Raw genomic sequence first — 57,671 nt, forward strand, 5'->3', positions numbered from 1 at the left:
GTAAGACCCCTTGTAGACGACGAGGTTGATAGGTTCGAGGTGGAAGTGCAGCAATGCATGCAGCTGACGAATACTAATCGGTCGAGGGCTTAACCTATTCCCAACCAAGTGAAGATCAGCTTTGTAGCGAATTCCGAATACTTGATTGGGGCCCAGAAATCCTAAGCAAATCCTACCTTTACGCAAGTTTCGTATCTAGTTTTCAAGGCGCAAACCACGCTTTGACTGTTTGGTGATGATGGCGGAGGGGACCCACGCGTTCCCATCTCGAACACGACCGTTAAGCCCTCCAGCGTCGATGGTACTTGAACCGCAGGGTTCTGGGAGAGTAGAACGTTGCCAAGCAGTATGACCTCACTATAAAAAGTGGGGTCTTTTTTATGAAAGCTTTCGAATATGCTAGCGGTGAACTTAGTTTAGCGATCGGGGAGCAGTTTGCCATCGCGGCAGCTACTCCTTCTGTCGTTGCGCTAACAGGAGGATAATTCGACTGATTTAGAGAATTACCCAATATGTCCTCATGAGGCAGAAGAAGGCTGTGAGTGTCATAAACCTCTTGTCGAGACAGGCTGGGGTAAATAGTCTTTGGAAAAATACCGTCACAATTGGTACGAGCAAGCATCACCTGATTTTATTGCGAAGGACCTATTAGATGCAGTGAACTGGTTAGTTAGTAACCCCTAAACAAGAGCCGGTATGACGAGCTAAGCTAACGGATAACGATAGTTGAATATAACGCAACAGGCAGCCGACTAAATGTTGGCTGCCTGTTTTACTAAAGAATCCTTGATTTAACGATCGTATCTTCAACAAAGATAAAAAAGTACAACGACATGAAAATCCCATTATTAAGTACGAGCGAGAGGCAGCCGTTGATTTCGATCATTGGGCTATTTATCTTCCGAATTCCCCTTATTTTTTAACCACAGGCACCCAAAATTCGCCGTAAAAAGTGCCGTCGCCGTTATCTTTGCGATAAGTCGCATTTGGACCACCGATATAAGCATAATCAGTGATTCGGGCCAAGACTTCGCCAAAAGCACGGTAAGTCAGCTGATCAAACAAAGTTTCCTTGTCGCCATTTCCTGCGACCACGATGTACTCACTCTCTGGAAACTCGATGATGCGCGTTGCGTCAGCCACTGATTTGCCAGCTTCTACCGCGAAATAATTCCACGGCTTTCCTTGATAAACCTCATTGACTGACCATTCGCGATCATCTTTTGCGGCATCTTTGAGCTTATTAAAACGCCCGTCTGCCTTGAGTCTATCCCAAAATTCGGTTTTTTCTTTTTGCAAAGCGGGCATGTCTTGAAAATTCGACTGGATTGAAAAACCATAGGCGGTCAATGTAAATGATTTTTTGTGTTCGAGTGTGTATTCTGCCATGTGAGTGCTCCTTTTATCCGGTATAATTTTTGGGAGGTAAGGCTCCATTGTATTGATTTTGAAAGATTTGACAAGGATTAGTTTTCAACTTTAATTACACGGAGCCACATTTCGCCGTAGAATTCACCTGTATCATTTGCTTTTACGAACGTTGAGTTACCAGGACCAACGTATTTGTATTCTGTGATTTCTTGGATCAGGCCGCCGAAAACTTTGCCTGTGATTTCGTCAGCAAGGCGGTCTTTGTCAGCACCTGTCCCAGGCACGACAAGGTAATCTCCAGCGAGGAACTCGAGGACGACCGCGCCTTCCACGTTGAACTCACCCATTACGCCGAAGCCGCGCCAAGGCTTGCGGTCGAGGTTGTAGTTGATTTGATATTCTTGCCCGTCAGCGAGTGCGAGAAGTTCAGCAAGCTTGCCGTTTTCAGTGATTTCAGCTTTTTTCGCCGCAGTTTTTGCTGCATTTCCTGCCCAGTCGTTGTAGTCATCAAATGAAACACCGAAAGCAGTCATTTTGTAGTTTTCTGAGATTGTTTTAATGGAGTAGTTAGACATTTTGTTCTCTCCTTTGTGGGGTTTATTCTTTACAAGACTGATTCTATTAGCCAAATGTATCAAAAAATGATACTTTTTATAAAAACTGAAAATGTAAATCCGTCAGTGCTGACATTTTATGCTACATTTTTGATATAATAAAATCATGAAGAAAACAGAACGAGTGAACCTGATCATGCGTTACATCAATAACCGTGCGCATTTTACGATTGCCGAGATTCAGCGAGAGTTCAAGATTTCCCGCGCGACGGCGATCCGCGACATAAACGAGATTCAGGAGATGGGTTTCCCACTGACGTCCGAGCTTGGGCGCGGTGGCGGATACTATGTCCTGCAAAATCAATATCTGCCAGCCGCCCGCTTTACGCCGGAAGAGCTGAAGGCGATTTTTATCAGCTTTATCGCCTCAAAAAATTCGCAGCTGCCTTATCTGCAAAATCGCCGCTCAATCACTGAAAAACTTATTGGCATCGCGTCGCAAACACAGCAAGATGAGCTGATCGAGCTGAATAATATCTTGCTTTTCGAAAATACAAATCCCGCCAATCCGAATCTTTTGGAGCTCGATGATGCGGCGCCTGCGGAGCTAAACCAGTTGATTTCTCTTGCTGTGCGGGATAAACATTTACGCGTGACTTATGAGCTGAGTCTTGGCTGGCCGCAGTTGTTGGACGTTTTTTTGCTGCACATATTTAACTCGAACGCTCAGTGGCTGGTCGAGGTTTATGATTTTGATTCGGATGAGTTTCGTTATTTGCCTGTTGAGATGCTGCGGGATTCGGCAATTTCTGAGCAGGAGATGAAGTGGTCTGAACAAGAGATTTTAAACAAGAAATTGCTTCGTGCACGTGAATCCAATCTTGTTGTGAAACTTGATTCGATTGGGATTCAGCGCTTTAAGCGTATGCACCCGCCTGGGATAATTTTGTCCTTAACTGGGATGTTTCAATCGAGCGGGATTTTTAATGTTCAGTTGGATGTGACCGATGTTGAGGCGCTGGCGTATTATGCGGATTGGCTTTTGTTTTTGGGGAAAGGGGTCGAGTTTGAGCGGATTCCTGATGAACTGCGTGCGGTTTTTGAAGAGCGTTTAGCCACTTTAAGATTTATCTGAAATTTTTCTATTTGCGATAAACTAGCAGAGGATTGATTTAACGATGAATTACCGGCCTGCTGTCGGGTGACAAGAACTTTATCCCATTCCCGACGGAAGGCAGGGAGGAGTATTTTCAACTGATTAACGGGAGAGATAGTTGAATACCACAGGGGCTGCTAAGAAGCAGCTTCTTTGTTTTTTATAATTAAAGTGTGAGAGAATTACGTTGCTTCGTGTCCATCCGCATTCACGGTTTGACGGGGGGCCGGGGAAGTAATTCCCCGTCTTACCCTACTTAAGACCTAGACAGCGACATTTAAACTAAGGCAGTAGAGTTGAATATAAACAATGAAAATTTCGTTGGAAGATTGGTATCTATCACAGTATGATGGGGATTGGGAACAAAGGGATCCTGTGGCGTCCAATTTCATCAGCTCATTAACTTTCTAGATTCTAAATAAAGGACCTGAATAAACTTTTTTGTGTTTTGCCGGATTAAGCTGAGAGCAGAAGATTCATCATTTTCCAGTGCTTTCATTTTTTTGCGAATATCACTCAGGTCAAAAAACTTTGTAGAGTACTGCTCGAACTTCGGATTCGAATAATCGATCAATCCAAGGGATGCTAAATGGGTTAGCGCTTGATTCACTGCTCGTCGCACCCGTTGTTCGGCCGCTTTGATCTCCTTTTTCAGGTCGATAGTTGAAGCGGAGGGGCCTAATTTTTTCAAGGCAATTTGATGGTATATTTCATGAAGCTGCGGAAAGCCCTGTTCCTGTGAGTGATCGGCCTCATAACGGTATAAATAATCGAGCATCTCCAGTAAGTCTTTGCTGCCGGCTTCCCCAATCAGTCCGAGATCTGATAACATATAGTTTCCGCATGTAATGATATTTTTTTCAATGGAAGAAGGCTGCTTCTCCGTTAATGCGTCGCTGAAGCCGACAGCTCGGAGAGATTTTTGAATATTTCGAAAGGATTGGTGGATGAGCAGCAATTCAGAAACCTTTCTAATAACGGCAATTACTTCCAAACGGTTTATGGGTTTGGTGATATAATATTCAATTCCGCTGGCATACGCTTTGACTATCATTTCCTTCGACTCCACTTGAGAAATCATAATGATTTTCCCTTCAAAGCTCCCGGATAGTTTGCGAACGGTCTCTATGCCGTCACGAACAGGCATTAGTAAATCGATAAGCATGATGTCTACTTGCTTGAGTTCGAGCAAAGGGATATCAACATGCGCCCCATCAGAAGCTTCGCCTACCACACTTCCTAAATCCTCATCCTCGATAATTTGTTCCAGCATGGAACGGATAGCTGGATCGTCATCGATTATAAAAAAACGCATTGCGCTATTCTTCCTTTCCTATTTGGTCAATCGGCAATGTGATCGTGAAAATAATACCTGCACCTTCGGTGTTGTCTTGAACTTGGACGTTTCCAAGCAAACGCTCTGTTTCCTGATTCACATAAACCAAACCGATTCCCGTTGATGGATTGCCAGCTTTATCGAATTTGGTCGTATAGCCGGGCATGAAGATTTTCTTTCGATACTTCGGCGCAATACCTGGGCCATTATCGGCGACACGGAATATAATAACATCTTTTTCCCGTTTAACCCATATTCGGATAATGCCCTGTTCCTCAAACGCTTCTACAGCATTGGCAACTAAGTTATTGAACAAAGACAAAACAGTGTACACATGACATAAAGGAAAGATCCCTTCGGTTTGCAACGTGAATTCGATCTTCTTACCAAGTGACTGGGCATATTTCTGATTGGAACGCAGAACGATATCGACCAATTCTTCCACCGGCATATAGTCGCTTTCGTGCGAAATCAGGCTGGATAGACCCGCATATATTCGTTGATTGTCCTTTTTGATCTCATGAACCTCACCGGCGATCCGGAGAGCTTTTTGTGCTAGATCTTCATGAAAAACATGCTGTGCATCATTTAACGATTGATACAGCTCGTAGCTGTCACGGGCGATATTTTCTGCGTTGTGCAGCGTTTTTTTCAATTGAATGGTTTCCTCGTAAAGCTCAGAAATAAGCATGAGCATCTTCTCGTTTTCTTTGCGCTTCTGCTCTTCGGCTGCTTTCGACTGCCTCAATTTGATCAAATTGAAAAAACCAAGAACGAAGAAACTCCGGAAAAATGCAATGAGAACAATCTGATTCCAGGTTGCGAAAGTGGTCGTTTGTTCTGTTGCCGAATAACGCAGCAAAAGCTCTACCAACGTCGCGGCGATTTCACACGCCACACCAAGTGCTCCGACCAGAACTGGCCGGTTATGACGACGATTTATTCGAACTGCTGCGAAGGCAATGGCATAGGTCAAATAGTAAAAGAATACCGGATAATGATGCTGAAAGGCAGCTCCCAAGCTCCAATGCGGTTCGAGTATCGACTCAAGTCCCATGCGAAAGATCGTAACCGAGCTGCCGACAAGTAATCCGGATATTAACGGTGAGGGAGAACGGAGCCAGAGTAGGAATAGAAAAAAGGCAGGGGTACCCAAACTTACCCGAAAATCAGTTTGAAACGGGTAAAAATTTAATTCGCCCGCGATCGGAACCGAAATGACCATCAGTATTAAAAGGAGCCATTTTTCTTTCAATGCGGTTTCCAGCCTCCCTTCTTAACAACTACAGTCATTCGGCATCTTTTGAATTATTCCTCCATGGTCATAGATACTCCTTCTTCTTCAGTATTCCAAAAAACGAGATGAGTAATTCGACGCAGGAGGGGACAAAATTTTTATTCAACATGTAGATTCATATAGATTGCTGTAGATTCCCCGTACAATAAATTTCATTCAAGACATTTTAAATTATTGTGAAAAAAAGAAAGCGCTTAACATTTTTGTGAAAAGGGGAATTATGATGAAAAAATTTGGTTTGGCTTTTCAAATCTTGTTTGGACTATTATTAGGGATTATTGTCGGGGCCATTTTTTATGGTAACCCAACGATCGAAAGTTACTTGAAACCGGCGGGAGACATTTTCATTCGTTTAATTAAAATGATCGTCGTTCCCATTGTTGTTTCCTCTCTCATTGTCGGAGTAGCAGGAGTAGGAGATATTAAAAAGCTTGGAAGACTTGGTGGGAAAACGCTTCTTTATTTTGAAATCGTGACGACGATTGCTATTATTTTCGGCTTGGTCATAGCGAATATCTTTCAGCCTGGAGCTGGAATCAATATGGCTGGACTAGCTAAGACAGATATTTCGAAATATGTCGAAGCGACAAAGAGTGTGACCAGTCACAGTTTCGCCGACACATTTGTTAATATCGTTCCGAAAAACATTTTTGAATCATTAGTAGCCGGTGACATGCTAGCCATCATTTTCTTCTCTGTATTGTTTGGTTTGGGCGTTGCCGCGATTGGCGATAAAGGAAAGCCGGTTTTATCATTTTTCCAGGGCGTTGCAGAATCGATGTTCTGGGTGACGAACCAAATTATGAAATTTGCGCCGATCGGTGTATTCGGATTGATTGGCGTAACCGTATCCAAATTCGGTGTCGGCTCTTTGATTCCTTTGGGGAAATTGGTGCTTGCTGTGTATATCGGCATGTTCCTGTTTGTAGTGATCGTGCTTGGTTTAATTGCTAAGCTTTGCGGTACCAGCCTTATGGCAATTGTTCGCATATTAAAAGATGAACTCATTCTGGCTTACTCTACAGCAAGTTCCGAAACGGCACTTCCTAAGATGATGGAAAAAATGGAGAAGTTCGGCGTACCGAAGGCAATCACGTCATTTGTCGTCCCTACGGGATATTCGTTTAATTTGGACGGGTCCACGTTATATCAAGCGATAGCCGCATTATTCATTGCACAAATGTATGGGATCCATATGTCGATTGGCTCTCAAATCATGTTGATGCTTGTCTTGATGCTCACATCAAAGGGAATTGCTGGTGTGCCAGGCGCTTCGTTTGTCGTCCTGCTTGCCACACTTGGATCTGTCGGGATTCCGCTCGAAGGTCTAGCTTTTATCGCAGGTATTGATCGTATTCTGGATATGGCCCGGACAGTAGTCAATGTCATCGGCAATTCTATGGCCGCGGTGGTTATGGCGAAATGGGAAGGTCAGTACGATCAGAACAAAGGAAAGAAATATTTAGAGTCCGTCAAGCAGGCTGCGTAAGAGAATAACAAGGAGGAAACAACCATGACAACAGCTCAGCAAAGGATAGAAAAAGATTTTCTTGGTTCAAAGGAAGTGCCGGCAGACGCCTATTACGGCATTCAAACACTGCGCGCAGTAGAAAATTTCCCAATTACCGGCTACCGTATTCACGAAGAGTTGATACGTGCGATGGCAACCGTTAAATATGCGGCGGCTGCAGCGAACATGGAGATCAGGCAGTTGAATCCGCAGATTGGACATGCTGTCGTGCAAGCGGCACAAGAAATTATGGACGGCAAATGGCATGATCAATTTATCGTCGATCCGATACAAGGCGGAGCAGGTACATCCATCAATATGAATACCAACGAGGTCATCGCCAACCGGGCTATCGAGATTCTCGGGGGAATCAAAGGCGATTATTTTAAAGTAAGTCCCAACTCGCATGTGAATATGGCCCAATCAACGAACGATGCTTTCCCGACAGCGATTCATATTGCAACACTCGCTTTAATTGAGAAGCTGCTCGTGACGATGGAGGAGATGCTCACAGCATTTCGTAAAAAAGCCGTCCAATTCGACGGGGTAATCAAAATGGGGCGGACGCATCTTCAGGATGGCGTGCCGATCCGACTGGGGCAGGAGTTTGAGGCTTACAGCCGGGTGCTGGAACGCGATATCAAGAGGATCAAGCAAACCCGCGGCCATTTGTTCGAAGTCAACATGGGTGCAACCGCTGTCGGAACCGGCTTGAATGCCGATCCACGCTATATTAAGCGAGTCGTGGAATTGCTAGCTGAGCTCAGCGGGCTGCCGCTGACCAATGCTGATCACCTGGTGGACGCAACTCAAAATACAGATGCTTATACCGAAGTGTCAGCCGCATTGAAAGTTTGCATGATCAATATGTCTAAGATTGCCAACGACTTACGATTGCTCGCTTCCGGACCGCGTGCTGGGTTAGGGGAGCTGAATCTCCCTGCACGGCAACCCGGTTCGTCCATCATGCCAGGCAAAGTCAATCCGGTCATGGCTGAGGTCGTCAATCAGGTAGCGTTCCAGGTCATCGGGAATGACCATACGATTTGTCTTGCCTCTGAAGCAGGGCAGCTCGAGCTTAATGTGATGGAGCCTGTGCTCGTGTTCAATTTGCTCCAATCGCTCAGTATCATGAATCAAGCCTTCAAAGTTTTCCGTGTACATTGTTTGGAAGAAATCGAAGCGAACGTAGAGCGCTGCAAAGAGTATGTGGAGAAAAGTGTCGGGGTCATTACCGCGCTCAACCCGCATCTGGGCTATGAAGTCGTAGCGAGGATCGCGCGTGAAGCGATTCTGACGGGTCGTCCTGTTCGGGAACTGTGCCTTTTATATAATGTTTTAACGGAAGAGGAGCTCCAGATTATTCTCGATCCTTATGAAATGACGAACCCGGGAATCGCAGGAGCGGAATTATTGAATAAGAACTAAAGAGGAACATGCAGCATCCGAGAGGGAAGTTTATCGCCAATTGTTCGGATAACATAACGAAGGGAATTGATGAGGATGGAAGCCAAGTTGCAGCAGTTGAAAATAGGTGTGATATCGAATAATTTGCCCGTATCCCAGCTGGTCGAAACAGCATTGGAACGGAAGGAAGGGGTCCTTTCTTCCTCAGGGGCCTTACAAGTATACACAGGGAAATATACTGGACGTTCTCCTAAAGACAAGTTCATAGTCCAAGAACCTTCCGTCATGGACCACATAGATTGGGGGGCAGTGAATCAACCCATCTCACAGCTTCAGTTCGAGCGGCTCTACCAAAAAGCGCAAGATTATATGTCGGATAAGGATTTGTTCGTATTCGACGGCTATGCCGGGGCAGATTCGGAGTATCGGTTACCCATTCGCATCGTGAATGAATATGCATGGCATAATTTATTTGTCCGGCAGCTTTTTGTTCGTCCGACAGAGGAAGAATTGCAAACCCACAGTGCGGAGTTTACTGTGATCGCACTGCCGGGCTTAAAAGCTGATCCGGAAATGGACGGTACGCGCTCTGAAACGTTTATCTGCCTTTCCTTTGAAAGGAAATTGGTTCTCATCGGCGGGACCGAGTATGCAGGAGAGATGAAAAAATCGATATTTAGCGTTCTGAATTATTTACTCCCTTTCCGTGACATTTTTCCGATGCATTGCTCAGCAAATGTTGGAGAGAAAGACGATGTGGCCTTATTCTTTGGGTTATCCGGAACGGGGAAAACGACACTTTCCGCTGATCCAAACCGCCGGTTGATTGGTGACGATGAGCATGGCTGGACCGATCAAGGGGTCTATAACTTTGAAGGCGGATGTTATGCCAAGTGCGCTAATCTATCCGAAGAAAAGGAACCGCAAATATGGCAGGCCATTCGTTATGGTTCAGTTTTAGAAAATGTCGTTCTGGATCCAGAGACAGGCAGAGCGGATTATAACGATACTCGGACGACAGAAAATACGCGAGCCGCTTATCCGATCGATGTAATTCCTGGTGCTGTTATCCCAGGGAAGGCGGGTCATCCGAAAGTTATCGTTTTCTTAACAGCTGATGCTTTCGGCGTGCTGCCTCCTATTTCGAAGCTGACGAAGGAACAGGCGGTGTATCACTTTTTGTCAGGATATACTTCAAAGCTGGCAGGTACCGAGAGAGGAGTAACGGAACCGGAGGCGACATTTTCCACTTGCTTTGGAGCGCCTTTCCTTCCGCTCCATCCAACTGTGTATGCAAAGCAATTAGGAGATAAAATTGAGGAGCACCAAGTTAAAGTTTATTTGGTGAATACTGGGTGGTCCGGAGGTCCCTACGGTGTAGGAAAGAGGATGAACTTAACTTTCACCCGTGCGATGGTAACCGCTGCTTTGAATGGAAGTATCGAGCAAGCGACGTTTGCGGCCGATCCGATCTTTGGTGTGCTCTGTCCCGATTTCGTAGAGGGTGTTCCAAGCAATGTTCTTGTTCCCCGTCATACTTGGCAGGATCAAAAGGCGTATGAGAAGGCTGCTTGGGAGTTGGCTGAACAGTTTACTCGCAATTTTGAGAAATTTTCCAATATGGAAAAAGAAATTATTACTGCTGGTCCATGTAAAAGGGATTAAACATCAATACTTTAAAAATTAAAATTAATCCTTTGAATTTATCTATTGAAGCAACGGGCAGAACGCATCAAGAAGGAATGATTAAATAAAGAGAACGAATAAGAACCGACGGATGAAGAATTGCTTGAATACGGAAAAGGAGCTGCCACAGCAGCTCCTTTTTCTCTTTTATGGACCTCTTCATTAGCTTTCAGGACAGTGTGTAGTTATTTATTTTCAGAGCAATCACATGAATTTGCTTATGCACAGCATCCTGCAATATCTGACTATCTTTAAACCTCCTGCGACGGTTCTGACTTAACGTAGAACTTGTATATTGCATAAAAACAAATGAAATTATGAACCCTAGAGGGTAGACAGCTATTGGGGGAGATTTCCTCGGAAGGAAATTAGTCAATGATCAGAAATTTCAAGAGACTCATGAAGAAAAGAAATGAAAAAGAATATCAGAGACCATCTCTCCCTTCCCAGCAGCACCCGTTGTTCCAAGATCTGAACGACAACATTCAAGTATTTCAGTCGATATATTCGAAATGTGCCGACGTTGTATTCCGAACTTTTGTCATTAGCGAAGATTCGAAGATGGCATTGATTTACATCGACGGATTGACGAATACAAGCGGTATCGAAGAAATGGTGATAGCCCCTCTTATGCGGCTTGGCGAATCTGAAACAGTTACTGTAAAGCAAATAGAGGAGAGGAAAATTTTTGTAGCGCAGACTAGGTCTGTCGAAACGTTCGAGCAATGCATGGATGCTATATCGACCGGGTTTCCGATTTTGCTTTGCCATAACGAATCAGCCGGACTTTCGCTAGGTTTAAATAAATGGGAGCATCGTGGTATCGAGGATCCTACATCTGAGGTTATGATCCGTGGCTCACGGGAGGGCTTTACAGAAACAATGATAACGAATTTGTCACAAATCCGGCGTATCATTAAAAGTCCGCAGCTCAAAATTGAAATGCTAAAAATCGGAGAATACACCAATACAAAGGTGGCAATCGCCTATATTGAAAACCTTACTGACGAGACGCTGATTCAGGAGGTCACAAATCGGCTATCACGCATTCAGATCGACGGGATCTTGGAGAGCGGCTATATCGAGGAATTGATCGAAGATAATCCGTATTCTCCTTTTCCGCAGTTGCTTTCTACGGAACGCCCGGACGTTACCTGCGCAGGCTTGCTCGAAGGGCGTGTTGCCATTTTAACGGAGGGAACTCCATTTGTGTTGATTGCGCCTACGACGTTACCATCCTTGCTGCAATCGGCGGAGGACTACTATCAACGGTTTTGGAGCGGGACGGTTATTCGCTGGCTGCGTTATACATTTTTTTTGGTTTCTCTATTTTTGCCATCCTTGTATGTGGCCGTACTTACTTATCATCAAGAGATGATACCCGGCAACTTGATCTACAGCATGGCTAGCTCCCGGGAGTCGGTTCCTTTCCCTGCATTCGTTGAGGCACTGCTCATGGAGGTCACGTTCGAAGCGCTGCGTGAGGCTGGAATCCGGCTTCCCAAACAAGTGGGCGCTGCTGTCAGCATTGTCGGAGCTCTCGTCATCGGTCAGGGTGCGGTACAGGCAGGGCTTGTCTCAGCGCCCATGGTCATCGTCGTAGCGATAACAGGTATTGCATCTTTTATTATTCCGCGGTACGTCTTGGGCATTGCCATTCGGTTGATGCGATTTCCAATGATATTGCTTGGAGGGACTTTAGGCTTGCTTGGCGTCATGCTCGGTTTTCTTGCCATTCTGATTCATTTGAGCAGCCTTCGTTCCTTCGGAGCTCCGTATTTATCCGCCATTTCGGCGACCAATGCTAATGAGCTTAAAGATGTTTTTATTCGCGCGCCGTGGTGGAAAATGGATATTCGTCCTCACTTTACAGGTGAGTATAATAAGTTTCGCAGTGCAAGTGATCAAAAGCCGGGTCCCGAGCATGATGACAGTCGCAATCCATAAATGAGGAGGCAGTTCATGCTAAAGACTGAAAAAATTTCCCCTTTCCAAATAGCACTCATCATGCACCCGGTTATTTTGGCTACAGGCTTCCTTGCCTTACCGACGATAACGGCACAGTATGCCAAGAATGATTTGTGGATTACAGGTATAATCGCTTTTTTCCCTGGAATGGTTTCGATCTATCTGGCAATAGGGCTTCATAAGCTTTATCCGAAGATGACCATATCGCAATATAGCGAACAAATTGTCGGTAAATGGCTGGGCAAATTGATCGGCTTCGGTTATTTTATTTATTTCATGTCTTCTACAGGTATGATCTTGCGGCAATATGCGGAATTTGTATCCGGCAACTTCCTGTTTAGCACTCCTTTAGCCGTCATCATAGGTTCCATCTTGCTGCTATCTGCTTTTGCTGTACGGGGTGGAGTGGAAGTGATCGCTAGGTGTGCCGCTATTTGCACGTATCTGTTTATTTTGCCTTTGTTCATTTTACTTTTCCTTGCACCCGACTTGGATGTCAAAAACATATACCCGATTTTAAGCCATGGGATAGTCCCTGTTTTAAAAGGTTCATTAACTCCTCAAGGTTGGCTTGCCGAGTTTTTTATTATTTCTTATTTCCTGCCTAGTGCAAGTCATGCGGATAAAGTAAAGAAATGGAGCATACTCTCACTAATTGTGGTTGTGATAGGTATGACTTATGTCAATATGATCACCTTATTTTTGCTTGGCCCTGATCTTGCTAATAAAATTTACCCCATATTAATCGCAGTGCGATATATTAGCCTAGCCGATTTTTTTGAAAATTTGGAGTCTGTTCTGCTTGCCATGTGGGTATTAGGTAATTTCGTTAAAATTACTGTCTTTTTTTATGCAGGTGTGGTCTCCTATGCCCACACGTTTAAGATAACGGATTATCGTCCTATAGTTGTTCCTTTGGCTATTTTGGCTTTTTTGTTCAGCTACTGGGATATACCATATTTTACTGCATTAGCGAATCACAATAAACTCGTGGCACCTTTTGAGCTTTTTGTCGTGTTTATCGTTATACCGCTTTTCCTACTCTTAATTGCGTTCATTCGTAAGGGGAGGCGAGGCTTATCAAAATGAATAAGCTGGTGACAATCGGAATGCTCCTTATCCTTGTCCTTTCGCTTACCGGTTGCTGGGACCGAACAGAGCTTAACGACTTAGCCATTATTACGGCTATGGCGATCGATTCAGAAGAGGACAAGCAGGTCAAAATAACGATCCAGTTCATTATTCCGCAAAATCTAGTCGGTGGTATGTCTACAAGCGGCGGCGGAGGAGGAGCCAAACGCACAACTATCCGCACGGAGTATGGAAGCGATATAGCGAACGCATTGGCCAATCTTCAACAGATTCTTCCTCGTCATCTTTTTTGGGGACAATGCAAGGTCATTATTTTCAGTGATTCGCTAGCAAAAGCGGGCCTTAAGCAACACGCCGACTTTTTTGTGCGTCAACCGCGAATCAGGGAACGGGCTTATGTATTTGTAGCGAAAGGAAAAGCCGCCGAAGCGCTGCGGATGATTCCACCGTTGGAACGGAGTTCAGCTGAGGTTCTTCGAGAACTTTCAAAAATGAATATAAGCTATACGGTTACCGTTGAGCAGCTTAGCATCATGTTAAAGTCGGAGTCCAAGGCGGCAGCGTTTCCGCTTGTTTATATCTTGCCTTCAATCAATCCTAAGGAGCCGACTCAAACGATCCCCTATATCAGGGGAATAGCTGTCTTCAAGAACGATAAGATGATCGGTGAATTATCGGAAAAAGAAACACGTGGTCTTCTGTGGGTAAAAAACCTAATCAAAGATTACACGATTACGTTTAAACTTCAAAATACCGGCGCACTGATCTCCCTTACACCTGTAAAAACCGAGGTGGAGCTTCTTCCCTCATTAAATAACGGAAAATGGAAAGTGACAGTGAAAGTGAAAACAAGCGGGGATATGGTCCAAAACGGTACAATGCTGAATCCGATGGAGCCGGCCATTTTGGAAGAATTAAACCAACGGTTCGAGGAGGAAGTAAAAAACCGGATAGAGTCCTCTGTGCAGGATGTTCAAGAGAGATTCAAAACGGATATATTCGATTTCGCCAAAGCTTTTCATCAAAAATATCCTAATCGATGGGAAGAGGTCAAGGAAGAATGGGATGAGGTTTTTACCAATATCGAGGTGAAGGCTGAAGTGAACGCACACATTAACAGACCGGGACTTGTCAATTGGCCTGGCGGAATTTCAAAGGAAGAGGTCCAAAAACAATGAAATGGTCCGTTTTCATTCCTGTTACCGCGGCTTCGATCTGTATTGTATTGCTGGAATGGCCGAAGCTGAAGCAAAAGCCGATGAAGGATAAAATCGCTTTTACCGCAATTTTGTTGGCAGTCTTGCTGCTGTCCATGTTCGATTTACCCAATACTCCTGGTCCTATAAGGTTCCTGAACGCGCTGTTTAAGCCGTTAAAGCCGCTTGTGGAACAATAAGTTTGCCAAAACACCAAGAGGATAGTCCTGATGATGAAACATCTAGGATTATCCTCTTTTTTGGATGTTCTGCAGCCTTTGGTATTTCTCAAAGAAGCTTGAGTGAAATATTCCCCCTTCTGCGTCAGGGTCATTCATTGTCGAATAATTCGACACAAGTGAATTCATGTAGCGGTTTACAGCCTCTTTAAAGAAAGAAATGTCCGGGTCATCAGCTTGCAGGTGCTTCATCAAACAGGAATCGATCAAGAACAGGACCATTTTGTAAATTTCGCTGGTGCTGAGCAATGTGAACAACAGAACGGACGGTCGTTCACTGCGACTGAGGTATACTATGAAGCAACTGACCTTGCAGCTGAGCTATCTATGAACTAGAGGGTTGGGTATACTAATTCGGAGCATTTTAGTCGTGTATTTAAGAAGGTAACGGGGGTAAGTCCGAAGTTGTATAAGGCAAATCTAGGTTTTGGAGCAACGATTAAAACTAATTGAACTGCCCCCTTGATCCCGATGCTTCTAAGTGCTTCCTGAACACACTTCCATCTGCCGATTGCCGGGATAAAAGTTATGCATATGATAAAAAAAGGACAGGTCGAATCCAATCATTCGTCTGTCCTTTCTGCAGTAGAATTAATCAATAAAATGTTTGGTTGATGCTAAATCGTGATATTTTCTTATCATATTGATGATTGTTGAACGAAGGGGATGCACCTATGATGAAGTGAGTCTTAGTTGAAGAAAGGATGATTGAACGAAATGTTAATGGATCGTTATGCTAGTACGCTATCTAATCTTATTAGTCCGCATGACCAATATTTTCCTTACCCTAAGTTCGAGGATCGAGATCAATGGGAGTCACTTCCAGAATCATTAAGACAGATGTGGATTTCCAAGGGAAACGATTCGTTAGCCTTCTGTTGGCCTAGTCTAAAGGCGACAGATTATTTGGAGTATTTTAAAAGCGGGCAGGTGATGTTATACGAAGAGAAGCAGCGGGAAAGGAAGAGGATGCTTGCAATCCTCGTTCTGGCGGAATGCATGGAAGGAAAAGGACGATTTCTTGATCAGATAATCAACGGAATCTGGTGTATTTGTGAAGAGTCCACTTGGGTCATTCCCCCTCATCAAGTGATTTCTAAACGAAGCGCAAAAGACCGTCTTCCGGATATTGAAGATCCGTTTATCGATTTATGTGCAGGAGAAACGGCAAGCTTGCTTGCCACGACGCATTACTTATTAAAGCATTCGTTAGATCATGTTAGTGAAAATATATGCAGTCGTATTCGGATCGAATTAAAACGCAGAATCATGGATCCATTTCTAGAACGCAATGATTTATGGTGGATGGGCTTGGAAACCAATCGAAAGATGAACAATTGGAATCCATGGATCAATTCAAATCTCCTTTCGGTTTTTCTATTGTTAGAGCAGGAGAATGAACGGCGGTTTCAGGCGGTTGGCAAAGTTATTCAGTGCTTGGACCGCTTTATAGAAGATTGTCATAGTGACGGAGGCTGTGATGAGGGTCCAGTTTATTGGGGGAGAGCCGGTGGCTCTTTGTTTGACTGTTTGGAATTGCTATACCAAGCTTCAGATGGCAGGATCAACCTGTTTAATGAGCCACTGATACGGGAAATGGGGAGCTACTTGTATAAAGCCCATATTGATGACAGCTATTATGTGAATTTTGCCGATAGCAGCGCAAGGGTAGAAATAGAAGCTCAGCTTGTTTATCTGTATGGGAAGCGCATTCATGATCAACAGCTTAAAGATCTTGCATGCAGTGCATTCCGAAATCATCATTCACCGATCTCTTCGGGATGGCTAACCATGCATCGTACCATCCCTTCTCTTTTTGTAAATCAGGAGATGCAAGAGACATTAACGCAACCGCCTTTTGTTCGAGATGTGTGGTTGAACGTTATCGAATTCATGGCAGCGAGGGAAAAGTCGGGCTCCAGTCAAGGACTGTATCTTGCAGCAAAGGGAGGACATAACGGCGAAAGTCATAATCATAATGATGTCGGTCATTTTGTGGTCTATAACAACGGCAGTCCGTTCCTGATCGATATAGGAGTCGAAACGTATACGGCAAAAACCTTCAGCCCGCAACGATACCAAATTTGGACAATGCAGTCTGCCTATCATAATGTACCGATGGTAAATGGTGTCCAGCAACAAGCAGGCAACGAATTTGCGGCAACGGAAGTTCATTATAGCCAAGCTGACGATGATCATCTGGCTCAGCTTTCCATGAACATTGCGAGCGCCTATCCGGAAAGCGCAGGTATTGAATCATGGAGACGGACTTGCAGTTTCTCTCGTCAAAAGGATGCATGGATCGTAATCGAGGATGATTTCAGACTTCAGAATCCGACCGATGATATCCGAATACACCTCATGACGCCATGCGTACCACAGCTTGAAGAGGTCGGAACAATCTTGTTAAGCGATCATTTGGGCAATGCGATACGATTGGATTATAACAGCCGTGATGTCGTTGCTGCCAAGGAACTCATCGTCTTAAAGGACGAGAGATTGCGAGCCGTATGGGGCAATTCTCTTTATAGGATTACATTAAAGTCGTTAGTTCCCACCCGTTCAGCGAAATGGTCCATCGTCTTGACGAAAGTATGATGAAAATCCCGCGGTCATTGTGACTGCGGGATTTTTCCGTACACATACAGCTAAAAAGTGCAATAACACAAGATCGTGTTATATTCTCAAGTGAATACGATTTTTAGCAAAATCGTGTTATTTTATTAAGTTTTTATGCATTGCTCAAACGAATTGATCGAATTATGATCAGGTTATGAATATGAAAGCGCTTTTAAAAAAATAAGACGTGTGGAGTGGATCAAATGGGAGTTGCCTTAGAGGCGAAAGCAACTTATGTGAAACGAAGAAGAAATAAACAGTCGATTCTCAACCAGTATGTGGAGCACAAATATTTTTTCATCATGTTATTGCCGGTCGTCATTTATTATTTAATCTTTCATTATGGACCGATGTACGGGGTGGTCATTGCTTTTCAAGATTATAAGTTTTTGAAGGGGGTAACAGGTAGTCCTTGGGTAGGGTTCGATAACTTTATAGAATTGTTCAACAAACCGTATTTCTATACCGTATTGAAAAACACACTGATCATTAATTTCTATAAGCTGCTGTTTGGGTTTCCAGTTCCTATCGCATTAGCGCTTATGATAAACGAAATTACCAGTCCGATTGTCAAAAAGGCTGTACAAACGATCAGCTATCTGCCATATTTTCTTTCTTGGGTTGTTTTATCAGGACTTATTATTGAAATTCTTTCCCCTAGTCGGGGGCCGGTTAATTATTTGCTCGAGATGATTATCGGTATGAAACCGATTTACTTCATCACGGACCCGAATTGGTTTCGACCGATACTCGTATTATCGGAAATCTGGAAACAGGCAGGCTTTACGACGATTATCTACTTGGCGGCGATTGCCGGAATCAACACGGAAATGTATGAAGCGGCAGAGATGGACGGCATTTCGCGAGCCCAAAAGATTTGGTATATCACTCTTCCATCGCTCATTCCGGTTATCGTAATCATGCTTATCTTGAGCTCAGGCTCGATCATAAACGACGATTTCGAACAAGTCTACAACCTGTTGAATGTAAAAGTCATGCAAGTTGGAGACGTACTGTCAACGTATACGTATACCGAAGGTTTGTCTCGTATGAATTACAGCTATGCCGCTGCCGTCGGTCTCTTCAAGAATGTGGTTGCGTTAGTGCTTGTTTTCACGGCAAATCGATTAGCAAGTAAAGTTAGCGATGAAACGATCTTTTGATCAGAACTGAAAGGAGTATGACGATGGTATACAAAGCATCTTTGATGGATCGCGTGTTAGGAATAACCATTTATACGGTCCTTCTTCTATTAAGTATTTTCACATTAGTACCGTTAGCGCAGGTCATTACCGTTTCCTTAAGTCCATCTGAAATCATCGGCAAATATGGCCTGCATTTGTTTCCGACGAAATTTGATTTCTCTGGGTATTCGGAAGTGTTTCATACGCAGCTCGTATGGAGGGCTTATGGAAATACGCTTCTTCGTACAGTGCTCGGAACGACGCTTACCGTTTTGCTTACATTCATGGGGGCTTATCCACTCTCCAAAAAAACGCTGCCGAATCGTAAGCTATGGACAGGATTCATTGTATTGACGATGTTTTTTTCAGGCGGAATGATTCCTTCCTATATTCTTATCAAAAACATTGGACTAATGAACTCGGTTTGGGCTCTTGTGCTTCCAGGCGCAGTCAGTGCATTTATGCTGCTCATCGTTCGCAATTTTATTAGCGGATTGCCGGAAAGCCTGGAGGAATCTGCTAAAATCGACGGAGCGAACGATATTGCGATTTTATTTAAAATCGTTATTCCGCTCTCCCTGCCTATCGTCGCGACGGTTGGTCTTTACACTGCGGTTTATCATTGGAATGCTTGGTTTGACTCCATGATTTATATACAAGATCAGAAGAAGCAAGTGCTCCAATTAGTGCTTCGCAAAATTTTATTGGAGGGGCAGCTGCAAACGATGGATACCAATGCCCAGCAGGCTGCGGTCAATACCGAATCAATGAAAATGGCAACGCTCCTTGTCGCGATCATACCGATCATTTGCGTGTATCCATTTTTACAGAAGTATTTTATTAAGGGCTCGTTAGTTGGATCTGTTAAAGGTTAATCTCCGATTTTTCGGAATTAGCATATAAAAAAATTTGGAGGGGTTAACGAATGAGCAGCAAATGGCAAAAGAGGGTAGCAAGGCTAATGGTGATTTCAACCGCGATCGCAGTCGTTGCGGGTTGTACCAGTAAAACGCCAGCAGGGAGCGAAAAGCCTGCAGACAACGCACAGAGCAAGGAACTGGTATCATTAGACTATTTAGGCTATGATTCTTACGGTCAGCCTGATACAACGGCACCTCTTGTCAAACTTGTCCAGGATAAATTCAACGTCAAGTTTAACTTTTGGTTCATTGATGCCAACAAGTGGGATGACAACCTGAACGTGAAGCTTGGCGCTGGGGAAATGCCGGATGTGCTCAAGGTGCGCAGTCAGCAGAGTCTTCTCAACTATATTAATCAAGGGATTCTGGCACCGATTCCGAGGGATTTGATTGATAAATATGCTCCGACTTATGCGAAATATTTAGACCAAAGCTACAGCGAGACCTGGGATTATGTGAGAAGCGACGGTAAAATTTACGGTATTCCTGCAACGATAAAGGGTTACCCGACTGTTGTAGTCTGGCGCAAGGATTGGCTCGATAAGCTGGGGATCACCAAAGTGCCGGAGACACTGAAAGAGTTTGAGGATGCTGTGTACAAAATGCGCAATAACGATCCGGATGGGAATGGCAAGAAAGATACGTACGGATTATCGGATTTCGCAATTCCAGCCGTTATGGGCGCGTTCGGAGCTCCTCCTATCGACGATATAAAAGCAGCGGCCAAAGCAGACCCTAAGCGGGCGCTCATGCTTACTAAAAAGGACGGCAACATTCAATTTGCTGCCACACAACCAGAGATGAAAGACGCGCTCGCGTTGCTGCAAAAGTGGTATAAAGACGGAGTGATAGATCCTGAGTTCATTACATCCGAGAATACGTCAGGTCACTGGTCTTTGTCCCAGACACTGAACAACAACCGAATCGGGGTAACTGGCAAAGGGCAATATAATCATTGGAGAAACGAACTGGATCCCGATAAGTCGGGAGATGCGTACGGTCCTGCCTATCAAGAATTCAAAAAATCGCAGCCGAATGGAGAGATTGTGTTCGGTAAGCCGCCAGTCGGGCCGCAAGGAAAGTCGGGTACGACGCAATGGGGAACGTTCAATGGAGCCATTGGGATTACAACCAAGGCTGCCAAGGAACCGAAGAAATTGGAAACGGTTCTTAAAATGATGGAAGCGGCAACTACGGATTACGAGTATTACACGCAAACATTATATGGGATTAAAGGCGTGGATTGGAAGGATGATAACGGCAAGTTCATTAACTTGACGCCTACTGAAAAGCAAAGCGATTCGCAGCAAAAAGGAAAAGCAGTCATGAACGTTCAAGTCAACTATGATCCATTCCTGCAGAAGCAAAATCCTTTCACGTACAAGTTCGCTGACAAAGTTGTTAATTATAAAGGCTATGCAAACCAATTCGCACCTGCGACGGATACATTTAACAAAAAGTCCTCTGATTTAGGCAAGATGGTCATCGAAACTTATTTTAAAATCATTACTGGCGAGCAAAGTGTCGATTCTTTTGACAAGTTTGTAAAGGACTTTAAAGCCAACGGAGGAGACGAAGTCGAGAAGTCGCTGAACGACGCTTATAACAAACTGATCGGAAAATAAGATGTGCAGTATAATGCGGTCCGCTTCAAACAAGTGGGCCGTATTTTACGCATGCGGCTGTCCAGAAGGGGAAATCTTATAAAGCTTTCGCTTTTTTTGCGTTGACAGAATGTGAATATACCGTAAAGTGTAGTATAGGACCGTGGGGGGGGATGAAATGAAAAGGCGTTTACAAGTGAAAGGGAATGTTTTTTTGCGCCTGCTCGCATTTAACATCATGTTGGTGATATTTATCATGGTGCTTCCATCGGCGATTTATTTTCAATATTTTAAATCCAGTTATGATGATCAGGTTAATCAATTGAATATGCACACGATTACCCAATTTCGCGATTACATGGATGCAGGGGTTTTAAAGGAAGTCGTGAACATCCCCAATCTCTATTTAACCAACATCGAAAGCAATGAAGCGTTAACCTATCCGCTGCAGCATGATATCGCCGGCGATACCATAAAGATTTTGCAAGTTTCCAAAAGAATAGATGAAATACGCAATCGATTCCCATTCATTCATTCCATTGATATGTATTATCGGAAAAGCAATTTGTTGTTCTTAAACTCGAATGTATGTATTCGAAATCATATATCGGATTGCAATCTTAACGGTAGAGAAAACTGGTTTAAACAGTTTTCCGAGACGGAAAAAGCGATAGGTTGGATGTCCACTCGGCTAGGTGAAGGTAATGACGCCAAATTCGCGGTTACTTATGTTCGCAGTCTTCCTTATTTTGCGCCGGTTGAAGGAAAGCTTGGCATCATAGCCGTCAATATCGACGAATCTGCCATTAATCGCATGGTGCATGACTATCAAAAATCAAGCGGTCAGCAGATTGTAATTATTAGTGCGGATGGACGTTACCTTTCCGATACCGTTTCTTCGCAAGGCGCGGCTTCCAATTTAGAAGAAGCTTTGATTGAACGTATCAAGAGCGAGGATGAAGGAATCATTTCGACGCAAATTAATCGAGAAGCCGGGATGGTCGCTTATACGAAATCCCAATACAGTCCTTGGAAATATGTCTTAATTACCCCGAAAAGCATCTATTACGAGAAATCGTATCATATTCGGAATTTCTTAATTTTAGTAGGCGGTATTTTATTGCTGGTCAACTTATTCATTGCTTATCTAATGACCGTACGAATGCATAAGCCGATCGGCAGTATGTTCTACCTCTTTACGGACCAAATCAGTCAATTAAACAAGAAGTTGGATCAAAGTAAGCCGATTTTACGAAGGAATACGATTTTGCAGCTGCTGAGCGGCAAATTTGACCAACACATCATAGCGGAGCAGGAGGAATCACTCGGGATCTTATTCAATGAGGAAAGGCTGTTTTGTTTTGTTTTGCATCTTCGCTTAAAGGATTATTGTGATTTTGAACAGGAAATGAGCCTTATCGTTCAACTTATAGAGTCACTGGAACATGCAACCAAGCATGGTCGAATCTATGCGATCAAGACGGAAGGTGAATCCATATCCGGTATCGTAAATTTCTCCGGAGAGCAGAATGAGTTAATGATTATGAAGGATATCGTACATAAAATAGAAGAGACTTCGGGCTTGAAATTTACTTTATCAGTTGGAAATAGCTATGAAATGAACAAGGCCAATATCTCGGTTTCGTATTTTGAAGCAAATGAAGCACTTCCATACCGATTTTTACATCAAGATCCTGTTCTACGATATGACAAGTTAAAAATTTCAAAATTAAAGGATACCGGCAGCTCGATCAGAGTATTAAATGAGATTGAAGGCTATGTTCGTTCTTCGGACGAGCAGCGGCTTAAACAAGCAATCGATAGCGTATTAGACGAAATCCAGTCTGGGGAATATACGATAGAGTATTGCAAACACATCCTAATGGACGTGGTGTCCTCCATTCGGAAAGCTCTCAAGAGTATTGGTCTTAGCTCAAGTCAGCTATATGGTTACGACATCCGACAATATCTGAAGCGCATTGAGAATGTGAATGAGTTTCACGAATGGATCTATGATGTCATTGCGGTTACGATGGTCACACTTAACCAGAAAAAACAAAACATCGATAAAGATATGGCGCTTCATATAGCCCGATTTATTGAGGAGAATATTTGCAATCCAATCTCGCTTGACATGGTTGCCGATCACGTTGGGGTCAGCTCGAATTATTTAAGCAAATTATTTAAGGTGACGATGGGCGTTAATTTCTCCGATTATGTTACTGATATGAAATTGCGCCATTCCTTACAGCTATTAAAAGAAAAGAAATATACGGTTCAGGATATTTCACAGATGATCGGGTATAACTCGGCGCATTATTTTATCCGTATTTTCAAAGAAAAATATGGGATTACACCTAAACAAGCCCAAAAGGTAAATTTTGAAGGTATAAATGAATGGTGAGCCATAATCGTAAGGAAGATAAATGGATATCCCGCGGTCATTGAGACTGCGGGATTTTTCGTGTGCTTACAGCTAAAAAGTGCTATATCACAAGATCGTGTTATTCTCAAAAAATAAAGGTTAATGGAAAAATGGTGTTATTTTATTAAGTTTTTACGCATTGCTCTAACGGATAGAACGAATTATGATCGAGTCACAGATTGTGAAAGCGTTTTCTCGCGGATATAAATATGGGGCTATATGGCGGGTGATGCAACTTGAGACAAGCGTATCATCTGCCCGATATTCATAAGCCAATTATTTGGAAGGAGGATTTTAATAAGACATCTTAGCGATTTCAGAAGATACAAGGGAAGACCCATTTCATTGATTGATATTGAAAGCGTTTTAAAACAATGAGGAACATGGAGGGTTTTACTGTGTCAAATATGAGTCATTTAATTCAAAAGAGTTTAGGAAGAAAATTTAAGATCATGCTGACGCTTCTGTTTTTTTTGGCGCAGTTTTTCTCAGTCGGTAATCTATCGTTTTTTGGAGAGACGACAGTTCTTGCAGCCAATCAGACAAACATTCAGTCAACGAATTTAAGCGTGACAGTGGACGATGCTTTTCCTAGAATTATCCAATACCAATGGTTGGGGGCAGGAGCATCTAATGGTGCAGTATTTTACGGAAACGAAGACACGCTGAGTCAGGTTAAAATCAACGGTACACTTTACACGCCGACGATAACCAGCTCTATAACCGCACCGGATACGATTACCTATACAATGAGCATTTCAAGTATAGGGGTAACCATGAAGATGTATTTCAAGGTTACTGATAACATCGTCGAATTCAAGGTAAGCGATATTGTCGAAAGCGGCTCCACGAAAGTCATGACCTTTGACATTCCCAACCAAAACCTTATTTCCATCCGGGATACTCAGACCAATGCCGTAGAAACAGGAGTTGATATCAAGGGCTCCATCGTTTATTCGGATAACTCTGTAGAAGAAAGAAACGTCTTAGCTAGTAAAACGGTTGACGCAAGTCCGGTGGCAAAGTCGTATCTTATCTTGAATACCGATAAACTTGCAGCAACTATGTATAATAACGTATTTAATCCTACAGATACGACGAAGACGACCACAACAGCCAAGATTCAAGATAACAAGAACGAAGCCAGATACTTCTACCAGACTAAATCAATATCTGCCGGTTACAAGAGAATGGCAGCATGGAACAATATTTGGACCTATAGGGAAGTACCGTCTGAAGTTATTGAATTTCCTTACTGCAAGATCGCCATTACACCCGATGCTAATAATGACGGTACTGTAGACTGGCAGGATGGAGCGATAGCTTACAGATCCATCATGAAAATCCCATATGGTGCAGACCAAATTAAAAAGAGCTTTGTTCATATCGCGTATTCCCGTGGAAGTCTTGCCCAGTGGCCATTCCTTCGGACACTGGATATGGTTAAGAAGATATCGCTGTTCACTGACGGCTTCGGACAGTTCTTGGAGTACAAAGGACATCAGGCCGAAGGACATGATTCAAACCACCCCGATTATGGGATCAATATCAATAAGAGAGCGGGTGGACTGTCAGAGTTTAACATTTTAGTTGATGAGGCTGCTAAATATAATACAAGCGTAGGTGTGCATATCAATCATACCGAAGCTTATCCGGAAGCCCAGTACTTTAGTGATAAAATTCTGAGAAATCCACTTGCCGGCGGTTGGGATTCACTAGACAAGGCGTGGCTAATTGATCAATATGCTGATGCCACTAACTTTGGGGCGGACGGTTTGGCCGGCAGATTAGCCGAGCTTAAAGCTAACGTTCCTAATTTGAAGTGGGTTTATGTCGATGTGTATCATACTCAAGGATATCCGGAGTGGAAGCTCGGAACCGAATTGAACAAAAACGGCTGGGCTGTCGGCACAGAGTTTATGGGTGGACTTGAAGATTTCGCTGTGTGGAATCATGTTCCTCAGATTAAAAGCCAAGTGTTAAGATTTATGAAAAATGGCGTTGCAGATTCCTTCGGATTCAACTACATGCTTTTGAAATCAAGGCATGCGGGCTCTATGGGATACGGACCGGACGGTAACGATGACCAAGGTAATAATCAAAACTTGACCGCCCAAATGAATATATTCTACACTCAGAATCTGCTGATGAAGTACATGCAGAACTTTGACATAATGAAGTGGGCACCAGACCGAATCGATTTCACTGGCAATGTATTTGTCAAAGAAACGACACCTGAGCCTAGTCCAGTAGTTGAGCTATACAAAGACAACAAAATGATCGCAACATATCAAAACGATTATAATACTTCTTCTTATCAAATCACGAATAAAAGTGCCAAAGTGTTCATCCCTTGGGACCCTCAGACGGAGAACAAAATCTACCACTATAACACTACCGGTGGAAGCACAACCTGGGAGCTTCCGAACAGTTGGTCGGGAGTTAGCTCGGTGAAGCTGTACCAGTTGTCCGATCAAGACAAAACTTTTGTAGCAGATCTTCCTGTAAGTAATGGGAAAGTAACGATTAACGCAGCAGCTAATACCCCATATGTTATTTATAAAACGGCACAAGCAGCTCAAACCATGAAATGGGGAGAATTCGGATATGTCAAGGATCCTGGTTTTGACAGCCACAACTTAACACCTGGCACTTCATCATGGACGACTGAGTCTTCCAGCGGAAGCACAAGCCAAGTTAAAATTGTGAACAGCGCCGAAGGTGAAACTTATCTGAGTGTAAATGGCAACAATGGTGCAGATGTTACGTTGAGCCAAACCATTACAGGACTGACACCGGGCAAGACTTATCAGTTGTCTACATGGATGGAGGTTAATGGAAGGACTGGAACACTTGGCGTTAAAAACTATGGTGGACCTGAAGTTATGAACAACATGGATAAATCGCCATTTCTAAACCAGCTTTATACCTCATTAAAGTATTTGCGCAATAACATGCAGAGAATCAAGCTGGAGTTTACTGTACCCGCCAATCAAACGAGCGCACTTATTTACATCAAGGCAAATCCAGGGACGTCTTCTTCATACTTAAATTTCGATGATACGCGTGTTGTTGAAATGGATACGACACCATTTGGAAATCATTATTTCTTTGAAGATTTCGAGAGCAAGGACGAAGGCTTTGGACCTTTTGTACAAACGAAGCAGGATGGGCGTGTTCACAGATCTGAGACGCATAGCGGTTATACGACTGATACGATCAATGGCAAATACTCATTGAAGACGAGAATGACTACGGATAATCCGGAAACAGGAGAGTATTTGAGGACAGTGCCATATACCGTAAAGCTGCAGCCGAATACGATGTATAAGTTGAGCTTTAATTATTTACTCGGTTCAAATAATGGTGGAACCTATAGTGTCGCGGTTAAAGGAAACAATGGTGCAACGACTTTGTCCGATGTGCCAATTCCTTCATCTGTCAGCGATACTGTATATTCAACGTATACAAAGACATTTTTGACTGGAAATTACGATGATACCTACGTTTCGTTCGTTAAGAACGCAGGGGGGATGATTGACTTCGTCATGGATGACTTTGCGATTGACGTTGTAACCACAGCACCTCCTTTGGCTGTGCCTAAGGGATTAAAAGCAACTGCTCTTAGCCCATCCCAGATAAGTTTAAGCTGGAATGAGACGGATTTAGCAACCGGATATGATCTGGAAATAGATGGCCAAGTAGTAACACCTGCTATCTCCCCTTACATTCATTCCGGGCTGGCTGTAAATTCTACGCATACCTACAGGGTAAGGGCAAAGAATGCTGCAGAGACAACGGATTGGAGCACATTAGTCAGCGCTACATCAACGAATGCGATTTCAATCGTTGCAGCAGCGGATGCATTTGTACGTGACGGTGGGTCAGCAACCACGAACTATGGAGCTGATCCAAATGCTACGGTTAAGTGGGATGCAGATGGCTATACCCGTGAGGCCTTCTACAAATTTAACTTGAGCAGTATACCGGCAAATATGACCAGTGCAAAGATTAAGTTATATCCAACAGGAATTGGTTCAACATCGCCTGGGGTGAATATTGAGCAAGTTCAGAATACTTGGGGCGAGTCTACCCTAACCTGGAGCAACAAGCCTTCGGTAATAGGAACCAAATTGAATGCAAGTCCTATCATGCTTATGTTTAACACGGCGTTGGTCATTGATGTGACGGCTATTGCACAGAAAGCTCTTGCTACTCAGGATAAAAACATATCAATAAAAGTATCAAATGCACTCCTGAGAGGCGGTTCTTCAGATAGTACGTTTGCAACTAAGGAAAATAGCATTTCACAATACTTGCCGGTGGTGGAGTATACGGCACCAGGGAGCATTAGAGGCAAGGTTGTAGATAGCAGTAGCACGCCGGTTTCCGGCTCAACCGTCACCGTATCTGGAACCAGTTCCGTACTTGGTTCAGCCATTACTGCAGTTGACGGAACCTATACCATCACAAACATACCGTCAGGTTCTGGCTATACCGTAACGGCAAGTAAAACGGGATATATTGACGTATCACGCCCGAATGTTAATGTACCAATGGGGGATATATCTATCATTGATATGATACTTACATCACCGATCAGCCAGCCGTCTAACAATGCAGACCTGAAAGGGTTGAGCCTGTCGAGCGGCCAGTTGAATCCTGCATTCGCAGCGGAGACGACATCGTACACGGCGGATGTGGCGGGCGATGTGAGCAGTATTACCGTAACGGCATCGGTCTACGACAGTTCGTCGACGGTAAAGGTAAGCGGACAACAGGCGACCAGCGGTCAGGCAAGCGGACCGATCGACCTGAATGTAGGCAGCAACACGATTAGCGTAATGGTAACGGCACAAGACTCGACGACAAAAACTTATACCTTGACCGTGAATCGCCAGGCTTCGGCTCCAACTGCCCATTTGAGTGGCGCCGATACAATTATTTCAGGTCAGTCGTTTGATCTAATGTTTGGACTGAGCAATGTGACGGATAGCGCGTATCAGAGCATCTATGCACAAGATCTTACACTCAATTATGATCCAGCAAAGTTTGACCTGATTTCGATCACATCTACGAAGCCTGGATTTGGGGTCGTATCGCAAAAAGAAGTAGCGCCAGGTCGTGTGCGAATCCTGGCTGCCAGCCAAGGGGCAGATCAAGCAACCCATCCCAATGACGACTCTTTGAAATTCTCCTTCACTGCCAAATCAGTGACCCAAGATACGAATACAACAGTGTCCGTGAATAGTGTTGTTATCGCGAATAGCTTGGGTGGCGAATTGCAAGTAAACGGGGCTTCCCGTGACGTGCTGGTTAATGTATTAGTCGATAAAACGACATTACGTGCAGCGATTAATTCCGCCCAGTCTAAACACGATGCTGCGTTAGAAGGAACGAATATCGGTCAATATCCTGTCGGCTCGAAAGCGGTTCTGCAGAATGTGATCAACGCGGCATTATCCGTAGACAGCAACCCTACAGCAACCCAACAGCAAGTTGATCAAGCCTTAACAGCATTGAATGCAGCAGTACTGACATTCGATGCGCTGGTTGTAATCAACATTCCGGGAGACTTGAACGGAGATGGTCGTATCAGCATAGGAGACTTGGCCAGAGTAGCGGCAGCCTATGGAAAGAAATCTTCCGATTCGGACTGGAATCAATATCAACTGGCTGATTATAACCATGACAACAAGGTTGATATTATCGATCTTGCGGCAATCGCCAAATTGATTTTAGAGTGATGAAGTAGTTATCTAAGTATTTTAATCTAATGTATCCCAATTAAAAGAGCCTCCAAACCACGTTAAAGTGAATTTGGAGGCTTGCCTTATTTATTAATAAGTTTCCCATTCTCTAGGAAAAGCACTCGATCACATAGAGGCAGCACTCGGTCATCATGCGTTACCATAACCGCGCTCTTTCGCTGATCCTTTACTTGCTTCGCGATCATGCTTACTACATCGTGCCCTCGTGACGCATCTAAGCTTGCTGTTGGTTCATCAGCGAATAGGACAGCCGGGTCATTCATTAAGGCTCTTGCGATAGCGACCCGCTGACGTTCTCCCCCGGAAAGCTTCTCAGGATATGCCGTTCGACGATGAGGTAATCCCATCTTATCGAGTAACTCTTTTGCTCGTTTGGCTGACTTCTCCTTGTCCATTCCGGCAAGCTTGGCTACGACCATCAGCTGTTCTTCCACTTTTAAGTATGGAATCAAGTTGGCGCTTTGAAAAATAAATCCGATTTTTCGAAGTCGCATTTCAGAAAGTTCTTGTTTGTCTTTGCCGGTGATCGATTCTCCATCGAGTAGAACATCCCCACTTGTCGGTTCAAGAAGTGCTCCTGCTATGGACAGAAATGTACTCTTTCCCGAGCCAGAGGGTCCCATTACCGCGACCAGTTCACCTTCGCCCACCTCGAGATTTAGCTTATCCAAAATCGTTCTTTCGAAACCGCCATCCTCAAAAGTCCGCGTAATCTCTTGTAACACAAGTCTGTTTCTCATGCTGCTGTCCTCCCAATCGCATCTAAAGCGTCAATTTTGGCAACTTTCCACACTGAAAATAGCGAACCGGCCAGAGACATTGCTACAAAGGACAAGCAAGTAAGTGCCAAAGTGGAAAAACCTAATTGAAATGGCATTGAACTTGGCAATACAGCCTCAAACAATTGTACCAGCAGGACGCTAATGACCAAACTACCGACCGATAAGAACAAGACCTGCATCGTCACACTCCTGGCTAAATAGGCAGTACGTGTACCAATGGCTTTCAAAATACCAAATTGACTGGTTTTCTGAATCGTAATGACATAAAAGAATACGGCGAGTACAAAGGCAGAAATAACAAACAAGAATACAATCATCATCATAAGAGAGCCTTGCTCTTCTTTATAACCAGGTATTGCCGACACTGCCTCAGACTTCGTTATAACCTCTGTATTGGGCAGCGCGGCCTGAAGATCCTTTACTTTCTCACTCGAGTCTTTAATGGCAATCGCATTGTAAACTTGACTATCTGCTGATTTAGTCCCTTGAAGAGTAAGTGTCCGTGCCTGAAGATTGAGCCAGTCCTGTTTATTTAGAAAAACAGCCGGTGTATGGCTGAATGACTCGTTCTTCACAAATCCATCTACAGTCCATTTTGTTCCCGAAGCTTGATCTACAATGATTGTACCTATTTTGACTCCAGAATCAGACAGCTTTTGATCAACGAGAACATGTCCTTTTATCTGATCCGAGAGGGGGGAACCTTCTGTTATTGTTGGCGCCAGCCAGCCATTGTTATTAACTGCGAGCAGTGTAACATCAATCTTCTCTGTACCATCAGATGGAATAACCGTAGTCATTTTCACACCAAGCGGCTCCGCATTCTCTTTCCCTACTATTAAGCTGGCCTTTTCAAGCTGATTCAGATCGACCTGAGACCTAGTGAAGCGGTGATTAGAATCCTGTTCCAAGACAAAATGAGTTGCAGCCATATTCTTAACCGAAGCCGCGTTATCATAGGCAAGCCCCTGTGCAAGACCAGTGACAAATAGAACAAGAAATGAAACAAGCACCATAATTGTAGCGATTAACGAATACCGAGCCTTAGCAAACCTCATTTCTCGAATAGCTAAATACATTTTTGATTCCCTCCTTCGTAATATCCTGAGTATAGGAAGTGAAAATGAACGGCGAATGAACAGCATGTTACAGCTGAGATTTCCATGAATTTCTTTTCCATAGCAATTGCTCCATCCTAAACCCTAAACCCCGTCCCTGTTGGATAATGTTGATTATACTGGGTAAATTAATGAAAATTGGTTTGAGTGTGGGTGGAGTAGGATGAAGAATCTTTTAAGAAAATTGATTTCGAAGGATAGTGAAAAAAAAAGACCATTCATGGAAACGAAAGTTTTTCCTTCTTTGCAAAAAAATATGGACTACATTCAAAACCAGTTGTTTCATTCGAGTGATTTGAAGTGGCGGAGCATTAGGTTTAATCAATTAGAGGGTCATATGATCTTTCTGGAGTCCTTGTCTGACCCGCAGAGAATTCAAAAAGAAATCATTGAGTACATAGAAGCGAAAAAAGAAGGGACCTTGGATGAACTCATTGCTTCGATAGACATTACGAAAAAAACGGATCTAAATGAGGTGTCTCAGGCCTTAGTTCAAGGGAATTGCGTTTTGTTTTTTGAAGGTGTCGTAGAAGCTCTTATTTTCGATGTAACAGCAGTTAATAAACGGAGTATTTCAGAGCCAGTGAACGAAGGTGTCGTTCGAGGCGCTCATGATGGCTTCATAGAGAACCTCATCACGAATCTTTATTTGGTTCGAAAGCGCGTTGAAAATACGAACCTGGTCGTTCGTTATTACAAGGTCGGAAAGGCAACCAAAACAAAATTGGCTCTGCTTTATATGCAAGATCTGGCGAATCAGGATCTGGTCCAAGAAGTGGATCACAGACTCGGTTCCATTGAGATGGACACTGTGATCGCACCTGGATTCATTGCCGAATGGATTGAAGATAATTCCTTTTCTCTCTTTCCGCAAATCTTATTTACGGAAAGACCGGATCGGGCGGTAGCCCATCTCATGGAAGGCCGCGTTGTTATTTTATCGGATGGAGATCCGTCCGCGCTCATTTTGCCGGTGACTTTCTTTGCCTTTTATCAAAGCCCGGATGATTATCATAACAGGTGGATTGTCGGATCGTTCATTCGATTGATTCGTTTGGTGAGCTTTATCGTTGCATCTCTAGGACCTGCTTTATATATTGCGATTATTGGCTTCCATCCTGAAATTCTTCCTTCTAATATGATTTATACCGTAAAAAGCAGTATTGATAGAGTACCATTTCCACCTATCGTGGAGGCGCTTTTTATGCAGATTGCTTTAGAGGTACTGCGTGAAGCAGCAATTCGTTTGCCTAGCCGAGTCGGTCAAACCGTTAGTATCGTTGGCGGCTTGGTCATCGGTGATTCGGTTGTGCGGGCTGGATTGGTTTCCTATCCCATGGTAATCGTTGTTGCCTTAACCGCTATTGCGTCGTTTGTGGCCCCGTCAAGCGAAATAAGTACGGCTACTCGCATTCTCGGCTTCCCGCTCATGATCTTGGCCGCGATGTTCGGTTTAATCGGTATCACGTTTGGCCTTCTATTCATCTTAATCCACTTATGTAAATTAGAAAGCTTTGGTACAGCCTATTTTGCGCCTGTTATGCCGTTTCGAATCAAAGATATGAAGGATGCACTAACACGCTTTCCAATCTGGAATTTGAATCAGCGGCCTCATGACCCGCATCCCAAAAAGTTAAACCAGGAAAAAAATGTAAGGGGGTGGGACTATGATGATTCCGGAAAAGAGTAGAATTACTCAGGGACAGTTCATGTTTTTTGTCATCCAGTCACAAGTGGGGGTCGGAATTTTATCTCTTCCTCATCGAATGCAGGCTATAGCCAAGGGAGGCGGGTGGATTTCAACATTAATCGCCGGGCTGGCCGTACAAGTGATTATATTGATTCTATGGGCTCTTTGCAGACGGTTTCCTTCCGATACGATATTCAGCTTCTTACCTAAAATCGTTGGCAAATTTTTTGGGAATCTGCTTGGACTTGTTTATATTGGTTATTTTCTGTTCTCAGCGGGAATGGTTTTAGCCGTATTTGCCGATGTGATAGGAAAATGGGTTCTCCAAAGTACGCCAAGATGGGCATTATTAATTCTAACCCTCCTCACCTGTATATATTTGGTTAAGGAAAATCTCCGAGTGATAGCCAGACTGTTTGTCATTTCTTCGTTGACGATCATTGTAATGGTACTACTATCCTTGATGGGTTATGTCAATATGAATCTCGACTATATATTTCCTATAACAGAAGCGGGATGGGGGAAAATCTTCAAAGCTGCGAACGAGGCGTTGTTTCCTTTAGTCGGGTATGAAGTGATTTTGGTGATTTATCCTTTTGTAGAAGGGAAAAGCGGCGAGAAATTAAAGGCAGCATCTTTAGGGAATCTGGTGATTACCCTTTTTTACGCATTTGAGGTGTTTACTAGTTTAGTCATTTTCAGTCCGTCGGTCATGCCCGCGATTTCGGAACCTCTCATCTATATGCTGAAAGGATTCTCATTCCAGCTCATTCAACGGATCGATTTAATCTTTTTATCTTTATGGGTTTTTGTTGTCAGCACTGCCATTGTCTCTTGGTTATATATGGCAACAACTGGATTGGGGCGATTCTTTCACCGGGATGAGCATAAAAAGGCAGTCCCCTATGCCGCGGTCATTATCTTTATCCTGGCTATGATTGCTCAGGATCCATCGATCTCCGACCTTTTCGATCGAATCATTAAGATTTCTCATTATATACTGGTGATTGGGCTTCCTGTGATCCTGCTCATCTTCTCGTATCTTACAAGAACAAGGAGAGTGTAAGTCGGATGAAAAAGTACTTTTTCTCAATCGCGGTTGTTATTATCCTCTTATTGATGACCGGGTGTTGGGATCAAGATCTGTTAAAAAATGCTCGTTTGATTTACGGAGCAGGTTTTGATCTCGCACCGAATGGAAAGCTTCTATCCACCTTTGTCATACGGGATATGGCTGGAAGCGAACAACAGAGTCCCAAAAACGATATTATTTATACGGACAGTAATACGATACTAGAAGGGCGTGATAAAATAGATGATAAGATCTCACGGTTTCTTCGAGGTTACAGAAATAGGATTATTCTCATTGGAGAGGAACAAGCAAAGCAAGATATTTATCCGATCCTTGATAATATTTACCGTGATCCCAAGAGCGCTTTAAATGCGAGGATCGGAGTGGTGCAAGGGAAGGCGTCAGACTTACTTTCCCTTAAAAAAGTAGGGAACGTCTTAATTGCAGAAGAAATTGACGAATTAATAAAGAGCAAAGAACTGACTACAAACGTTCCCAAAGTGACCATAGAAACGATTTACCCTGTGATCATGGACCCTGGAGAAGACTTTGTTCTTCCATACCTCATGAAAAATGGGAAAAGAGTGGACGTTTCGCAAATCGCCATGTTTCATAAGCGTCAATTTACAGGGATTCTGAGCACGGATGAGTCTATCATGTATTTATTGTTGAATGACGACAAGGGGAAAGTGGCGAGATTCACCCGAAAAATAAGTAAAGGTCATCAAAATGGTTATGATTTTTTAACATTTAATGTGAATAAATCGAAGCGGAATATGAAAATACTGACTCAATCAGGCGAGCAAATTACGGTTATGCTGGATTTAAAATGGAAGGTGAGTATCGTAGAATATCCGAAAAGTCACTTAGATGATAAAGATGTGGTTGCTCAATTAAACCAGTTCCTTTCTAAAGAGATGAATCTCTTGATAAACGAAACGATAAAAAAAATGCAAGATGCCCGCTGTGATGGACTAGGTATCGGCAGAAAACTCAGAGCGTACCATCCGGATATTTGGAAGCAGCAAAAGGAAGACTGGGGGAGCAACTATCAAAAAGTACATTTTGTTCCTAAGATTCAGGTAGAAATTACGAAGAAAGGGATTATAAACTAAGGATTGCTTCATGTTGAAGCAATCCTTTTCATTTTGCTTATTTGGATTTCACTTAAAATATTCCCCACGCTTCAGGGCATCGACAAACTGCTGAAGCCATTCGTAGTAGGTTTGCCCATGCCGAAGTTTATATAAATCTTGAAGTGCAAGATGACGTTCCTGGTCTGTTATATGTTCGTCAAGAATCATTTCTGTCAATTCAGGAAGAGCTTTATCAATGGCTTCTGTCATTACATTGATTTCACGCTGGAGCTTGTGTGTGAAGAAATTTTGAAACGCAAGGAAGAAATCGACCTCTGCAGCATACAGTTCTTTTCGCTCCTGTTTTTCTTCTAGCTTTTTCACCATTTGGGATTCTACCAATGATCTAACCGCATAGCTCATGTTACTTTTACTCATATTCATTCGAATTTTCATCTCATCGAGAGTCATCGGCCGATTCTCAAAGAACATAATCCCGTACAATTGACCGGATGAATGAGTTGCTCCGTACAAATCCATCGTTTCTGCAATAGCATCAATGATGTCTTGTCTGATGCGTCCCCTTTGTTCTGATGCGTGATTTTCTTCTTTTTGGGACATTAGAATATTCACTTCCTTATTCCTGATCGACTGATAGATTCAATAGATTTTGTTTGAATTACATATATTATAGCAAAAACACTTGAGATAGAAGAGGAAAATGAATTTGAATTTGTGCTTTTACATAATCTTAATGTCGAGTTTACGTTCGGTTGACACGAAAAAGTCATTCTAAGTGTACAATAAAAATTGTACGAATTAATTATTCGGAAATGATTAGCAACAAAATCTAAATGATTCAAAAAAAAATGAATTTTTTAGATTCTCAAAACTTTGATGACGGGAAAAGGGGACTAACAATGAAAACGAATTTGAAATCACTTGCGTCTATGTTACTTATTACAGGTTTATTGGCAGGATGCGGCACAGCAAAGCCGGTAAGTACAGCTCAAAACAGCAGCCAACCGAGCCCGGTAACAACAGCTTCAGCTAACAAACCAGCAGAAATCACCGTATATTCCGCAATGGAAGAAGAACAAATTAAAACCTATCTTACTTCATTTAAGTCTCAGAATCCTACGATTAAAGTGAACATTGTTCGTGATTCGACAGGGATCATGACAGCCAAGCTAATTGCAGAGAAAGAAAATCCTCAAGCCGACGTCATTTGGGGATTGGCAGCAACAAGCTTGCTTGTTATGGATGATCAAAAAATGTTGGAACCTTATGCCCCCAAAGGTGTCGATCAGGTGCTCCCTGAATTTAAAGATAAATCGAGCGTTCCCAAATGGGTCGGAATTGACATCTGGGAGACTGCTATCATAGTCAACAAGGTGGAGATGGAAAAGCGGCACCTGGCCATTCCCCAATCTTACGAGGATCTGGCTAAACCGGAATACAAAGGATTAATCGCTATGCCAAATCCTGCATCCTCGGGTACGGGATACTTAACCGTTAATGCACTTATGCAACTGTACGGCAAAGATAAAGCGTGGACTTTTATGGACAAGCTGCATGAAAACATGATGGTGTATACCCATTCTGGATCCAAACCGGCGAAAATGGCAGCTTCAGGAGAAGCTCCGATCGGTATCTCATATGGATACAGCGGCATCCTGGAGAAGAAAAAAGGGTCCCCGATTGAAGTCATTTTCCCGAAGGAAGGATCAGGTTGGGATATGGAAGCAAATGCATTAGTGAAAAAGAAAGACATTAAGCCGGAAGCGAAGTTGTTCTTGGATTGGGCGATTAGCGCTGAGCCGATGAAGGAATACAATAAAAACTACGCTATCTTAAGTATTAAACAAGAAGCCAATAAAATTCCTGATGGCTACAGTAAAGATCCGGTATCGCAATTAACCAAGCTGGATTTGTACCAAGCTGCTAGAGACCGTGAATCAGTGTTAGGTGAATGGTCACAAAAATACGATTCCAAATCGGAGCCAAAAAAGTAGATGGTGGATTACAGCGGGATGCCGATGTTCGGCATCCTGCCCACTTTAAGATTTGGTTTGGGTAAATTCGTAATAAAGGGGCACGTGTCATGAAACAAGGATATTTATCGGTGCACAACCTTTCCAAGCACTTTGGGAAGCAAACTGCGCTGCAGGATATAAATTTAGATATTCATCAACATGAATTCATCTGTCTGTTAGGGCCAAGCGGATGCGGGAAAACAACATTGCTGCGCATCCTTGCGGGTTTGGAAAAAGCGGATAGGGGCCATTTGACCATTGGGGGAAAAGATATCACCTCTGTACCGGCTGGCAAACGGAACTTCGGCATGATGTTTCAATCGTATGCTCTATTTCCTAATCTATCGGTTTCCGAGAATATTGCGTACGGACTTCGCAATCGATTAACCAAGTCTCAAATCGCAGATCGCGTGGACGAGCTGCTAGGATTAGTGGAATTAGTGGAACAGCGCCATAAAGTACCCTCACAATTATCGGGGGGCCAACAGCAGCGGGTAGCTCTTGCGCGAGCGCTCGCATTTTCACCGGATTGTTTGTTGCTGGATGAGCCATTATCCGCTCTTGATGCAAAGGTTCGTGTCAAGCTGCGGCGTGAAATTTGCCGCCTGCATAAACAATTCGGCATGACGACAATTATGGTGACGCACGATCAGGAGGAAGCTTTAACGATGGCTGATCGCATTGTCGTTATGAACCAATCGCGAATCGTTCAAATCGGCACCCCGAATGAAGTCTATGAACGTCCGAATAGCCCTTTTGTTGCCGATTTTATTGGAGCGGTCAGCTTTATCGAAACGGATAATAGGAAACAAGGAAACCCTATACTGGCTATCCGTCCAGAGCATGTTCAATTGGTTCGGGAAGATCATGAGAAAGGCAGACATGGAATCGTACGGGAAATTGAATATCGAGGGACACACTATCGCATGGTTCTAGAATTATTGGATCATCAGGATTTCCCGCTTATGCAATTTCTTACCGTTGATCTGCCAACGCAAGCTATGGTGACTTTTAACATCAGACTAAATCATAAGATAACATTTAACTTGCTGCCTGAACACGTTATCAGGTTTGATACGGTATCTGATATTGCAGTTGGGTGAGGAGGTGAATGGCATGGATACTTGGTTAAAACGAATACGACCGAATGTTAACGAATGGAGTAAAAACAGTTTTATTTTATTAATGACAATCGCCTTAATTTTTACGATTCTAATGCCGCTTGGTGAACTCTTGATCAAAGCCGTTAGCAATCAAGAAGGAAATTTTGTCGGACTCGCTAATTTTGCCAAATATTTCTCTACACCGACGCTTGTAGCTTCATTATGGAATTCAATTAAAGTTTCATTGATTACGACCATAGTCGCTGTGACGCTCGGATTCGGATTTGCTTATGCGCTTGAGAGAAGCGGCATCCGAGGGAAATGGTTCTTTCGTTCCGTAGCTCTGCTTCCGCTTTTTGCTCCTTCGATGCTGCACGGATTAGCATTAATCTATTTGTTTGGGAATCAAGGACTTATTTCAACGGGGTTTTTCGGTCTGCTGCCTGAATTTCGAATTGAGCTTTACGGGCAGACCGGGATTGTTCTTTCCGAAATTTTATATACCTTTCCGCAAGCATTTCTCATCCTCTCGGTTGCTTTTGCGAGTTCGGATTATCGGTTATATGAAGCAGCAGAGACGCTGGGTGCGTCAAAATGGCGTACTTTTTGGACGGTAACTGTACCAGGTACCAAGTTTGCGCTCATTAGCACGGTTTTTGTTTGTTTTGTCTTGACATTTACAGACTTTGGAGCACCTAAGGTTGTAGGAGGACAATACAATGTTCTTGCAACCGATTTGTTCAAGCAAGTGATTGGTCAACAGAATATGCAAATGGGGGCTGCCGTCGGTGTACTGTTGTTGATTCCGGCCGTGATTTCGTTTGTCATAGACCGAATTTCACAGCGGAAACAGAGCGGGTGGCTTAGCGCAAAATCAATGCCATATCGAATTGAAGCAAACAAGCTGCGCGACGTCCTTTTATTCATGCTTTGTTCGGTTGTATCAGCTGCCATTCTAAGCATTATTCTTGTGGCTCTCTATGGATCAATAGTGAAAGTATGGCCTTATAACTTACAGCTCTCTTTGTCCCATTATGATGGTTTTCTTGACGGAGCGGGACCGTTTGTGAACAGTTTGATCATTTCGACTGGTGTTGCGCTGATTGGCAGTGTAGTAACCTTCCTATTTGCCTATCTCATTGAAAAATCTCGCGGTTATGCAATATTGCGAAATAGCGCTTATTTTCTGTCCATGCTGCCGCTTGCATTGCCGGGACTGGTACTAGGTCTCATCTATGTATTCTTCTTTAATAATCCGAACCAACCCTTGCATGGGCTGTATGGGACCATATGGATCATGATTATATGTAATATTGTACATTTTTATTCAGTTTCATTTTTAACGATGACCTCGGCGCTAAAAAAGCTGGATAGCGAGTTCGAGGCCGCATCAGAAACGATGAATGTACCCTGGTATAAGACTCTTGTCAGGGTAACGGTGCCCATGTCATTGCCGTGTATTTTGGAGATTTGTATGTATTATTTTATCAACAGTATGGTGACGGTGTCGGCAATCATCTTTTTGTATGCGCCAGACTTGAAACCTGCTGCCGTGGCGATTGTTAACATGGAGGACTCAGGTGATATTGCTCAGGCGGCAGCCATGTCGCTGCTAATCATACTGGCTAACCTGATTATGCGAACAGTTGTCATGTTAACGTCCGGAAGGATGCGTCGGCGAACGGAAGCATTATTGGTTAGGAAAGATAGTTAGTTTTCACCTACATGAGAACCTCAGGAGCGATGGGAATGCCAAAATTAATGATTAACAAGAGAAGTTATTCTGTAAAGGGGGTTTTATTTGATAAGGATGGTACACTACTCGATTTTATAAGTCTTTGGGGATATTGGAGCGAGTCGTTATACCGGAATTATTCAAGTAAAGTCTTGGCTGTTGCAAAGGACGGGATCATCGATCCCATTTCGGATTTGTGGGGAACGGTTCATGATGCTGCCGGGCATATGACGGATTATAGCAGAAACGGTCCACTCGCCATGGGATCGATTGGCGATTTGCTTGCTATATTAGCATGGCAAGGCTACCGGCTAGGACTCCCTTGGAGTGAATCTATGCGGATAGCAAGGGAAAGTAAGCGTTTGGCGGATGAAGAAATGGAACAGGTTCGCCCCGCTTATCCGCTGCCGGGAGTTATGGACTTTCTGAGGCAATGCCATGATCAAGGAATGCCAATGGGCATTGTAACGGCTGATGAGACGGCGGATGCAGAAAAACATTTGCAGTGGTTGGGCATTCGCCAGTTTTTTAAAGTTATTGTCGGGAACGATCTGGTAAAACAGGGAAAGCCTTTTCCCGAAATGGTACATAAGGCATGCTTAGAGCTTGGATTAGCACCAAATCAAGTGGCCTTGATTGGGGATACCAACAGCGACATGCAGATGGGGAGATCTGCAGGGGTTGCAGCCACAATAGGGGTAATGATGAATCATGCTGCAAGGTCTGGCGACTGCTGGCTCAATGACGCGAGTGTGCTCATCTCATCGTACGCTGAACTTCACTTGGAGGAATCCACAGATGAAGGGTGAGAGTGGTTTGGGATGGATCCTTTTAATACTTGCCATTCTCTTTGAATTATCGGGTACGACGTCAATGAAGCTATCCGAAGGTTTTACCCGATTTTGGCCATCTATATTGATGTTTGTTTTATACGGCTGCAGTTTTACCCTGCTTAACTTTGCTCTGACCTACATTGAAGTTGGAGTTGCGTATGCGATTTGGTCAGGCGTCGGTATTGTTCTAATTACATTGGTAGGATTTGTGCTTTTCAAGGAAACATTTAATATAACCCAATTAGCTTGGACGGTGCTCATTGTTGTTGGTGTTATCGGCTTGAAGTTAAGCAGTAAGGCTCATTGATGTGGCGGATTACAGCCTTATGTTTACAATAAATAAACCCGCATTTTACATGCAATTAACCTATAGATTGCAAATTCATTGTACAGTAAATTTTGTACAGATATGAAATGGCAGATTTTTTGGGGCCAAAAATATAAATGTAAAAAATTCCTTGAACGTAAGTCACAGGGTTGAGCGAATTTTTGGGAGGTGGTGCTTACGGATTGAAATGGCCGTTATTTATCGCATCAGACTTTGGTGAGTACTTAATTTATAAGCTTTTTGAACAGATCCTAAAAAAAACTAAAGCATGGAGGTTTTCTGTAGTGAAAAGAGTTATATCTTTTACCCTCGCATCAATGATGTTAATCGGTACGTTATCGAACACCGCAGTAAATGCAGAGAGTGACGTGATAAATGCCAGCCCCCTTATGGCATCGATTAAATTCGATAATAATTTAGAAGATGATGCAAATCAGGGGCATTCGTTGATAGCTCATGGAAATTATAGTTATGTAGACGGTGTATTACCCGGAACCAAAGCTCTGCACGTAGAAAGCGGAAACGGCAATTATGTCAGTACGACACAAAGCTTGAATGTTGGGAATGACAGTTTTACCACATCCTTCTGGTATAAGGGAGATACTAAGGATAATCAGGTCATATTATCGAACAAGGATTTTAGTAAGAGCTCTAACGCAGGCTGGGCGATTTATACATCAAACAATTCGGTCAATATGAATTTAGGATTCCCGACCACATCAGTAAAATTCGGGCGCGACACGTTTAATGCTTCCGCTTGGCGTTACGTGACATTTGTTGTAGACAGAGATAAAATGCTCGGGTCGTTATATATTGATGGTTACGAAATGGCTGAAACTTCGCTGGGGGTCGGAACTTTAGATACATCGAACCCATTAAATATAGGTAGCGACGGAGTGGGCGGCAATGGTGGTAATTCATTCGATATCGCCGATCTGAAGGTTTGGAGAGGTGCACTAAGCAGTGATGCAGTTCAAGCTAGTTATAATGGTTACGGTTTAAATAAAGTAGATATGAAGGCACTTAACGACACAATATCAGAAGCAAATACAATAGTAGCAGGCGGTCTCGGCAGCGGCTTCAGCCAAACCGATTTTGATTATTTGAAAAAGGTTTTGAATACGGCATCTGGGGTTGCAACAACGCAAAAAGTAAAATTATATACACAGGAAACCATCAATTATTACGAACGCGAACTAAACAACGCCATATTCATCTATCAAAAAAGCAATAAAACATTAACTCCCGCCGATTTAAATATAGCGGATAGCAGCGATCCGGAAATCAGTAGTAATCCCGCAACAATCGCGCGCGTGGAAGCAGATTATCGAAAAGCACTGAAAGTATTCCCGCAGGCAGACGTATTGGTGCAGCCTGGCGACATTACCGGCGGTAACAATGCCAATGAATATGTGTGGATGGGTGAGCTTACAAAAGTTTACAATAAACTTAAAGCTGAGGGCTTATTTAACACTACAAAGTTATATATTGTAAAAGGCAACCATGATATGAACGGCACCGAAAATTTAATACCTGTCGGTACGGCGGGCGCGTGGAACGATTCAACGAATTCGTATGATAACGATTTTTATAACAGTGCTTATAGAGTAAAAATAAAAGGATATAATTTGATTGGTTTTGATGCAAATATTAACAGCAGTAGCACGGTGGGAAAAGCTAAGGATTACCTCAACCAAATTAAAAGTGAAGCGGATTATGATCCAACAAAACCCATATTTGCAATGTCTCACTACCCGATAAGCGGAACCGTGTGGGGATCGGCATGGAGCAGCGGTGCAAGTAATAATTTCGGTAAATTTATTGCCGACAACAATTTTTCGCAGGTGTTCTATATGTCAGGTCATACGCAATACGACCCGACTGACGAACGTTCTCTCTATCAAGGTACGGCTTCGTTTCTCGATTCCGGCGGTTCGAACTACTCCAGTTATCAAGATGACGGTCCGTTCGGTGGATACATAGAAGGCTCGTATGGAAGCTATCATACCACACCTCGTATCTCCAATTTCATAGAGGTGTACGGTACAAAATTGATCCTCAAACAGTATAATTTAGCTACAGATGAATTTGTAAGTATACCTCGTGTAGTCAACGTTGGCGAAGGCAAAGATGCCTTTACCTATAGCAAGAGCGATACAAGAGATCTCATAGCTCCGCAGCTTGATGAGGGTAGTATTAAGGTCGATTACTTGGACTTCATTAACAACGAAGTTGGTTTTACACTAAAGCAAGCAACTGACAATGTGCGCAATTTGGAATATAATATTCAGCTTATCAATAAGCTCACGGGGAAAGTGGACAAATCGTTTAACAGCCTTTCGTATCCGATGGACAAACCATACGATGTATACAGGCAATATAAGTTTACAGGTTTGTCGCCGGCTACTCCATATATAATCAGGGTATTCGCCGACGATTCCATGTATAACCGTTCGTCGCAGGACATTGAGATTATGGCTCACGATGTTAATTTAAACAGCATCACTGTGCCTTCTGATGTAACAGATGTGGCATTCGGAGCGGCAAAGACAGCGAACGGCCTTGGATTGCCAAAGACAGTATCCTTGGTTACCGATGCATTCAGGGTGGATGCCAATGTGACATGGAATGTAGATGCTTCAAACTATGATCCCAATGTAAAGACTCCACAGACCTTCAAGGTAAATGGAACTGTAACTTTGCCAACTATAGTAGCAAATCCCAACGACGTGCCTTTGACAATAAGCATTAGAGTAACTGTAAATAAGTTCTCAGTGCCGACCGCTAACGCTACCGCTACCGCTTCATCAAATTTCAATAACAATTATACTCCCAACAAAGTGATCGATGGTATCAAAGGGGGACAACCAGGTGTTGGCGAATGGGCGTCCAATGGAGAACAGAATCCATGGATCCAAGTGAATTGGCCGACGAATCAAACGATCAACAAGATTACCTTCTATGATCGGGCAAACTCAAGCGACTGGGCGCAAGGCGGAACGCTTACCTTCAGCGACGGAAGCACTTTAACGGTTTCAGGAATCCCGAATGACGGGAGCGGTTATTCTGTATATTTCCCTGCCAGGAAGGTGACATGGGTCAAATTCCAGATATCCGGTAATAGTGGGGGAAATAACGGTTTGTCGGAAATGGAATTTTCGTGGATTGTTCCGGATGGTGTACCTTTGAAACTCATGAGCATCACAGCGCCGGCAGCTATCACAGGAGTGAACAACGGAACGGCAAAGACAGCGGACGCCCTTGGACTGCCAAAGACAGTATCCATGGTTACCGATGCATACAGTGTGGATGGCAATGTGACATGGAATGTAGATGCTTCAAGTTATGATCCCACTGTAAAGACAGCACAGACCTTCACTGTTAATGGAACTGTAGCTTTGCCAACAGGGGTGGAAAATTCTAACAACGTGTCATTGACAACAAGCATTAACGTTACTGTTAAAGAAGCTGTATCAGCTTCCGACCATATAACACTAGACAAATCCCAATACATCCAAGGGGAAGCTATTACCCTATCCTATAATGGGGCTGCGTTAAACGGGAAAGATTGGGTCGGCATCTACAGAACCGGAGCTGTTCCTCCAGGTGCCGGTGTATCTTTGATATGGAGTTATTTAAAGTCTGGATCCGGAAAAGTTAGTTTAAACAATGGACTGGCCCCTGGCACTTATGATGCACTCTTTTTGCTCAATGACGGTTATACGATAGTGGATCGCAAGACATTCCAAGTCGTTCAACGGGTGACGCTAAAGAGCATTACTGCGCCCACAGCCATCCAGGGATTGGCCAACGGAACAGCAAAGACGGAAGCAGCCCTTGGCTTGCCTTCGACCGTAGAACTGGTAACCGATGCAGGAAGTAAGAATGCCAATGTGACATGGAATGTAGGAGCTTCGAGCTATGATCCAGCTCAAAAGACGGCACAGACCTTTACTGTAAACGGAACTGTAATTCTGCCCGCAGATGTGGTAAATCCGAACAACGTAGCATTGACAACGAGCATCAGCGTGACTGTACTGCCGGCGCCAGCAACGGCTCAGTCTACATTGACAGGTTTACAGCAGGTGGCACCTGGCCAAACATTCAATGTAATGATGGGACTAAGCAACGTCACGCAAAGCGTATACCAGCAAGTGTATGGGCAAGATTTGACGCTTCACTATGATCCGGTAAGTTTGCAGTTCAATTCGGTTAAATCATTAAAAGAAGGATTTCAAGTCATCGATCAAAACGAGACGGTGCCGGGACAAGTCCGGATTGTGGCTGCCAGCGTGGGTTCGAACGTGTATGCCCAAGGCGATATGCTCTCATTCCAATTTACGGCCAAATCTGTGGCTCAGGCAACTATTATGACGTCAATTTCTATCGACAATGTTGTGATTGCCAATGGACAGGGGAATGAACTGCAGGTCGGCGGAGCCTCCCACGAGATACAAATTAGTACACCTGTAGACAAGTCACTTTTGACTGCTTTGATCGCAAACGCTCAGGCTAAGTACAATGCAGCCGAGGAAGGCAATGGAAACGGCCTGTATGCGATTGGGGCCAAAGCACAATTACAGTCGGCGATCGGTGCGGCGAGTGCGATAGCAAACAATCCGAATGCCACTCAACAGCAGGTGGATAGTGCGAAATCGGCATTGGAAGCAGCCGTACAAGTATTTGAAACGAAGAGAATTAACGCAGATATCAATGGAGGTGGAGTCTCGATTGGAGACTTGGCTATTGTTGCAGCTGCTTATGGCAAACAACAAGGTCAGCCGGGGTGGAATGTGTTAGCGGATGTAAATAAAGACGGCAAGGTTGGTCTTGAAGATCTTGCAATCGTAGCTTTAGCGATGTTGAAATAATTCGACGACGATTGTTGAAAAGTAAAATTGATCGCATCATCGAAATTGAGGATTGATCGGCAATGAAAAGGGGGGAGCTTATCTCCCCCCCTTCTGTCGCCGAAATGGCCAGTTACACAAATAAATATTTGAAAGGGCGGATTACTTTGCTGGTAAAAAAACTTCTCGCGTTCAGTCTGACGTTGCTTTTGACCGTGTTCATGCTTCCGCAGCCCTTTATATATGCAAACACAAACACTAGCCCGAGCTTTTTACTTTCCATCACGAAACCAAGCATATCGGCGGGTGAAAACTTTGAAGTGAAGGTAGAAGGCAAACAATTAACCGATATGTACGCATTTGAAGTCAATTTATCGTTTGATACAAGCCGTTTAGAGTTTCGTAAAAATGATTTTCAAAGTAGCGGCTTTACAGTGGGACCTAATGTGGATGGGAACATAATTCAAATCGCATATACGCAACAAGGCAACACTCCTGGGCAAAGCGGCGATGTAACGTTGGCTACGCTGCCCTTTCATGCGGTAAGTCAGGGATCGGCCGAAATTGTACTGGACAGTGTAAAACTGATGAAACGGGTGGATTCGAAATTAGTGACTGAATTTTTTCCAGTCAATAGCAAGGTAGTAGCTTCCATACAAAACGGTAATGAGGTCAAAATTCCTGCTGTGCCTTCAGGTTTGACAGCTACAGCAACAAGTACCACACAGATTAACGTAACTTGGAATCATTCAAAAGACGCAACGGGTTATGACCTGATGGTGGATGGAGTTGTTCAAACGGACAGATCAAGTCCATTCGCGCACACAGGTCTTGCAGCAGATTCAACCCATACCTATAGAGTGAGGGCAAAGAATTCGGCAGGAGTCAGCGAGTGGAGTTCACAGGTAAGTGCAACATCTCAGAGATCATCGAACAATAACAATAACAACAATGGCAACAACAACAACAATAACAATGGCAACAACAATAACAACAATGGCAACAACAACAATAACAATGGCAACAACAATAACAACAACCATAACAACAAAAATAATGCATTTAATAGTGATATCATCAATGAGTTTAAACTTGTTAATTCGATCTCTTCCTGGGTAGCGGAAGCCAAAAAAGCGGATGAAAAGGTCGAACTCGCTGACATTAAAGGACATTGGGGCAAAAAAACCATCGGTACGTTCGTGAAATTGCACGTTATTGATGGGTATGGAGATGGAACATTCCATCCTGACGGCAACATTACACGCGCCGAATTTGCAGCTATCATTTCTCGCGTATTCGATATCAACGGCGGTGCCAATCAGTCGGTTATTCTGAACGATATTGAGAACCACTGGGGTAAAGAAGCCATTGAGAAACTCGCTAGCGCAGGCGTGATTGCCGGATATGGAGACGGGACGTTCAAGCCGGACAAAACGATCAGCCGTGAAGAAATGGTCATTATTCTATCCCGTATTGTGGACTTTAATAACGTGGATAAAGATGCTTCTAAAGGAAATTTTGCGGATATAGCACGCGCAAGCTCTTATGCAGCAAATCACATCAAGGATGCAGCAGAAGCGGGTATCATCAGCGGCAAGGACAACGCCTTATTCGATCCGCAGGGTAACTCCACACGTGCGGAGGCGCTTACGATCGTACTGAATGCATTGAACCTTAACCCTCAAGTAAAAATACTCTTGGACAGCTTGAACGAAGTCGAGCAACATGTTCAAGGTGCAGAATGAACGGTCGTGACCCGATAAACTAAATTACAGATTGTCATACATGCATTCATGAAAAGAGGTCCCGCTATGAAGCAGCGTTCATTCCTGTCCTTTATCATAATCATAGTCTTATTATTTTTTGGGACTACCACAACTTCACTTGCGCATTCCGGAAGTATGGGTTACTCGGTATTAAACATTGAAGAGAACGAGATTCTCTATGAACTTTTTCTTGATGAAAGAGATTTGTTTCCAAAATTCGGTACCAACCTGGATAATCTGGTGAACGAGGAACAGTTCTCGCAAAAAATCGAATCCTATCTACAGAAAGGTCTTCGCATAGATGCGGATTCGAAGCCCTTGACGATGGAATTGCTTTCGATGAACATGGCGAATAAGGGTACCGAAAGAGGCGTGGAATTTCATCTGAAGTTTACCGCCGATAAAGTGTTCGAACAATGCAATCTTCATTACGATCTGGCGTTTGATGATGTGCCTGCTCATACGAGTGGACTCTTGGTTCATGCAGGGGAATATGTCCAGCAGGACTTGATTGATAGCACGAAAAGAGATATCCTGATTAACCTTCCCAAACATTCGCAGCAGGATATGATTGATAGCACTAAAGGTGATATTCAGACCAACCTTCCCCAGCCTAAGACTGGCGCTGTTTTGTGGAAATACTTCAAGCTTGGAATCGAACATATTTTGACAGGTTATGATCATTTGCTGTTTTTGTTATCCTTGGTATTAATCGCATCGCGGTTCAAGGATGCGTTGAAAATTGTTACTGCTTTTACAGTCGCTCACAGTATTACACTTTTCCTGGTGGCGTCGGGCCGCCTTCATGTCATCCCCTCTTGGGTGGAAGCGTTGATTGCGGTGACGATTTGTTACGTAGCCGTGGAAAATATGTTTGTTCAAAAGGCAAAATGGCGGTGGGTACTGACAGCCATATTTGGCCTGATTCACGGTATGGGTTTCGCCGGGGCGCTCTCTGAAATAGGACTTCCAAAGAGCAATCTGATTGGCACGCTTCTGACGTTCAATTTAGGTGTGGAAACGGGCCAACTGATGGTTTTATGCCTATTACTGCCCCTCTTGATTTGGCTGCGAAAATTTCCGTGGTATCGTAAAATGATGATATCAACGTCTTGCCTTATTTTTGTGCTGGCATTTTATTGGTTGATTCAAAGATTGTAATTAGGTCATAAATTGATCAATACGAGAGTTAGCGGTATTTTTGCTGACTCTTTTTATTATTGCATGTCTATCGGGAGCAGCTTGCCACGCGGCAACTGCTCCCTAGTTTCGTTTAAGTAAAGAGCAGGATAATGGAGTCCATCCATATTATGGTATTATGGAGTTGTGAAGAGAAAGGAAGGGGAACGACGATTAGGACACAAAAAGAAATGCTGTTCATTGTGCAATCACAACTTGCTATTGACCTGAATTGCTCAATCGATGACCTGAACGGTGAACATTGCCACAGCCGCGGGGCGGTGACCTCTGATTCAATGGTAGAGGGTCTTTCATTTGTTACTTATCGAAAATGGGATAAAACTGACAGGCAAATGTCCAATTGATAATTCCTTACTGACATATAGTTCAATTCAAGATATATTTATATCAGATATTTATACTTAGGAACTCAAAGAAGAGGGGATCGACTTGTTAGGGATAGACCAATTAGTATTAAATTTTCTCTTCATTTTGGTAAGTATCCTCACTTATTTTTCCCTCGGACTTTACAAAACAAAGAAGAAAGAAATCCTTATCGGCGTGCACGGAAGTATCTCCGTTATATTCTGTATGTCTTTTCCATTTACCGTTTTCCCTGGATATATATACGACTTGAGAATACTCCCTTTTATCATAGCAATTTTGTATGGTGGAGTACGACCTGGTCTATTTGTTGCTCTTGTCCTTCTTTTGTATAGATACCTGCTTGGAGGTAATGGATTCATAGTAACGTGTATTTCTTATATACCTATTTTTATTTTTACCGCAATTTTTCTAAGGTATTACAATGGTTTATCCAAGAAAAAAACAATTACATTTGGAACTATACTAGCTTTATGTTCTGCACTGTTTGTAACAATGGGTAGTATCATAAAATCTGATGATATAATTCTTCAAAACCTTGGTTTTTTTGTTTTTTATTGTATTGTTCTTGTGGCTTGTTCATGGAGTGCGCTTTATATTATCGAGACAATGAAAGATAACGTAAAGATGAGAGATGAAATCCATCGCTCTGAGAAGCTAAATGTCTTAGGGGAGCTGGCTGCTACAATTGCTCATGAGATACGCAATCCATTGACGGTGTCCAAAGGATTCATTCAATTGATAAAGTCGCGTTCGACTAATGACACCGATCTAAATTATTCAACATTAGCACTTGAAGAAATAGATAGAGCTGAATCCATTATTTCTGAATACCTGATGTATGCGAAGCCGCAGGCCGACAAATACGAGAAAGTTAATGTGAAAGAACACCTATATACCGTCTTGAAAATTATCGAGCCGTATACAACATCGCAAGGTCACATTATAAATCATAATTTTGAAGATGCTTTATGCATAATCGCAGATGCAAAGAAATTTACGCAAGTAATGATCAATTTAGTGAAAAATGCTGTGGAAGCCATGGAACAAGATGGTCAACTAACGATAAATGTGTATGCCAGTAATAACAATGTTGTGATCGAGGTTATTGATACTGGGGTCGGCATGTCGGAAGATCAATTATCTAGGTTAGGTGTTCCCTTCTATTCAACTAAGGATAAAGGGACTGGGTTAGGTCTGATGGTGTGTTATCGAATTATTGAGGCCCTAGATGGGAAAATTCAAGTTAAAAGTACTAAGGGAATTGGCACAAAGTTTAGTGTTATTATTCCTAAAGCGCTAGAAAATGAATAAACTCAACTAGCCAAGAAGCTGCAAATGTCGTTAGAGGGCTCGGAAGCGCTTGCTCAGGATTATTGTATATCGGAGAAAAGATGTAAATTGCACGGATGATAGGTGTAAGTTATAGTAGCCTCATTGCAGTTGAAGGAAACTTCCAACAATGAAGGAGACGTATTGTATGGACAATCGCCCCAACATACTCTATATCATGAGTGACGATCATGCAGCCCATGCGATGAGCTGTTACGGGAGCAAGATCAACCAAACGCCTAATCTGGACAGGATTGCGAACGAGGGAATGCGCTTTGATAACTGTTTCTGCACCAATGCACTTTGTACGCCAAGCCGGGCTTCGATTCTAACGGGTACATACAATCATATTAATGGTGTCAGGACCCTCGATTCACAGCTGGATGGGAGAGGGATCACCTTTCCGAAGCTGCTGCAGCAAGCAGGTTACCAGACGGCCATAATTGGCAAATGGCATCTGGGACACGGAGGGTTCAGCGATCCAACCGGATTTGATTACTGGAATATACTTCCTGGGCAAGGGGCCTATCATGATCCTGAATTTATAGAAATGGGAGAAGAGAAGACCGTGCCCGGTTATGTCACTGACTTAATTACGGATTATTCGCTGCAATGGATGAAACAAAGGGATGAAAATAAACCGTTCCTGCTGATGTGTCATCATAAAGCGCCGCACGATAAGTTCGAATACCATCCGAAGCATGCACATTTATACGAAAATATCGACATCCCGGAGCCGGAAACTTTCTACGACGACTATGCCAACCGATCTGATGCAGCTAAAGAGGCCACCTGCAAAATAGCCGATATGGACAGACATTTAACGGAGACTGCACCCGAACATCTTACAGGCGAAGTACGGAAAAAATGGAACTACCAGAAATTCATTAAAGACTATTTAAGATGCATTGCATCTATTGATGAAAATGTCGGGCGTTTGCTGGATTATTTAGACGAACAAGGATTAGCGGATAATACGATTGTCGTCTACACATCGGATCAAGGATTTTTCCTAGGCGATCATGGTTGGTACGATAAACGGTTTATGTACGAGGAATCGCTAAGGATGCCATTCCTTATGCGTTACCCGCAAGAGATTAAGCGAAGTACGTTGAATTCATCTATGGTTCTTAATGTAGATTTTGCACCTATGCTGTTAGATTGCGCCGGCGTGGAAATTCCGGTTACCATGCAAGGAAGAAGCTTCCGAACGATGTTTAAAGAACAAGTCCCTCCTGAATGGCGGCAATCAATGTATTACCGATATTGGATGCATTTGGCTCATTTCCATATTAAAGCGCACTATGGCATGCGAACTGACCGTTACAAGTTGATTTATTATTATGCAGAAGCACTTGGGGTGGAAGGTGCGATCGATGAGACGAAACCGACGGAATGGGAATTGTTCGATTTAGAGCGCGACCCTTACGAGCTGCTAAACGTATATGATCATCCGGATTACCGTGATACGGTAAGAGAACTTAAAGAGGAGCTTATCCGGCTCAGACAAGAAGTGAAAGACGATAGTTGTGATTTTCGCTTGGAACAAAGGCCTTAACCTGAAAGGGTTGGGCTTTTTCCGTTATATTGTCAGCAAGTAGACGAACTGATAAAATGAGAGCGTTGCCATATAAATCGTATGGAAAGGAAGATGTTGATGAAGAAAACATGGTATTACCGCTTGCTTTTTTCTTACATGCCTGTCTTCCTTTTGATCATTTCTTTTTTGTTTTTTATTTTTTTCCAAATTTTAAGTGAGCGGGCGCAGCAGGATGCGGCCAGCGTATACACAAGCATTAATAATCAGTCGCTTCAGACTGTGGAGCAGACACTGCAATCGATTGATCATTTAATGGTGACCAAACAGACGAGAAATAATAATCCTTCCGATTTCAATATGTTGGATTTTTTCAATCAGTCGGGCCAGCCTGCAACCTATTTTACGTACCAGGTGACCCAAGAATTCAACAATATGAAACAGCTGAACCCATACATTCATTCTCTTTATCTCGTACGCGATAGCGACGGTTATGTGCTTAGCTCCAATACGGTAGCTCCATTGCAAGCTTTTGCCGATCACGAATTTATTAAAGGACTGATGAAGGATACTTATTCTTATCATTGGACGGATAAACGGCTCTTTAAGGAGTTTGGAACGTCCAGAATGGAAGCGGTAGTCTCATTAGCGCGCAAGTATGTAACGAGTTCGGGAGAAAGTGGCCTCATGGTAGTAAATGTGTCGATCAATGCCTTGAATCAGCTGATCTCTAAAAGTTTGGATCAATCGGTCAGTTTTGTTACGGTTACCGGCTCGGAAGGCATGAAAATGTTTCCGGAGAGCGAGGTTAATGACGATACCCGAAAGGTCATGTCTACAATTGTATCCGAATATACGGGCTGGACGTATAAAAGCGGCTTGGTAAATGGGAATCGCTTTTCTATTCTCCAAGTGTTCTCGGGAATTTGGTTTGTTTTTGCCGCAGTCGTCGTTTTGATTGGGTTATTATCCATTCTTTATATGACGAACCGGAACTATAAGCCGCTACGGGCGCTTATTTCCAAATTGGATGAGATGTCACAAGCAAGCGCGACTCAAAGCGGCAATAACGATAATGAGTTTCACTATATTGAGACAACGTTCCACTCGCTCGTTGAACGATTCAATGTGTTTAAGACGCAGTCAGATCAAAATATTAATTATCGCAAAAAATCCATTTTCCTGGAGGTTATGAACGGTTCCAGATCGTTAGCGAACGAGGAGTGGGTTGACGAGCTGGAGAGGCACGGGTTCAAGGGCGGATTCAAAAAAGCGGCAGTATTAGTCGCTTCCATAGATAAATATTCGGATATCCGCAGCCGCTTCACGGATCATGATCTTATTTTATATCGCTTCATCATTCAGAACATGTATACGGAGCTCGTTCAGAAATCGTCGCTTCGCAGCTGGACCGAGTGGATCAACGATAAGGAAATGTGCGTTTTCATTTTTACGCAAGAGGATATGCCTAACGAATTATTCGATAACATCAAGCCGTTCACGGAGCATGCGGTTTCCTGGGTTCGTAACAACCTACCTTTTACGGTAACTTTTGGCGTGGGTCAGGTAACGGAGACAGTGCCTCAGCTCAAAAACTCCTATAAGTCTGCCATCGAAGCGATTAATTACAAGTTCGTGCTTGGCAGTGACCGCGTAATCGGGTACTGGGAGATTTCCAAAGAATACGAGGTTGAGCTGTATTACCATCTTGAACGGATTCGCAGTATGGTGTATTCGTTTCGGATGCTGGAGCCGGATTGGCGGACCAAATATAACCGGATTTTTACGGAAATCATTGCGGACCGGCCGAAGCGTGACGATATTGTCAATTTGCTTCATTACTTATCTTTCCGTTTGTTTGATCATATTCACGGCCTTGTTATGAACGATGAGATCGTGCATACGAACAAAGCGATTATGAAGGATGTTATCGAGCAATTCGAAACGCTTGAGGATGTACAGGATCAGCTGCTTGAAATTATGGAGAAGTTGGAATATGTCATGTCGGAGAAAGCCCATAATGGCAGTGAACAGGTCATTGCACTTGAAATGAAGCAGTATATCGCCGACCACCTCTCGAATCCGGATCTGTCGCTTGTTCACCTTAGTGAGCAATTCGGCATCTCTTCAAAAAATGTCAGCTCGTTGTTCAAAGAACAATTCGATATTAAGTTTATTGATTATCTCATCAATCGCAGAGTCGAGCTCGCCAAACAGCTTCTGACGGAGACCGAGTCCAGCATACAAGAGGTCGGGTATCAGGTGGGCTATCTGAATCCCGTATCGTTTAACCGCGTTTTCAAGCGCTTGGTAGGCATAACTCCTGGAGATTATAGGAAAGAGCGACATTGTTAATAGCAGAAAATTGTTAATCATTACGTCGGATCGGGTCAAAATGACCTGATCCGATTTTTGTTTACCGCCAGAAACATGTAAATTGCAGGGTTGCTACTAGGTGGGGTATAGTTGCCCCAACAACAACAATCGTCTCATGCAAGGAGGAGGGAACAAAATGGCGGAAACAGCCAAACTGTCTGCTGCGTCCAAATTAAAAAGCAAATCTTCAAACCCCACGAAATTGGGAATATCTCTAAAAAAGATGCGGCGGCATTGGCAGCTTTATCTTTTAGTTTCACTGCCGGTTGCTTATTTCATTCTTTTTAAATATGTGCCAATCCTGGGTGTACAGATCGCCTTCAAGGATCTGAATCCGATCAAAGGCATATGGGGCAGCCCATGGGTAGGGTTCAAGCATTTTCAATCATTTTTCGAACACCCGAATTTCTGGCTGCTTATTAAGAACACATTATATTTAAGCTTGTATTCGTTAGCTGTCGGTTTTCCTGCACCTATTTTACTTGCGCTCATGCTGAATGAGTTGAAGAATGGTTTGTTTAAACGTTCCGTACAAATGATTACTTACGCGCCCTATTTTATCTCTACAGTCGTTATGGTCTCAATGATTATCTTGTTTTTGTCGCCTAGAATTGGCGTCATCGATCATATCCGTACAGCGCTTGGCTTAGCTTCGATTAACTTTATGGGCAAACCATCCTTGTTCTCGACGATCTTCGTTCTCTCCGATGTATGGCAGTTCATGGGGTATAGCGCAATCATCTATATTGCAGCCCTTGCCGGCGTGAATCCACACTTATACGAAGCGTCAAAAATCGATGGGGCAACCCGGCTGCAGAAAATCATTCACATCGATATCCCCAGCATTATGCCGGTTATGGTGCTGCTGCTCATTTTGAACATGGGCCATCTGCTCAGCATCGGGTTCGAGAAGGTGTATTTGCTGCAGAATCCGCTGAACATTGGAGCTTCGGAAATTATTTCGACCTATGTGTACAAAGTCGGTCTCGTCCAAGCGAATTACAGCTTTTCATCGGCAGTCGGCTTGTTCAATTCTTTCATCAATTTAATGCTGCTACTGTTTGCAAATTACGGGGCAAGACGAATTACAGGATCGGGGTTGTTCTGACATGGAGAAAACAGTCAAAATCAAGGAACCGCTTGCGGATAAAATTTTACTCACGATCGTTCATGTCGTTCTGTTCCTCATCCTTGTTATTGTGCTGTACCCTCTTATTTACATCGTAAGTTCTTCGATCAGCTCTCCGCAGGCGGTAGTAGCTGGCAGAGTTTGGTTATTTCCGGTGGAGCTATCTTTGAAAGGGTATACCGCTGTTTTGAACAATCCGCGTATTTGGTCAGGCTATTACAACTCGCTCTTGTATACGGGAATAGGGACACTTATCAGCGTATCTTTGACGATCGCGCTCGCCTATCCGTTGTCCAAACGAACCTTTCATGGCAGAAAGCTCCTGATGTACATGATCATGATCACGATGATTTTCAGCGGGGGGTTGATTCCTTACTATTTGACCGTGAAGGATCTAGGACTGATTGATACGCGCTGGGCGCTGCTCCTTCCACAAGCGGTAGCCGTTTGGCAGGTTTTTATTGCGAAGACGTTTTTTGAAGAAACGATTCCGGAAGAATTAAATGAGGCTGCTCAACTCGACGGCTGCAGTGACTTCAAGTTTTTAAGCGCGATCGCGCTGCCGTTATCCAAGCCGATCATTGCCGTACTCGTACTTATGTATGCGATTGCAAACTGGAACGCGTATTTTGATGCACTTATCTTTCTGCGAAAGCCAGATTTGTTTCCGCTGCAGCTCATATTACGGGAAATATTAATCCAGAATTCGGTTGATAATACAATGATGGTTGATGTGCGAACAATGGAAGCCAGACAAGGGATGAAAGATCTGTTGAAATTTTCGCTGATCGTCGTCTCCAGTTTGCCGGTACTTATCATATATCCGTTCGTTCAACAATACTTCGTGAAGGGGGTTATGATCGGCTCGTTGAAAGGATAAAGGAGAAGCGTAACGTAAAGTAGAACTGTATGTGCAATCATCATTCAGGAGGGTGTCAAATGGGGAATTTATGGAAAGCAGTTGCCTGTACAGCTCTAACCGCAGTATTTTTACTCAGCGCTTGTTCGAATGACGGCAGCGGAGGCAAGGGACAGGAATCCAGCACAGGTCCTAACGGCGGAGACGGGGCGCAAAAGCCAATAACGATAAGTGCGTTTATTAACCAATCGCCTAATCTAACAACCTTAGACAATCCGTTTACGAAGCAAGTTGAACAGAAAACAAATGTGAAGCTGAATTTCGTCGTCGGACCGCCGAATGATAATAATGACAAGCGCAATGTTCTGATGGCAAGCGGCGATTATCCGGAAATTTTCCTGAGCGGCAACTTCGCGACCGCAGATCAAATGAAGTACGGCAAGCAGGGTATTTTCCTTCCATTGAACGATCTCATCGATCAGTACGCGCCGAATATTAAACAAGTATTCAAGGACCGTCCGGATTTAAAGACGGCCGTAACGTCTTCCGACGGAAAAATCTACGCAATGCCGGAAGTGAATGAATGTTACCACTGCTGGTATTCCCAGAAGCTGTGGATCAACCAAACATGGCTAGATAAGCTTGGTCTGAAAATGCCGACGACCACTGAGGAATATGCAAACGTGCTGCGCGCCTTTAAGACGAAGGATCCGAACGGCAACGGCAAAGCTGACGAAGTTCCGCTAAGCGGGGCATTGTATACGTGGCACGGCGATTTGACCGGCTTTCTCATGAACGCGTTTATTTATAATACGGGAGACGGACAGTCTTATTCTTATATCCGGGTGAAGGATGGCAAAGTCCAGCTTTCGGCGAGCCAGCCGGAGTGGAGAGACGGTCTCCGTTATATGAATTCGCTTTATAAAGAAGGATTGATCGATCCGCAAGCTTTTACGCAAAATCAAGAAGGCTTGCAGCAGCTTGGCAATAAAGCAGGCGAAACTGTACTGGGGTCGTTCACGATCGGCCATGTGCGTATGGCTGTTGGCGCCGCCGATCCGCGGAATAAAGATTATACGGCGGTTCCTCCATTAAAAGGGCCGAATGGCGTACAGTTATCGGGATATTACAAATCCGTAGGTAACCAGGGC

38 protein-coding genes, 2 rRNA genes and 1 pseudogene (1 of these 41 running past the window's edge) are annotated in these 57,671 nt (G+C 43.5%); 34 read left to right on the top strand and 7 right to left on the bottom strand.

Annotation, left to right across the window (positions count from 1 at the left end):
- Both J2Z65_RS11080 and rrf read left to right on the top strand, forming a co-directional pair.
- Positions 1–97: ribosomal RNA gene (locus tag J2Z65_RS11080) — 23S ribosomal RNA — on the top strand; the annotation flags it as partial.
- Between the two features lie 131 nt (positions 98–228).
- Positions 229–345, top strand: a 5S ribosomal RNA gene (gene rrf / locus J2Z65_RS11085).
- 567 nt (positions 346–912) lie between these two features.
- On the opposite strand, the gene J2Z65_RS11090 is transcribed toward rrf, so the two are convergent.
- Both J2Z65_RS11090 and J2Z65_RS11095 read right to left on the bottom strand, forming a co-directional pair.
- On the bottom strand, positions 913–1,389 hold the full coding sequence (locus J2Z65_RS11090) for a GyrI-like domain-containing protein (protein ID WP_167067260.1): 477 nt from the start codon (positions 1,387–1,389) through the stop codon (positions 913–915).
- Between the two features lie 77 nt (positions 1,390–1,466).
- A complete protein-coding gene (locus tag J2Z65_RS11095) occupies positions 1,467–1,946 on the bottom strand; it encodes a hypothetical protein (RefSeq protein WP_167067264.1) in 480 nt (159 codons plus the stop codon).
- A gap of 145 nt (positions 1,947–2,091) precedes the next feature.
- On the opposite strand from J2Z65_RS11095, the gene J2Z65_RS11100 reads away from it, so the two are divergent.
- Complete coding sequence (locus J2Z65_RS11100; RefSeq protein ID WP_240160041.1) at positions 2,092–3,060, top strand: helix-turn-helix transcriptional regulator; 969 nt, start codon at positions 2,092–2,094, stop codon at positions 3,058–3,060.
- 412 nt (positions 3,061–3,472) lie between these two features.
- On the opposite strand, the gene J2Z65_RS11105 is transcribed toward J2Z65_RS11100, so the two are convergent.
- Complete coding sequence (locus tag J2Z65_RS11105; RefSeq protein ID WP_167067266.1) at positions 3,473–4,396, bottom strand: DNA-binding domain-containing protein; 924 nt, start codon at positions 4,394–4,396, stop codon at positions 3,473–3,475.
- A gap of 4 nt (positions 4,397–4,400) precedes the next feature.
- Entirely contained in the window at positions 4,401–5,672 is a 1,272-nt protein-coding gene (locus J2Z65_RS11110; protein WP_167067269.1) for a sensor histidine kinase, read from the bottom strand.
- Positions 5,673–5,937: 265 nt separating this feature from the next.
- Here J2Z65_RS11110 and J2Z65_RS11115 point away from each other — a divergent pair, with 265 nt between their 5' ends.
- The 14 genes and pseudogenes from J2Z65_RS11115 to J2Z65_RS11180 all read left to right on the top strand — a co-directional run bounded on the left by J2Z65_RS11115 (position 5,938) and on the right by J2Z65_RS11180 (position 29,311).
- On the top strand, positions 5,938–7,203 hold the full coding sequence (locus tag J2Z65_RS11115) for a cation:dicarboxylate symporter family transporter (protein WP_167067281.1): 1,266 nt from the start codon (positions 5,938–5,940) through the stop codon (positions 7,201–7,203).
- A gap of 24 nt (positions 7,204–7,227) precedes the next feature.
- Complete coding sequence (gene aspA / locus J2Z65_RS11120) at positions 7,228–8,652, top strand: aspartate ammonia-lyase (RefSeq protein WP_167067272.1); 1,425 nt, start codon at positions 7,228–7,230, stop codon at positions 8,650–8,652.
- 75 nt (positions 8,653–8,727) lie between these two features.
- Positions 8,728–10,296 carry a phosphoenolpyruvate carboxykinase (ATP) gene (pckA, locus tag J2Z65_RS11125; protein WP_244999147.1) on the top strand — a complete coding sequence of 523 codons (1,569 nt, stop codon included), beginning with the start codon at positions 8,728–8,730 and terminating at the stop codon, positions 10,294–10,296.
- A 396-nt stretch (positions 10,297–10,692) separates the two neighbouring features.
- Positions 10,693–12,264, top strand: coding sequence for a spore germination protein (locus tag J2Z65_RS11130; RefSeq protein ID WP_167066580.1), 1,572 nt, complete (start codon positions 10,693–10,695; stop codon positions 12,262–12,264).
- A gap of 15 nt (positions 12,265–12,279) precedes the next feature.
- Positions 12,280–13,374 (top strand): GerAB/ArcD/ProY family transporter, encoded by a 1,095-nt coding sequence (locus J2Z65_RS11135; RefSeq protein WP_167066577.1) that lies wholly within the window; start codon positions 12,280–12,282, stop codon positions 13,372–13,374.
- Positions 13,371–14,555, top strand: a complete 1,185-nt coding sequence (locus J2Z65_RS11140; RefSeq protein ID WP_167066575.1) for a Ger(x)C family spore germination protein — start codon at positions 13,371–13,373, stop codon at positions 14,553–14,555. The genes J2Z65_RS11135 and J2Z65_RS11140 overlap by 4 nt, the downstream gene beginning before the upstream one ends.
- Complete coding sequence (locus J2Z65_RS11145; RefSeq protein WP_167066572.1) at positions 14,552–14,773, top strand: hypothetical protein; 222 nt, start codon at positions 14,552–14,554, stop codon at positions 14,771–14,773. Before J2Z65_RS11140 ends, J2Z65_RS11145 begins: the two co-directional genes overlap by 4 nt.
- Before the next feature lie 384 nt (positions 14,774–15,157).
- Positions 15,158–15,265 (top strand): annotated as a pseudogene (locus J2Z65_RS11150) (AraC family transcriptional regulator); the annotation flags it as partial.
- A gap of 264 nt (positions 15,266–15,529) precedes the next feature.
- Positions 15,530–17,410 (top strand): heparinase II/III domain-containing protein, encoded by a 1,881-nt coding sequence (locus J2Z65_RS11155; RefSeq protein ID WP_167066569.1) that lies wholly within the window; start codon positions 15,530–15,532, stop codon positions 17,408–17,410.
- Between the two features lie 224 nt (positions 17,411–17,634).
- Positions 17,635–18,594, top strand: a complete 960-nt coding sequence (locus J2Z65_RS11160) for an ABC transporter permease (RefSeq protein WP_167066566.1) — start codon at positions 17,635–17,637, stop codon at positions 18,592–18,594.
- 23 nt (positions 18,595–18,617) lie between these two features.
- Entirely contained in the window at positions 18,618–19,490 is an 873-nt protein-coding gene (locus J2Z65_RS11165) for a carbohydrate ABC transporter permease (RefSeq protein ID WP_167066563.1), read from the top strand.
- A gap of 50 nt (positions 19,491–19,540) precedes the next feature.
- The gene (locus J2Z65_RS11170) at positions 19,541–21,160 is read left to right on the top strand and encodes a type 2 periplasmic-binding domain-containing protein (protein ID WP_167066560.1); all 1,620 of its coding nucleotides are present in this window, start codon (positions 19,541–19,543) and stop codon (positions 21,158–21,160) included.
- Between the two features lie 157 nt (positions 21,161–21,317).
- Positions 21,318–23,543: an AraC family transcriptional regulator gene (locus J2Z65_RS11175; protein ID WP_167066557.1), complete on the top strand. Its 2,226-nt coding sequence runs from the start codon at positions 21,318–21,320 to the stop codon at positions 23,541–23,543.
- Between the two features lie 428 nt (positions 23,544–23,971).
- The gene (locus tag J2Z65_RS11180; RefSeq protein WP_240160017.1) at positions 23,972–29,311 is read left to right on the top strand and encodes an endo-alpha-N-acetylgalactosaminidase family protein; all 5,340 of its coding nucleotides are present in this window, start codon (positions 23,972–23,974) and stop codon (positions 29,309–29,311) included.
- Between the two features lie 86 nt (positions 29,312–29,397).
- Here J2Z65_RS11180 and J2Z65_RS11185 read toward each other — a convergent pair whose 3' ends face one another.
- Positions 29,398–30,075 (bottom strand): ABC transporter ATP-binding protein, encoded by a 678-nt coding sequence (locus J2Z65_RS11185; RefSeq protein WP_167066551.1) that lies wholly within the window; start codon positions 30,073–30,075, stop codon positions 29,398–29,400.
- Entirely contained in the window at positions 30,072–31,196 is a 1,125-nt protein-coding gene (locus J2Z65_RS11190) for an ABC transporter permease (protein ID WP_167066548.1), read from the bottom strand. Before J2Z65_RS11190 ends, J2Z65_RS11185 begins: the two co-directional genes overlap by 4 nt.
- Positions 31,197–31,422: 226 nt before the next feature.
- Here J2Z65_RS11190 and J2Z65_RS11195 point away from each other — a divergent pair, with 226 nt between their 5' ends.
- Genes J2Z65_RS11195 through J2Z65_RS11205 form a run of 3 tightly spaced genes read left to right on the top strand, consistent with a single transcriptional unit; the run spans position 31,423 to position 35,112 of the window.
- A complete protein-coding gene (locus J2Z65_RS11195; protein WP_420850877.1) occupies positions 31,423–32,925 on the top strand; it encodes a spore germination protein in 1,503 nt (500 codons plus the stop codon).
- Positions 32,903–33,991: a GerAB/ArcD/ProY family transporter gene (locus J2Z65_RS11200; protein ID WP_240160000.1), complete on the top strand. Its 1,089-nt coding sequence runs from the start codon at positions 32,903–32,905 to the stop codon at positions 33,989–33,991. The genes J2Z65_RS11195 and J2Z65_RS11200 overlap by 23 nt, the downstream gene beginning before the upstream one ends.
- 5 nt (positions 33,992–33,996) lie before the next feature.
- A complete protein-coding gene (locus J2Z65_RS11205; protein WP_167066542.1) occupies positions 33,997–35,112 on the top strand; it encodes a Ger(x)C family spore germination protein in 1,116 nt (371 codons plus the stop codon).
- A 48-nt stretch (positions 35,113–35,160) separates the two neighbouring features.
- Here J2Z65_RS11205 and J2Z65_RS11210 read toward each other — a convergent pair whose 3' ends face one another.
- Positions 35,161–35,694: a GbsR/MarR family transcriptional regulator gene (locus tag J2Z65_RS11210; protein ID WP_167066539.1), complete on the bottom strand. Its 534-nt coding sequence runs from the start codon at positions 35,692–35,694 to the stop codon at positions 35,161–35,163.
- Between the two features lie 299 nt (positions 35,695–35,993).
- Here J2Z65_RS11210 and J2Z65_RS11215 point away from each other — a divergent pair, with 299 nt between their 5' ends.
- The 14 genes from J2Z65_RS11215 to J2Z65_RS11280 all read left to right on the top strand — a co-directional run.
- On the top strand, positions 35,994–37,088 hold the full coding sequence (locus J2Z65_RS11215; RefSeq protein ID WP_167066536.1) for a putative 2-aminoethylphosphonate ABC transporter substrate-binding protein: 1,095 nt from the start codon (positions 35,994–35,996) through the stop codon (positions 37,086–37,088).
- An 89-nt stretch (positions 37,089–37,177) separates the two neighbouring features.
- Positions 37,178–38,212, top strand: a complete 1,035-nt coding sequence (locus J2Z65_RS11220) for an ABC transporter ATP-binding protein (RefSeq protein ID WP_167066533.1) — start codon at positions 37,178–37,180, stop codon at positions 38,210–38,212.
- A gap of 13 nt (positions 38,213–38,225) precedes the next feature.
- Positions 38,226–39,926 (top strand): putative 2-aminoethylphosphonate ABC transporter permease subunit, encoded by a 1,701-nt coding sequence (locus tag J2Z65_RS11225; RefSeq protein ID WP_167066529.1) that lies wholly within the window; start codon positions 38,226–38,228, stop codon positions 39,924–39,926.
- Positions 39,927–39,961: 35 nt separating this feature from the next.
- Entirely contained in the window at positions 39,962–40,756 is a 795-nt protein-coding gene (locus J2Z65_RS11230) for an HAD family hydrolase (RefSeq protein WP_167066526.1), read from the top strand.
- On the top strand, positions 40,746–41,087 hold the full coding sequence (locus J2Z65_RS11235) for a DMT family transporter (RefSeq protein WP_167066523.1): 342 nt from the start codon (positions 40,746–40,748) through the stop codon (positions 41,085–41,087). Before J2Z65_RS11230 ends, J2Z65_RS11235 begins: the two co-directional genes overlap by 11 nt.
- 305 nt (positions 41,088–41,392) lie before the next feature.
- A complete protein-coding gene (locus tag J2Z65_RS11240; RefSeq protein WP_209855853.1) occupies positions 41,393–45,979 on the top strand; it encodes a DUF7402 domain-containing protein in 4,587 nt (1,528 codons plus the stop codon).
- 62 nt (positions 45,980–46,041) lie between these two features.
- Positions 46,042–47,703, top strand: a complete 1,662-nt coding sequence (locus tag J2Z65_RS11245) for an S-layer homology domain-containing protein (RefSeq protein WP_167066515.1) — start codon at positions 46,042–46,044, stop codon at positions 47,701–47,703.
- A 66-nt stretch (positions 47,704–47,769) separates the two neighbouring features.
- A complete protein-coding gene (locus tag J2Z65_RS11250; RefSeq protein WP_167066512.1) occupies positions 47,770–48,885 on the top strand; it encodes a HupE/UreJ family protein in 1,116 nt (371 codons plus the stop codon).
- A gap of 468 nt (positions 48,886–49,353) precedes the next feature.
- On the top strand, positions 49,354–50,601 hold the full coding sequence (locus J2Z65_RS11255) for an ATP-binding protein (protein WP_167066509.1): 1,248 nt from the start codon (positions 49,354–49,356) through the stop codon (positions 50,599–50,601).
- A gap of 166 nt (positions 50,602–50,767) precedes the next feature.
- The gene (locus J2Z65_RS11260) at positions 50,768–52,177 is read left to right on the top strand and encodes a sulfatase family protein (protein WP_167066506.1); all 1,410 of its coding nucleotides are present in this window, start codon (positions 50,768–50,770) and stop codon (positions 52,175–52,177) included.
- Between the two features lie 99 nt (positions 52,178–52,276).
- Positions 52,277–54,511 (top strand): AraC family transcriptional regulator, encoded by a 2,235-nt coding sequence (locus J2Z65_RS11265; protein WP_167066503.1) that lies wholly within the window; start codon positions 52,277–52,279, stop codon positions 54,509–54,511.
- A 157-nt stretch (positions 54,512–54,668) separates the two neighbouring features.
- Complete coding sequence (locus J2Z65_RS11270; protein ID WP_167066500.1) at positions 54,669–55,640, top strand: ABC transporter permease; 972 nt, start codon at positions 54,669–54,671, stop codon at positions 55,638–55,640.
- 1 nt (position 55,641) lies between these two features.
- Positions 55,642–56,541 (top strand): carbohydrate ABC transporter permease, encoded by a 900-nt coding sequence (locus J2Z65_RS11275; RefSeq protein WP_167066497.1) that lies wholly within the window; start codon positions 55,642–55,644, stop codon positions 56,539–56,541.
- Between the two features lie 59 nt (positions 56,542–56,600).
- Positions 56,601–57,671, top strand: partial view of an ABC transporter substrate-binding protein gene (locus tag J2Z65_RS11280; protein WP_167066494.1) — the 5' portion only. The gene runs 597 nt beyond the window's last position; the window shows 1,071 of its 1,668 coding nt (coding positions 1–1,071); the start codon lies at positions 56,601–56,603; its stop codon lies off the right edge, out of view.

Source organism: Paenibacillus aceris, assembly GCF_017874035.1.
Lineage (GTDB): Bacteria > Bacillota > Bacilli > Paenibacillales > NBRC-103111 > Paenibacillus_E > Paenibacillus_E aceris.

Coding starts and splice junctions, on each gene's coding strand:
- J2Z65_RS11090 (WP_167067260.1), bottom strand. CDS start 1,389: ATGGCAGAATACACACTCGAACACAAAAAATCATTTACATTGACCGCC.
- J2Z65_RS11095 (WP_167067264.1), bottom strand. CDS start 1,946: ATGTCTAACTACTCCATTAAAACAATCTCAGAAAACTACAAAATGACT.
- J2Z65_RS11100 (WP_240160041.1), top strand. CDS start 2,092: ATGAAGAAAACAGAACGAGTGAACCTGATCATGCGTTACATCAATAAC.
- J2Z65_RS11105 (WP_167067266.1), bottom strand. CDS start 4,396: ATGCGTTTTTTTATAATCGATGACGATCCAGCTATCCGTTCCATGCTG.
- J2Z65_RS11115 (WP_167067281.1), top strand. CDS start 5,938: ATGAAAAAATTTGGTTTGGCTTTTCAAATCTTGTTTGGACTATTATTA.
- aspA (WP_167067272.1), top strand. CDS start 7,228: ATGACAACAGCTCAGCAAAGGATAGAAAAAGATTTTCTTGGTTCAAAG.
- pckA (WP_244999147.1), top strand. CDS start 8,728: ATGGAAGCCAAGTTGCAGCAGTTGAAAATAGGTGTGATATCGAATAAT.
- J2Z65_RS11130 (WP_167066580.1), top strand. CDS start 10,693: ATGATCAGAAATTTCAAGAGACTCATGAAGAAAAGAAATGAAAAAGAA.
- J2Z65_RS11135 (WP_167066577.1), top strand. CDS start 12,280: ATGCTAAAGACTGAAAAAATTTCCCCTTTCCAAATAGCACTCATCATG.
- J2Z65_RS11140 (WP_167066575.1), top strand. CDS start 13,371: ATGAATAAGCTGGTGACAATCGGAATGCTCCTTATCCTTGTCCTTTCG.
- J2Z65_RS11145 (WP_167066572.1), top strand. CDS start 14,552: ATGAAATGGTCCGTTTTCATTCCTGTTACCGCGGCTTCGATCTGTATT.
- J2Z65_RS11155 (WP_167066569.1), top strand. CDS start 15,530: ATGTTAATGGATCGTTATGCTAGTACGCTATCTAATCTTATTAGTCCG.
- J2Z65_RS11160 (WP_167066566.1), top strand. CDS start 17,635: ATGGGAGTTGCCTTAGAGGCGAAAGCAACTTATGTGAAACGAAGAAGA.
- J2Z65_RS11165 (WP_167066563.1), top strand. CDS start 18,618: ATGGTATACAAAGCATCTTTGATGGATCGCGTGTTAGGAATAACCATT.
- J2Z65_RS11170 (WP_167066560.1), top strand. CDS start 19,541: ATGAGCAGCAAATGGCAAAAGAGGGTAGCAAGGCTAATGGTGATTTCA.
- J2Z65_RS11175 (WP_167066557.1), top strand. CDS start 21,318: ATGAAAAGGCGTTTACAAGTGAAAGGGAATGTTTTTTTGCGCCTGCTC.
- J2Z65_RS11180 (WP_240160017.1), top strand. CDS start 23,972: ATGAGTCATTTAATTCAAAAGAGTTTAGGAAGAAAATTTAAGATCATG.
- J2Z65_RS11185 (WP_167066551.1), bottom strand. CDS start 30,075: ATGAGAAACAGACTTGTGTTACAAGAGATTACGCGGACTTTTGAGGAT.
- J2Z65_RS11190 (WP_167066548.1), bottom strand. CDS start 31,196: ATGTATTTAGCTATTCGAGAAATGAGGTTTGCTAAGGCTCGGTATTCG.
- J2Z65_RS11200 (WP_240160000.1), top strand. CDS start 32,903: ATGATGATTCCGGAAAAGAGTAGAATTACTCAGGGACAGTTCATGTTT.
- J2Z65_RS11205 (WP_167066542.1), top strand. CDS start 33,997: ATGAAAAAGTACTTTTTCTCAATCGCGGTTGTTATTATCCTCTTATTG.
- J2Z65_RS11210 (WP_167066539.1), bottom strand. CDS start 35,694: ATGTCCCAAAAAGAAGAAAATCACGCATCAGAACAAAGGGGACGCATC.
- J2Z65_RS11215 (WP_167066536.1), top strand. CDS start 35,994: ATGAAAACGAATTTGAAATCACTTGCGTCTATGTTACTTATTACAGGT.
- J2Z65_RS11220 (WP_167066533.1), top strand. CDS start 37,178: ATGAAACAAGGATATTTATCGGTGCACAACCTTTCCAAGCACTTTGGG.
- J2Z65_RS11225 (WP_167066529.1), top strand. CDS start 38,226: ATGGATACTTGGTTAAAACGAATACGACCGAATGTTAACGAATGGAGT.
- J2Z65_RS11230 (WP_167066526.1), top strand. CDS start 39,962: ATGCCAAAATTAATGATTAACAAGAGAAGTTATTCTGTAAAGGGGGTT.
- J2Z65_RS11235 (WP_167066523.1), top strand. CDS start 40,746: ATGAAGGGTGAGAGTGGTTTGGGATGGATCCTTTTAATACTTGCCATT.
- J2Z65_RS11245 (WP_167066515.1), top strand. CDS start 46,042: ATGAAAAGGGGGGAGCTTATCTCCCCCCCTTCTGTCGCCGAAATGGCC.
- J2Z65_RS11250 (WP_167066512.1), top strand. CDS start 47,770: ATGAAGCAGCGTTCATTCCTGTCCTTTATCATAATCATAGTCTTATTA.
- J2Z65_RS11260 (WP_167066506.1), top strand. CDS start 50,768: ATGGACAATCGCCCCAACATACTCTATATCATGAGTGACGATCATGCA.
- J2Z65_RS11265 (WP_167066503.1), top strand. CDS start 52,277: ATGAAGAAAACATGGTATTACCGCTTGCTTTTTTCTTACATGCCTGTC.
- J2Z65_RS11270 (WP_167066500.1), top strand. CDS start 54,669: ATGGCGGAAACAGCCAAACTGTCTGCTGCGTCCAAATTAAAAAGCAAA.
- J2Z65_RS11275 (WP_167066497.1), top strand. CDS start 55,642: ATGGAGAAAACAGTCAAAATCAAGGAACCGCTTGCGGATAAAATTTTA.